Consider the following 57,671-nt stretch of genomic DNA (forward strand, 5'->3'; position numbering starts at 1 on the left):
AATCATTTAAGATGTATATTATTTCCTCAAGCCTTAAAAAGGTGTTAAGCGGAATTATTTCCGCGCCCAGATACTGGGCGGCAAAGTAGGAATAAATAAATTCAGGGCTGTTGTTAAGCAGCAGCGCCACCCTTTCGCCTTTTTTAACGCCAAGTTTTGACAAGCCGGATGCCAGTTCAATAACTTTTTTTCTTACGTCACCGAAACTTACGGGTTTTTTCTTATCTTCTATTAAAAATATTTTTTTTCCATTTTTTTCGGCAGCCTTTTCAAGCATGTCAATAAGGTTCACTTTTTAATACCTCCAAAAAAATCCTGATATGTTTTAAACTTTTTCATACGGGTCATAAAGCTTTTTATATTCTTCCAGTATGGACCTGTCTGTCATACCCGCTATATAGTCGCATATAACCCTTTTTAAAGAGTCTTCCCCCAGCCTTTTTCTTACTTCAGGCGGTAATATCGAATTTATCACATCTTTCTTACGTTTGTCTTTTACCGCGCCCTTTTTTTCATAAATCTCAAAAAGGTCTTTTATAATCTTTTCCGCCTTGTATTCCATGCGGATTATTTTGTAGTGTTTGTAAAAATTCCTGTAAAGGAAATCCTTAAGGTCTTTATGCATGTCTTTCATTACAGGGTCAAACATCACAAGGTTCTCTTTGTGCTTTCTTACCTTATCAACCGAATCAATGGAATTTTTTTCCAGATTCTCCATCGTGTTTTTTAAAAGGGCCGTAATCTGCACGTTTATTAGAGCCCTTGTAATGTTATATTTTTTCATCTCAAGCGGAAGTTCTTCAAACTTTTTCATGTCTATCTTTTTTTCCATCTCTCCCCATATCTTTAAAGTCTTTAAAGATTCAACGCTTAAGATGGCGGAAGTGATGCCGTCATCAAAGTCGTGGGAGTTGTAGGCAATCTCGTCGGCAAAATTAACCGCCTGCGCTTCCAGCGTGGGCGCCAGTTTTGGTTCGTATTCTTTTGTATGGGGATTGTCGTAATCCGAACTGTGCTTTATAATCCCTTCACGCGTTTCCCAGGAAAGGTTAAGCCCCACAAAGTCGGGGTATTTAAGTTCCAGCTTGTCCAACACCCTTAAACTTTGAATGTTGTGTTCAAACCCGCCTTCTTCTTCCATTAACCTGTTTAACACTTCTTCACCGGAATGTCCGAAAGGCGTGTGCCCTATGTCATGCGCCAGCGCTATGGATTCGGTAAGTTCCTCGTTAAGGCGCAGCGCTTTTGCCAGCGACCGTGCTATCTGCACCACTTCCGCGGTATGGGTCATCCTTGTCCGGTAATAATCGCCTTCAAGGTTTACAAAGACCTGAGTTTTATATTCAAGCCTTCTGTACGCGGTGGAATGTATTATACGGTCGCGGTCGCGCTGATAAACGGAACGGAAAGGGTCTTCTGTTTCTTTATAACGCCTGCCTTTTGTATCTTTGCTTTTCATCGCGTAGGGGGCAAGAAATTTTTCTTCCTGCGCCTCAAGTTCCTGCCTTGTTAAAAGCCCGAATTTATACGCGCTCATGTATTTTCACCGCTTTGCATGCTTGTATTTGGAACTATATATTCCATGAAATAATTTCCCATTTTTCTGTTGAACTCGCTTTTTGCAAACACGCGGTCCACCTTTGCAAGAAGCGCGGACATTATTTTGTCTTTTGTTTCAAGGTCTGTGCCTACTTCCGCTTCTAATATGCGCTCGTCAAATATGTCCTGCAGCGCCGCAAAAAATAACAAACTCTTTTTTTCTTCTGATACGGTAAGGGCGTTTACGTTGGACAGCACGCGGGCCACTTCCACGGAACCGTCATGCCTTATCTTGCCTTCCTTATCCACAGCGGCTTTTTTAAGCACTTCAGGGTTTTTCTTCTCTGCTTTTTCTACAGAACGCGCAAAAATAGTTTCCACTTTTTTCGCGGACATGTACGCGGTCATAAGTTCCATTAATATTTTCTGCGTCTCTTCAAACAGCCTTAAAAGCACAAGTTTTTCGCTGTGTGCTATGACCACCGCGCCGTGTTTTTGAACTTCCTGCCTTACTTTTTCTTTTTTAAGCTGGTCGGTTATCGTGGACTTTTGCGAAGTTTCAAGTTTTTTCAGAAGTTCGGCTTTTTTCTTTTCGCGTTCTTCTTCTATTTCTTTCTTCATTTCTTCTTTAAGGGATTTCTTTATTTCGTCTTCCTGAAGCCTTGCGTTTTTGGCCTCTATGCCTTCTATCATTTCAAGTTTTTTAATTATCTCTTCCTGCTTTTTATTCCTTTCAAATTCCACATCGCGGCGTATTCTGGCTTCAAGCTCCGCTTCTATTTTTTTTCTCATCTCTTTTTCACGCAGCGCCACGTCCGCTTCCACTTTTTCCACGTCTTTCATTATGTCTTCGTACTTAACCCTCATTTCCGCTTCAACCTGTTTTCTTATGTCAGGTTCTATTTCCGCCCTTATCTGGTCTGCAAGATCCACCCTTAATTCAAGTTCTATCTTGGCGCGCAGTTCATTTTCTATTTTGGCGCGCATCTCTTCTTCTATAAGTTTGCGCAGCTCCGTTACATCCGCTTCCGTGGCTTTCGCGGAACCGCCGTTTTGGCGTGCAGGTTCTTCTTTTTTCTGTTCCGGCTCCGGGGACTTTTCCCTTCGCTCCTCTTCGAACTCCCTTAAAAGGGCCTCTTCTTCCTCTGTAAGCACTGCGGAATTTTCCGCCTGCATTTCATTATTCTTATCCATTTTTTTCTATTCTCCCGGCTTTAAGGTGGTGCTTGGCACCACATGTTCAAAGAATGCATGTGTAAGTTTTTTTGGATACTCTTTTTTATAAAACAATTTTTCCGACTGAATCAGTATGTTTGACATCACTTCGTCTTTAGTCTCTATTCCTGCCGCCATTTCCACGGCTATCAGCCGCTCTTCAAATACATCCCTTAACGCAGCAAAAAACTTAAACAGCTTTTTTTCTGCCGGTTCCTGCAATATATTATAATTGGAAAAAACCCTTGCCGGTTCAAGCGACCCATCCGCCCTTGCGCTGCCTTTGCTGTTTAGATCGGCTTTTTTTAATATTTCAGGGTTGTTTTTCATAGCTTTTTCCAGGGTCTTTAAAAACATATTCAGAACAGGCGTCTTTTTTATAAGTTTTGAAAGCAGCGCCATAAAAATCTGCTGCGACGCGTCAAAAAGTGATATCATCATAACAATTTCATTATAGGAAAAAACCGCGGTTTTAGCCGCAGCCTGCTGTTGTACCGGTATTATTTTCGCCGCCGCTTGCGCTTTTTTATCATTTTCTTCAAGCCTTCTTAAAAGTTCTTCCCTTTTTTTCAGCCTTTCAGGGTCAAGTTCCGGAAGTTTTTTTACACCCGGCGGCAGAACCTCTTCTTTTTTTACCTCTTCTTCAATGCCAAAGAGATCCAGCGCGGTTATCTTTTCCGCCTTATATTCCTTTAAAAGGTCTTCCTCTGCCGGCACTTCGGATACTTCCGGCAGTTCAATGCCGGATAAAAACAGGTTTTCAGTTTCCTGCTTTAAAATACCCTTTGCTTTTGCGGCGTCAATTTTTTCAACTTTTTCGCCGAAAAGTTCCGAAACCATATCTATAATATCGTCCATAGAAAACTTTAAATCATCATCTTCAACCACACCGCACCCCTTGTCTGCTAATATTACCCAATTTAACACAAGAAAAGGCGGGTGTCAATGAAGGCAAAAGTACGGGGTAAACGGGAGAGGTTTTATAAAGTAGAGACGCATCATGGTGCGTCTTGTTTTTTAAAAAGCGAGACGCAATATATTGCGCCTCTACGGTAGAAAAATCTGTTTTATATTTTAGTTTGAAGCCTTAACTCAATAATATAATCATTCTTGTCCTCACTGATTTCAAACATATTTCTTAACATCATATGAATATCAGATAATTCATAATTTACATCAACTGCCATACTTTCTTTCCAGGGTTCGTTATAATAAAACATCCTGATAAAATCAATTTTCATTTTTTCAAAGCCCAGAAATTCACTCCATTCAAGTTTAGCTGTTTCTGCACCCTTATATAATGCATCGTATTCACGGGCTCTATCATCCTCCATATATGATTCAAAAATAACATATATGTTGTCAAATATTCTTACATTGAATCCTATTTCGCGGCCCTGCTTATGTCTATGTAAATTTGAATTATCTCTTTTATATCCCCCATAAAGTTTAAAAACATCAAATAAAACCACATAACCATCAGCGCCAAATTCAAAATTTTCTTTATATATCCGTCCTAAGTCACCCGTACTGCAGTTTATTATATCCGCTATACCCGCTTGTGCCGCCACACCTAAAAAACCAAAATCTAACAATAACCTTGAAACAATATCATATTTTCCAAGGTCAGAATAATATTCAACAGGCTTGTCTTGCGGCATACGCGGTAAAAATGCTGACTGCCATTTCACTTTATCCCAAATCATATTTACAGCCGCTTCCGCCATAATATACCCTTCTAAAGGAGCGGTCTCATCAAGGGGGTCTTTATGTGGACCTATGAAATTACCCTGCTGATAATACTCAAACTGCCCCCACCTTACAACTTTCTTGCCTAAAGATACATGTGTCCCGTCTTCTTCGCCATACATTATATACAGCTCATCGACCTGCTGTTTAAAAGTATTATCGTTCATCACAGTGCCAAGGGATCCATCAAACTGCCTTTGCCTTAAAATAAGATTTACCTCTTTATCATACACAGCTTTAAATAAAAACAACTCCGCATTATACTTATATTCAACTTTGCCTCTGACAAAAAGAGAATACGACTGAAACATAGAATTGTTTCTGTCTGCAGTTATTGAAATATTAGGCCAAAGGTCAACATCGCAGGATAATCCGGGCATAGCAGCAGAAAGTTTTTGTCCTGTATTTGTGCCTATAACGAAATCTTCGGCATGTACACCTATACACAAAAACATAAAGACAAATATAAAAATATTTTTTCTCATTGTATTCCCCGTCCCTTCAACGCGCTCTCCTAATTATGCAGCTTTCTTTATCATCTCACAAACGCTTTATCAGATCAACTTTAAGCGGCTTTTTAACTACAAATGAATTCTTTAGTACTTTGATACATCATAAATTATTTAGTATTTTAAAAACGAGGCGTAATGTATTACGCCTCTACGCTAGAAAGTAAAACAGATAAATATAAACTATGGACCTTTTAATTTTTTACCCGGGCTGCAGAGCTGCTGTACGCGCAAAGCGCGCCGAGCTGCCTTTATCAGATCTTAGCAAGCCCCGCGTATTTTGCTGAAAGCTCTTTTCTCCCGTTCTTTTTAAACATTACAGTTATCCTGTAATCATCCCCATAGGGCTCTATTTTGGTGATAATTCCTTCACCCATCTTTATGTGACTGACCTTGTCCCCCGGTTCCAGCTGCATTACCGCAGGCTCCGCGTCCGTTGCTTCGTAATTGGGCTGCGCGTCTATTCCCATGTCATGCACAGCGCCGGATAATTTTTCATCCAGCTGCTTAGCAGGCGGCCTGCCTTTGTGATGCAGGTATTCTTCGGGAATCTCGTTTATAAACCTTGATATCGCCCCAAGCGTCCTGGCACCAAACTGCCTGCGCGAAATTGCGGAGAGCAGGTAAAGCCTTTTTCTTGCGCGGGTAATACCCACATATGCAAGCCGGCGTTCTTCTTCTATTCCGCCCTCTTCTTCTATGCAGTTCTTATGCGGAAATATTTTTTCATCCATACCCGCTATGAACACATTGTCAAATTCAAGGCCTTTGGCGCTGTGAATTGTCATAAGCGTCACGGCATCGGCATTTTCGTCAAGTTTATCAACTTCGGATATAAGCGCCACCTGGGATAAAAAGTCTTCCAGTGTCGCGTCTTTTTTCTCTTCTTCAAATTCCGCCACAGCAGAGACAAGTTCCTTAACGTTTTCTATTCTTTCCTTTGCTTTGGGGTTCTGGTCATTTTCCCAAAAAGAAATATACCCTGTGCCGGTCAGAATTTCCGCCATAAGGTCCCTTAACTTCATATTGTTCCTGTTTATCGCAAGCCCTGTTAAAAGCGCATGCAGCTGCGAGCACGACTGTTTTACCATAGGCTTAATATTTTCCGTTTCCTGTGTCCTTCCAAGGGCTTCAAGAAGGGTTATGTCATTCTGAAAAGCAAACTGTTCCACTTTTTCCACCGTGGTGTCGCTGATGCCGCGCGGCGGTACGTTGACTATCCTTTTAAAACTTATTACATCACGCGGATTGGCAATTATCCTCATGTATGACAGCATGTCTTTTATTTCCATCCTGCCGTAAAAACTGAATCCGCCGACAAGCTTATACGGAAGCCCGGCGCGCCTTAACCTGTCTTCAATGGAACGTGACTGCGCGTTGGTGCGGTAAAATATCGCTATGTCCTTTAAATCCGCGCCGTGCAGACGCATCAGTTTGTCTATTTCATTAAGGATGGCTTCGCCTTCCATGACTTCGTCATCCACGTAATAGAAAATTATCTTTTCGCCCTTGTCGTTATCTGTCCACATCTCTTTTTCTTTTCTGTCGGAGTTATTCTGAATCACCTTATGCGCGGCTTTCAGGATAGTCTGTGTGGAACGGTAATTGCGCTCTAACCTTATTACCTTTGCATCAGGGTAATCTTCTTCAAAATTGAGAATATTTGTAATATCCGCGCCGCGAAAGCGGTAAATAGACTGGTCATCGTCGCCCACCACGCATATATTTTTATATTTGGACGCCATCATTGAAATAAGCATGTACTGCGCGTGGTTAATGTCCTGATACTCGTCTATCATTATGTATTGAAACTGCTCCCTGTATTTTTCAAGGACAGCAGGGTTATTGTTAAAAAGGTCCAGCGGTTTCCATATAAGGTCGTCAAAATCCATTGAATTGTTGCGTTTAAGCCTTTTCTCGTAAATTTCATATATCCTTGCAACCATGCCTTTTTCATATTCCGTGCCGTAATCATTCATGTATTCCGCGGGGGTAATAAGGGAATTTTTAGCGTCCTGAATGTAACGCATGCAGTCATATACTTTCATTTCCTTGTCAGACACCTTGGCGTCGTGCATGCACTCTTTTAAAAGGCGCTCCCTGTCTTCCTGGTCATATATGGTGAAGTTTTTGTCATAACCTAAAAGCTCCGCGTGCAGCCTTAAAACACGCACCCCAAAAGAATGAAACGTACTCATCCATACTTTATCAACTTTTTTGCCCGCGACTTTTCTGGCCCTTGATTTCATTTCCTGCGCGGCTTTATTGGTAAACGTAACGCACAGGATATTTTCAGGGGATACATTATGTTCGGATAAAAGCCAGGCAAGCCTGTATGTTATAACACGCGTTTTGCCGCTGCCGGCGCCTGCAAGTATTAAAAGCGGCCCTTCTTTGTGCATAACGGCCTGCACCTGTTCTTCATTTAAGAGTTCACGAAGTTCCAATTATTTCTCCTGTATGATTTCATATGTGATTTTCTAAATATCAACGCAACATTTTACCACGCAAGAAATAAATGGCAAGGTATATGTAATAGAAAAAACAATATTTTTTTACGTACTACTAAATGATTTGTTTAATCCGGTATTTTTTGTTACTCTTAATAACGCTTAAGAAAGCAAACCGATAAATTTATAAGGAGTTTCATGTTCTGCCCAAACTGCAAGCGCAAGCATAAAGCACACCTGTCAGTATGCCCTTACTGCAGCAAATTATCCGCTGACAATACAGGAGATTTTCCCACGGTTTTTTTTGCTGTGGTTAAAAGCCAGCCTGAAGAGGACATACTTATAAACGCGCTTAAAAAAAGTAATATTGAATGCGTTTCAAGATTAAGCTATTCAAACATAAATAGGCCCCATATACAAAACATCAACGCCGCAGGGTCAAGGGTATTTTTGGAAGATAATTTTTTCGCAAAGGAAATACTTATTAATAAGACCAAACTAGAAAAAGCAAAAAAGATATTAAAGAAACTTCACGAGGAAACCGGCTTGGGTTGATTGACGAGCATCTAATTTCGGATTTGGCTTTTTAATTAATAAGTTTATGCCTATATGATTTATTTTCTTTTTTCGCTTCCACTTCAAAAGAACCGTCGCTCATCTTAACCCTGGTAAGAAGCGGAGTATCAATAATTAATTTATTTCTCCTGTTTAAATATATGATTTTATATAAGACCGAGACGCAATATATTGCGTCTCTACATTAAAGACCCAAACCCATCCAATAAAAACCAAAAACTCCCAACCCTAATTTGCCAGTTTAATGGCGGTGGAGATTCCTGCCAGGTCGTGGGTGTTTAAGACGCGCTTGCCGCTGTCGGCTTTTCTTGCCAGCCTGCCTAAAAATGTGCCGCAGCCCAGTTCCACAAATGTATTAATGCAGTTTTTCATCATGTTGTGTATTATCAGGTCATTCCTTGACGGCAGATACAGATAATTAAACAAAGACTGCTTAATTTCAGCGGCGTTATCGTACATATCCCCTTTTACCTGGCTGTACATTTTAAACGCGGGTTTATCCACTTTTATTACTTCGTTTTTAATTGCTTCGCCGAATTCAGCGGTTAACTTATCCGCGGCTTCCTTAAATAAATAAAGGCCGGACAACTCTTCATAAGGCAGGTCAATCACAGAGCCGCCCAGTTTTTTAAATGCCTCTATCACTTTTTCTTTTAATTTTGATTCCACCGCCACCGTGGCGCTGTCAGAAGAGTTATATGAAGTAATGCCGCATTTTACCGCCCTGTTTATTTCCCCGCACACCTGCGCGGTCTTGCCGGTATCAAGGGTATTAATAAGCAGCTGCGAAAACTGCGCGGAGCCAAGCGCCTCTTTGAACAGGATATTTTTTCTGTAAATAAACGCCATGGCGTCTTCAAATTCAAATGTGCCTGCGCACGCATGCGCGATAAGTTCCCCGGAGCGGAATCCCATTATCTGTTCCGGGGTCACCTTTTTTTCCTTTAACACTTCAAACATTCCCGCCTGATACGCGCCGTTAAATATTGTCCCGTTTTCAGGTTTCTGCAGCTCTTCCTGCGGCCCGATAAACGCAAGTTTGTTAATCTTTACGTCGGGCATCTTTTTTTCCACACGGTCAAAGAACTGCCGCATGGCCCACATGCTGTCATATACCTTGCGCCCCGCGCCAACGTACTGATAACCGGCAGCGGTAAACAGGTATCCTATGGCTGCCATTTTATTTACCGGCTCTTTTTTTCTTTTTAATCACCAGCATCCCGTAGTTGCCAAAAGGAAGGTTAATTTTTTCAAGCAGATCGTCAACCCACTGCACATAGTGGGCAAACCTTAAAGGAAGGAACAAGGAGTATTTGACCGAGATTTCAATGTTATCTATTTCATTAAGCAGGTTTTTTTCGCATAGTTTTATAAGTTCGCCGCCTGTAAAAAATTTGGCATCCGTATACAGCCCTTCCCTGTTGAACTGCCTTAAAAGATTGGTGACCCCTGTCCTGTTAAGAAAACCAATCCCCACTTTCCCGCGGGACACCCTAAACGCCTCTAAAAGCGCCTTTGATTTATCGTCCACATATTCAAACGTGGTCATGAATATTACGGAATCAAAACTTGCAGTTTCAAACGGCAGATTTTCGGCAAAACCGGTTATTACCCTTTTACCGTCTATTCCTTCTTTTTGCCTTGCAAGCTTATTTAATTCTTCCACCGGCTCTATGCCTGTCGGTTCAAGCCCCAGTTCCTGCAGATACCTTAAATGCCTGCCCGTACCCGAACCCACCTGAAGGACTTTTTCCCCTGTTTTTAAATGCAGGCACGTAATCATGAGTTCTTTTATTTTTTCGTCAAAGTACAGGCCCTGCGGCGTCATTATCCATTTTTCATACTGGTCGGTTAAATTGCGCGTTACAGCCACTTTTATTTTTCTCCTTTATTCCGCAAAATCTTTTCTGTAAAGTTCCGAATATTCCGGCCCGTCGGGATTTAAATCGCTTTTATACAACACCACACAGCCCGCAGTTGATGTGCCGCTTATTTTAATTTCACCCTGAATTTTGGTAATGTCCGCCATTTTTCTGCTTCTTGCCACTGTGATGTGCGGGATATATTCCTGCTTTTCCCCGGCATATGCCATTGCACGCAGCTCTTTTTCCAGAATTTTAAAAATTGCCGATATAGCCGTCGCGCCTTCCCCGCAGTTTAACCATACAACAGACGCTTTGTCCGGCGAAGGAAAAGCTGATATGACCGCCGGTTTTATCACAAACGGCTTTATGCCTTCACAGCTTTTATCTATAATTTCTTTTATTTGATCCAGTTTTCTTTCCGGGGTATTGCCGATAAATTTTAACGTGACATGAAGGTGGTCCGGCTTTACAACCTTAATACCTTCAATCTGTTTTAACACGCCTTCAAAAGATCCTATTTCTTCCTTTAATTCCTGCTGCAGCGGGATTCCGATAAAAATCCGCACTAAAGCCGGTGCTGCTTTTTTTAATTTCCCTTTGCCCAATTTATCACATCCCTCATTCCTTCTTCAAACGCTATTTCAGGTTTCCACTTAAGAAGTTTCGCCGCCTTGGAAATGTCCGCCTGCATATGCCGCTGATCTCCCGGCCTTGCGTCAAAATATTTCACGGAATACTTTTTCGGGTCATGCCCGAATATTTTTATTATGTACTTTACAAGTTCATTGACAGACACCCTGATGCCGGAACCAAGGTTAAAAACCTCTCCGTAGGATTTGGGGTTGTCAATCGCGCCTATCCACGCCCTGCAGACGTCTTTTATGTGCACGTAATCGCGCGACTGCTTTCCGTCGCCAAAAATCTTTACCTGTTCATTCCTTAGGACATTGCCGATAAAAATAGAAACCACTCCCTGATACGGGTTGGTTAAAGACTGCCTGCGGCCGTACACATTAAACATGCGGAAAGCTGTGGCATTGAATTTAAACGGCAGGTCATTTCTTAACCCGGTGGCAAGCACGTACCTTTCGCCGGAATATTTTGTAATACCGTAATAGGCAATTGGCCTTGTAGCCATGGTCTCTTTTACCGGTATCGCGTCAGGAATACCGTAAGAGGTCATTGAAGACGCGTAAAGAAAGCGCGCGGTTTTGTGTTTTATTGCCGCGTTTATCATATTCACCGTGCCTAAAGTATTTGTCATAAGGTCTGTTGCCGGGTCATCAAAAGATTTAATAGTGGACGCGCACCCGGCTATGTGAATAACGGCATGAATTTTATCCTTAAAACACTTTTCTATGTCAGATGGATTTTTTACGTCACCCTTTATGAATTTCGCCTTTGGACTTATATAACTTTTATCCCCTGTGGAAAGGTTGTCAAATACGGTAACGCTGTACCCTTTATTAATAAGTTCATCCGTCATATTGGAACCGATAAAACCCGCCCCGCCTGTCACTAAAATTCTTTTATTTGCCATATTCCCTCCGTTTTTAAATAATCCCCATCCTAAGTTTCCACACAATAACCGCGGCTTCCATTATTACACCGTGTGACATTTTAGAGCTTCCTGAATGGCGGTCAACAAATATGATAGGCGTTTCCTTTATCTTAAACCCTTTTTTCCACGCCTTGTAATGCATCTCTATCTGAAAAGCGTACCCGTCTGAATGTATTTTATTCAGGTCAATGGATTCCAGCACTTCCCTTTTAAAACATTTAAACCCGCTTGTGCAGTCGGTTAACGGAAGCCCTGTAATTGTACGCGCGTACCATCCCGCGAATTTGGATAACATAAGCCTTCTTATGGGCCAGTTAACCACGCTTACACCATTTATATAGCGCGACCCTATCACAAGGTCGCTGCCTTTTATTTCTTCAAGAAAATTTTTAAGGTACTGCGGATCATGGGAAAAATCCGCGTCCATTTCAAAAATATAATCGTATTTGTGCTTTAACGCGTACTTAAAACCTTCCACATACGCGGTGCCAAGCCCTAATTTGCCTTTGCGTTCAATAAGTTTTACGGCGCTGTCTTTTTTTGCCAGAGAACCCACGGCTTTGCCCGTGCCGTCAGGCGACGCGTCATCCACCACAAGAATGTGAACGCCTTTAACCGCTTTTTTTACCAGCGGAATCAGTTTTAATATATTCTCTTTTTCGTTATACGTGGGAATCACTATTAACGCCTTCATTTTAACCATCCTGCTTTTTATTTTATTCTATATTAATATATTATGCCACTTTGGCTTTTTTTATAAAGGGTTATTTGCAGCCGTTAAATCCGCCGTACTTTAACCTTTAATTTTTTCAAAAAATATTTTTGTTAAAAGTATAATCCATACAGTATATGGAATCAGCGACAGAAATGAAAAAGCCATTCCCACCGCGCCAAAGCTTGAAGGGATAAGCATAAAAAACCCTGAAGCAATGCCGGCGGCAATTATTGTTTTAGAAAAACCTTTGTTTAATATCATGGAATAAGAAATAAGCAGAAGCCCTGCCGCATTCATAAAATAATAAACCACGTAAGCCGACCCGGTAAGGCCCGCCATTGCGCCTTCTCCCGCTGCAAGATAAAGGTTTCTTGCGCTGTCATCCGGCGCTGAAAGGTATTTATCCGCAAGGTTCATCATTGTAAAAGACGGGCTTGAAGAAATAAAAGCCGCAACACCGGCAATTATAAAAATAAGCCCCATTACGGCTGTCTTTTCCCCGTCCTGCCCGCGCATAATATAATAAAACGAAGCATAAACCGCCAGCATAATAACATTGGTTATAACATAAAGGATGTCCGTGTTTACCAGCCCCAGAAAAACATTTGCGTTGAACACTTCAAAGACGCCGGATACGGTTTCAGGCGGAGGAAATTTTATAAACATAAATATCTGCGCCGGTATCATCGCAATAAGAAATATTCCCGCCCAGGCGCCCGCATTAAATATAAAACGGTTGTCTTTTGTCACATCAGCCATGTTGCTTTTCTCCCTTAATATTATTTAACTTCTTTAATTCTATTTTCCATATAACAAATACCCCGGCCATGAATATTATACTTAAAAGTATAATCAGATAATCCCGGAAGTTTCCGTAAACAAACCGTATCTCGCTTGTCCCGGGCTGTACTTTTACCGCCATCATATTATAGTTTACATCTACAATATCCGCCTTTTTGCCGTTTACAAAAGCGCGCCACTTTTTATAATTAGAAACATTTAATACAAACAGCCCCTGCCTGTCTGTTATTACCTTTGCCTTAATCCTGTTTGGTGTTTTTTCTGTAATATCAACAAGCGCCGGAGCGCCGTCTTTATAAACAATACCGGTATCAAATGTTGTCAGCGCCATTCCAGTTACAAAGACGCCTTCTTTCATCATATCAAAAACTTTTTTTTCACTGCCCGCGTTTATCACGTTATCCGTAAAATACCCAAGCGGCAGCGCCAGCGCGTCAGCGAAAACTTTATTGGCGTTATCATCGCCTATTTTTGTTATCCCCTGACCTATTATTTCATCACGGCTGATATAATAGCTGATGTTAAGCCCCCTGTTTACGCTTATCCTGTTGAACATTCCGGAACTCTGCATGGCGTAGAATTTTAACGGAAGCATTCCGTGAAACCCTTTTGCGGATTCAATTCCGTAATACATCCCCCTGTTGGCGCCCCAGAAAAAATTAAAGTCCGCAATCCTTCCTTTATTTCCGTTTTGTTTTATTGCCGAGCTTACCATGTCATTTTTAGGGAAATACCCGTCATAATTAAACGGGGTAATGAAGTTTTTCTGTATCCTGGAAGAATCCGCCGCGCTTATGGCAGCGGCTATTATTGCTATAATAAAGGCGCTTTTTACCCTGTTTTTTAAAACAAGAGACATTAAAACGCAAAACAGAAAAAGGATTAATATTCCGGCGGCAGCGTCTGCCTGTGTCAGCAAAACAGCTTTATTTAAAGCATCAGCCGGCATTTCAGCGGACCTTGTCTGCCTGAAAATACCGCTTATAAAACCCGCCGCATTAAAGGCAATGCCCGTGTATAAAAGCGCAAGGGAACCACAAACCCCAAAAGCTGCGTAAAAAAAATTTTTTGACTGCTGTACTTTTTTTTCTGCAATTACTTTTATCACGTTATTCAGCCCTACAGCGGACAGCGCGCAGAAAGTGACGGTAAAAATATACATAAACCTTGAAGGGTTTCTGAACTGGTTAAAAACAGGAAAGTGCCACAGAAGTTTATACAGCGGCGTATAGCCGCCCATTGAAAGCAGCAGAAACAGCAGCGACGCACCGCCAAGAAAAAAAGACAATTTTCTTGTCTGCCCTTTCATGAAAGCAAAAGGTAATAATAGAAAAGGCAATATTCCGAAATAGTATGTGGTAAGGTTCATTGACCAGAAACCGTAATAATTCTGCCCGTGAAGCCCGAATAAGGACGGCATAAGAAGCTGAAGTATTTCTTTGGGGTGCAGAGACCACGATATAAAATCGTTAAATGTAAATTCCCCGCGCCAGGAATAATTTTTATATTCAAAAGAAGGTATAAACTGCGGTAAAGAAACCAGTATAGAAAATATTAAAGCCGCGCCCGCCGCAATGGCCGCAAATATCCTTGCTTTTTGTGACTTTTCTTCAAATATAAGGTGATACATTACATATAAAACCGCAAGCGCCGCGGTGTAAGCCATAACCTGCATACCGGTTGCGGTTATCTGAAGCCCCATAATAAGCCCCGCAAAAAGATACATTGACACTCTCTTTTGCACAAGCCCCCTTCTTAAAAAATACATGACAAAAGGTATCAGCGCGCCGGCTTTTATATTATTAATGTGTCCGGCAAAAGCGTACGAGACATTATATCCGGCAAACATCACACAGATGCCGCCAAAAAATGAAGCGCCACGGGTAAGGCCGCACGCCTTTAAAAACAGGTATGTCCCCGCAAAGGCGGCTATAAGGTGAATTATGACATCAATCGCGAAAGTATTCTGCAGCGGCACAGACAATAACATAAACAGGATATCCGTGGGGTAATAAAAAATTATGCTGGAAGACGCAATGCCGGGAGCGCCAAAAAACAAATCAGGCAGCCATAAAGGTAATTGGTGGAATAAAAACACGGCTTTTTTCGCGAACATCTTAAAAGGCAGGTAAATGCTTAAAAAATCATGGCCAAAAAGAATATTGCCCTGCTTCATAACGGAAGAAAACAGGTAAATAAGCGCGGCTAACGGCACCGCTGCCGCGCCAAGATATTTTAGTTTTTTAAATTCCATCCCTGAACCACTTTATTGTCCTGGGCAGGCCTTCTTCAAATTTTACCTTTGGCTGCCACCCAAGAATTTTTTTAGCTTTTGTTATGTCGGGTTTTCTTCTGGCCGGATCATCTTTAGGAAGCGGCTTGTGGACAATTTTGGATTTAGTACCGGTTATTTTTTTTACCAGTTGTGCCGCTTCCAGCATTGTAAATTCGCCGGGGTTGCCGATATTTATAACTTCCCCTTTTATGCCGCCTTTAAACATAGCCGCAATAAGCCCTGCCACCTGGTCAGAGACATAACAGAAACTGCGCGTCTGAGAACCGTCGCCGTATATGGTAAGCGGCCTGTTATTTAAAGCCTGGTCAATAAAGTTTGAAATAACACGGCCGTCGTCTTTCTGCAGCCTTGGCCCGTATGTGTTAAAAATTCTTATTATGCGCGCGTCTAAATTGTGCTTTCTTACGTATTCCATGACAAGCGCTTCCGCGAACCTTTTTGCCTCGTCATAACAGCTTCTTATGCCTACGGGATTAACGTTTCCCCAGTAAGTCTCTTTCTGCGGATGCTGCAGCGGGTCTCCGTATGTTTCGGAAGTGGACGTGATAAGAAACCCGGCTTTTTTTGCCTTTGCAAATTCCAGGACATTATAAGTGCCAAGTGAATTGGTCATAAGCGTATCTATTGATTTTGTCTGATAATACGGCGGAGACGCGTATGATGCAAGATGAAAGACATAATGCACGGGTATTTTTAGTTTAATGGGCTTTCTTATATCCTGTTTTATAAATTTGAAATTTTTATTATTAATTATATTTTTTAAATTCTGCATCCTGCCTGTCCCAAGATTATCAATGCAGATGACTTTGTACCCTTTTTCAACCAGCGCATCACAAAGGTGCGAGCCTATAAACCCCGCTCCGCCTGTCACCACTATATTTTTCATATTCTCTCCTGCTTAATTATTTTTTACCGGGCCGCCAAGCATCTAAACCGCTGTTTTCTTTACCGCAATCCCTTTTAAATAGTACGTCTCCGGAATATTCTTTTTATACGGATGGTCGGCTGCCTGTTCAAATATACCCGCGGGTTCTATTTCACACCTGGCATCAGCCGCGGCAGCATATGCGTTTTCCATAAGTTCCTGGCCGCGCACGCTGTGCGAACATGAAAAAGACATCATAATTCCGCCCCTGTTTAAAAGCTTTAAAGCGCTTACGTGCAGTTCTTTATGGCCCGCCATTGCCCCTTCTTTTTCTGATTTTGTCTTTGAAAAAGGCGGCGGGTCCAGTATTATAACGTCATATTTTTCCTTTTTTGCCGTCTGCTTTCTTAAAAATTCAAACACATCCTCTTTTATAAATTCATAATTATCAAAGTTATTAAGTTTCATGTTATTGTCCGCTGTTTTTAAACCCTTATCGGAAATATCCACGCCTGTTACACTGCCAGCCCCAAAATGCTTTGCGTAAACCGAGAAAGCGCCTGTATAACAGAAACAGTCCAGCACGCGCGCCCCTTCCTTTATATAGTCCTTCAGTTTGCCCCTTGCATCCCTCTGGTCAAGGTAAAAGCCGGTCTTAGTACCTGATTTTACGTTAACTTCAAACTTAAGCCCGTTTTCCGTGATGATAACCGGCTTAATCTCCTCGCCTTGGGGCCATAACACGCCTTCTGACTGTTCAAGCCCCTCTTTCTTGCGCGACGGGGAAATGCTTTTTTCATAAATAAGCGCCGGCTTAAGTTCTCTTTTTAACGCTTCCACAAGCATGGGTTTTAATTTTTCCGCGCCAAGGGTATTTACCTGCACGACCAAAAGCCCGTTATATAAATCCGCAATAAAGCCGGGAATGCCGTCTGCTTCAGAGAAAAAAATACGTTTGGCGTTTGTATTGGTAATCTTTTCACGCAGTTTCACAGCCCTGTTAATTTTATTATACAGGAATGACTTTAAATCTTTTATAGGTGCGTACTCTTCTTTTTTTGGCGCGATGTCCAGCATCCGCACTGTAATTTCCGACTTTCTGTTAAGATAGCCAAGCCCCACGCGTTTCCTGGAACCCGCGCGCACCATTACAATATCTCCGTCCAGCGCACCATCCGGAATAGTTTCAATTTCCGACTTAAATACCCAAGGATGCCCTGTTAATATCCTTTGTTCTTCAAATTTCTTAAGTATTACTTCCTGCAGTTTTTTCATATTTTCCTTTTATATATTTTTTCGGTTTTTTTTTAATTATTTTCTAACTTCAACTGCCGCACCCTAAAGGGTGCGCCTACCAATGCATTTGCCAGGCTACCGGGCTACCGGTTTACCGAGCATCCGAGCATCCGAGCATCCAAGCCTCCAAGCCTCCAAGCCTCCAAGCCTCCAAGCCTCCAGCCTACTCCACCGTCACTGACTTTGCCAAATTTCTTGGTTTATCCACATCTATCCCTTTTTTCACTCCTATATAATACGCAAGAAGCTGCATTGGAATAGCGGCAAGAAGCGGATAGTAATCCTCGTCAATATCCGGTATGTATATTACATCTTCCGCGAACTTTTTCATCTCTTTGTTTGATTTATTTGTGACAGCTATTATTGTGCCTGACCGCGCTTTAATTTCCTGAATATTGGAAATAAGTTTTTCATATACTTTACCCTTTGGCGCGATAAAAACATTGGGGACTTTGTCATCCACAAGCGCAATGGGGCCGTGCTTCATTTCACCCGCAGCGTACCCTTCCGCGTGTATATAAGAAATTTCCTTAAGCTTAAGCGCGCCTTCAAGCGCCATAGGGTAATTGATGTTGCGCCCGTAATAAAGAAAATCGCGGTTCTTTTTATATTTAGCGGCTATCTTTGCTATTTTTTCCTTATCTTTTAATATGACCTTAATAAGGCCGGGCACTTTTCTTAAATTCTGTATTCCGCGCCTAACGTCCTTTGCTTTTAAAACCCCTTTTATTTTTCCCATATGCAGGGCAAACATGTAAAGTACGGCAAGCTGGCTTATAAAAGTCTTTGTCGCGGCGACGCCAATTTCCGGCCCCGCATGCGTGTAAATAACGCCGTCCAGCATGCGGCTTAATGTGGAACCCACCACGTTTACTATTGCCAGCGAATATCCCGCTTTTGCTTTAAGGTTTTTAAACGCCTCTATAGTGTCAATTGTTTCGCCTGACTGAGACACGGCAATTAAAAGCGTCTTTTTATCAACTATCGGATTCGCGTACCGTATTTCAGACGCCACTTCCACTTCCACGGAAACGCCGGAATATTTTTCAATCAGGTACTTAGCCGCGTAGGCAGCGTGATAGGACGTACCGCACGCCACTATCTTTATTCTTTCAATTTTTGCAAGTTTTTTATCATCCACGCTTTCAAATTCAATTCTGCCTTTTAATTCATCAAACCTGCCAAGTATTGTGTCTTCAAAAGACTGCGGTTCTTCGTTTATTTCCTTAAGCATAAAATGCGGGTAGCCGGCTTTTTCCGCCTGTTTTGCCGTCCATTTTATGTCCCTTACAGCCCTTTGAACTTTCTTACCGGCATTGGTTATGTTTACTTTTTCTTTTGTCACCACTGCCACATCGCCGTCTTCAAGAAACAGCGCTTTGTCCGTAAACTTTAAAAAAGACGGCACGTCTGACGCTATAAAATTTTCGCCTTTTCCTATTCCCAAAACAAGCGGCGAACCCTGCCTTGCCGCGATTATTTTTCCCGGTTCTTTGGCATAAAGTATTACCATGGCATACATTCCGCGTATTCTTTTTAATGCCGCTGCCACGGCTTTTTCTATACCCAAAGATATCTTTTCTTCTATAAGATGGGCAAAGACTTCCGTGTCGGTTTCCGATGAAAATTTATGCCCTTTCTTAATAAGTTCTTCCCTTATTTCATAGTAATTTTCTATTATTCCGTTGTGAATAAGCGTAATCATACCCGTGCAGTCAGTGTGCGGATGCGCATTTTCATCAGACGGTTTTCCGTGTGTTGCCCAGCGCGTATGTCCTATGCCTGTTGTTCCCGGTATTTTATTGCCTTTTAATTTTTCCACAAGGTTTTCAAGTTTGCCGGCGCTTCTTACGCGTGTTATTTTACCTGCATTTATCACCGCAATACCGGAAGAATCATAACCGCGGTATTCAAGTTTTTTAAGCCCGTAAATTATACGCTCTGCCGCTTCATTATTTCCTGTATACCCTATTATCCCGCACATATATTGCTCCTTGAAAAATTATACATTCAGTTTTTATGTTTTTAAATTCAACTGCCGCGGCTTAAAAGCCGCGCCTACCAAAACTGTTCTTGTCTTTTTATCTTGCCTAGCCGCCTAGCCGCCGAGCTGCCGAGCCGCTAATTTATTCCGCTATATTTTATTATTATATATTACATCCGACAGTTTCGCAAAGTCAATTATGGAAACATCCTCTGCGCGGGCATTTTCCGCTATTCCCGCCTGCCTTAAAGCATTTTTTGCCTGTTCTTCATTAAACCCAAATACCCTTTTTATGTTATTGCTTAACATTTTTCTTCTCTGTTCAAATCCGCCGCGCGTAAGCTTAAAAAATTCAATTTCATCTTTTACTATAAACGGCACTTTTTTTTCAAAGTTCATCCTTATAAACGCGGAATCCACATCAGGCACGGGGAAAAATGCCTTTCTGCCTATTGTGAAAAGGTATTCACAGTCAGCGTGGTACTGGCAGAACACGGATAAAGACCCGTATGTCTTTGATCCTTCCGGCGCGCAGATACGCTCTGCCACTTCTTTCTGCACCGTAAGATAAATATCTTTAACATTGCTTTTGTTATTGATTACCATTTCTATTATAGGGGTTGTTATATAATAAGGAATATTGCCTATGACCCTTAATTTGCCTGTCCGGGGAAAAAACTTCGTTATATCAGTTTCAAGAATATCCGCGTTTATAATTTCCAGCCATTGCGTGCCTTCAGTGGCTGTTTTTAACTTTACTATCGCCTCTTTATCAAGTTCCACCGCGTATAACTTTTTCACAAGCGGCAGAATCTTTTTGGTAAGATTGCCTGAACCGGGCCCTATTTCAAGGAACGTTTCCGACGGGTCAGGCGCAATGGCTGTTATCATGCGGTCAATTTTTACCGTATCATGAAGAAAATTCTGACCCAGCCCTTTTTTATACCTGAATTTTTTATCCGCCATTTACCTGTTTTTCATCCTGTTTTGCGCTATAACAACCGCGGTCTTAAACGCGGTCAGCATGGATTCCACAGAGGCAATATTTGTGCCCGCTATGTCATATGCTGTGCCGTGGTCGGGCGATGTGCGCACAATTGGAAGCCCCAAAGTTACGTTAACACCTGATTCAAACCCTATTAATTTTAAAGGGATAAGCCCCTGGTCGTGGTACATGCACACGGCAATGTCATGGCTTTGTTTGTGTATTAATTTCCCGAATATGGTATCCGGGGGATATGGCCCCTGCGCGTTAATACCTTTTTTCTGCGCGGCTTTTATGGCAGGGGTTATTATTTTTATTTCTTCATCGCCAAAAGCGCCGGCTTCCCCGCTGTGGGGGTTTAAACCCAAAACCGCTATTCTTGGCGCTTTAATACCAAAGTCATCTTTCATCGCTGTATGCGCAAGTTCTATTTTTTCAAGGACTTTTTTTACCGTCAGCAGCCCTGATACGCTTTTTAAGGAGGTGTGCGTGGTCACAAGCATAACTTTTAACTGCGGGCACATAAGCATCATGCCGAAATTTTTAACGCCGGTCTCTTTAGCAAGTATTTCAGTGTGCCCGGGATACATTATGCCGGCCATGTGCAGCGCGTGCTTGTTAATTGGCGCTGTTACTATCGCATCCACTTCACCTTTAAGCGCGGACTCAATTGCTTTTTTTACGTAATGGTACTGCGCTTTGCCGCCTTTTTTTGTTTCAACGCCAAGCGGCACTTCACCGTATTTTATAAGCTTCATGTCAAAAAGGTTTATAACGCCTTTGGTCATTTTTTCATTAAAAGAGGTGACAGGCCTTATGGAAAGTTTATTGCTTACCCGCCTTTGGGTGTCTATCATAGTGGTCAGGTCGCCAATAACGGTCACAGAAGCATTTTTGTAAATTTCAGGCAATAAAAATAACTTTGCGGTTATTTCCGGCCCTATTCCGGCCGGGTCCCCCATGGTAACGGCTATTCTTAATTTTTGCATTAACACTCCGATTAAATAATTTGAAATAATAAATTAATTTTAATAACCTTAATAAACCGGACAGCGCAGGAGCGCTGTCCCTACAAATACTTTTTCCGCGCAAACCATATTTACATAAACAATTTTATAGAACCAATATAAAAAATCCGTATATTAAATATTATTAAAAAAATACTTTACCGCTTCATTTGTTTCAATATTCATCTGTTCGCCGGTCTTCATATCTTTTACCGCAAGCCTGTCCGCCTGCGCTTCCGTGTCGCCTATTACAATTACGTGTTTTACGCCTTTTGAATCCGCTTCCCTGAACTGCGCCTTAAAACTTTTATCTTCAAATGATATAAGGGCTTTTATGCCGCCCTGCCTTAACATGTTTAACACGTTAAAAGCCATATCCCTGTGTTTCGCGTCATATACAATAAACACGCCAAAAGGCAATGATACCAACCCCTGCTGTGTCTTTAAAACCTCTGCCATGCGCTCCATTCCCATCGCAAATCCCGTGGCAGGGGTGCTTTTTCCGCCGAATTCCGCCACAAGATTATCATAACGCCCGCCCGCAAGAATTGTGTTTTGCTGCGGTCCAAGCAGCTGCGTGGTAAATTCAAATACAGTGCCTGTATAATAATCAAGCCCGCGCACCATTTTAGGGTCTTCTTCAAATTTCACGCAGGAAGCGGTTAATAATCTTTTAACTTCCGCGTAATGAGCCGCGGCCTGCGGTGTAAGGTTGTCGGTTATAAGCGGGGCGTTTTTTGTGGTTTCTTTACATTTTTCATTCTTGCAGTCAAGCACCCGTATAGGCGCGCGTTCTATTTTTTTAAGGCAGTCTTCACAAAGCTGACTTTTGCGTTCTTCAAGATACTTTACAAGATTTTCCCTGTAGTCTTTTTCCGCGCCAAGGTTATTTATAAGCAGTTTACAGTCTTTTATCCCTGTTTCTGTCAATATATCCTGCGCAAGTTTTATCACTTCCGCGTCTTTATAGGGTGATGCTTCGCCAAAACTTTCCGCGCCTATCTGAAAAAACTCCCTGAAACGCCCCTTCTGAGGCCGTTCATACCTGAACATTGGGCCGTAATAGTACAGGTCGCTTTTTACCGGCAGGCTGTTTTCTATATAGGCCCTTACCACAGACGCTGTTCCTTCCGGGCGCAGCACAATGTGCCTGTCGCCTTTATCCTTAAAATCATACATTTCTTTTATAACAATATCCGTGCCTTCGCCTATACCGCGGGCAAAAAGGTTAACGTCCTCAATAACGGGAGTGATGATATTGGTGTATCCGTATAAAGAGAACATTTTACGCGCGGCCGCGTTTATTTTTTCCCATACCGCTGTCTCTTCCCCGAATACATCCTTAACACCGCGAAGGCGGCTGAATTTCATTTTATTCTCCCTTTACTTTGCCAAGAATTTTTATGCCGTCTTCTATTTTCATAATATAGTACTCTTTTACAGGGTCATTATTTGAATCAAAGGAAAATTTTCCGGTGACGCCTTCGTAATTTCTTACCGATCTAAGCATATCCTTAAACGCTTCCCTTGATTCAGCGCCGGATTCCAGTATGGCAGTCATTATCTTAATCATGTCGTACGTGTTAGCTTCAATTACACCCGGCATGGCGGCATATTTTTCCTTAAAATCTGTTATGAATTTCTGAATATTTTCAGACGGCTCATCAGGGAAAAATTCAGAGGTAAAATGGATACCCTGCGAACTTTCCATAAAATTCAAAAGATACGCCGGATTGTCAAAAGTGCCGCAGAAGATAGGCAGGTCAAGGTCGTAATACTTTAGCTGGTCCCTTATAAGGGTTATTTTTCTTTCAGTGGAAGGGACAAAAATGGCTTCAAGCCCCAGGGGGTTTAACTTAGGTTCTTTAAGTTTCCTGTATACAAATTTTATTTCATCAATTGCAGTTTCATCTGATGCCGATATAGCCCTTATGGTTACATCAAAATAAAGGTAGTCTTCATCAGAAAAAGAATAGGAATATTTGGTGTTTCCCTCGCTGTCATAATCAGCTTCTTTCGGTATGAAACTGGCGTATATGGTATTTGACTGCCGCTCTTCTATGATACCCCATACCAGAACATCACTTTTCAGCTGCTGCGCGATGTTAAGGGCAATTTCCCTGTCAACATCTTTAGGTTCCACTCCTATTTCGTTCATCAGCCCGTCTGTCTGTGCCTGCTTGGCCACAAGTACTTTTTCACCCCTTGCCATCGCGTATGACATCTGCTTTGTCATGTCAATATCAAGCCCGTATCTTATGGCATTTTCCCCTTCACAGGAAAATCTTAAAAGGGCAATATTCACCTTAGGAAGGTCTTCTTCTTTTAATACATCGGTTGCCGCCCAGTTACGGTATACTTTCATGTACTCAAAAGCTTTTTCAAGAATCTGTTTACCTGCAGATTCCATTTTATCGTTAATTGACCTTGTCTCTGCCGCGCGCTTTTCCTTAAGAAGCATGGTGTTAATTCCGCCAAGCGGCACAAGGTAGTTAAGAAAATCACTTTTGGAAGGTTCAAAACCCACGCTTCCGGAAAGCGAAGCGCCCTGTAATATTTTTTCCGTAAAAAAATCATTAAGGGATTTCCCCAGCGCGTCATTGGGATATAGCGAAGCTACTTTTCTATATGGAGTGCTGCCTGTTATGTATTTAGCCATCGCGTAAGCGTGGCCTTTTACCGTACCGCAGTTCCTGAAAAAATACGGGCTTGTACCCGTTAAATCAGGCCTGGCCGCAGTTGAAGAAAAGGATATCACATTGTAACTTTCCAGCAGCGGCGCTATTTTTTTAACGTTATTGCTGAAAACCGGCCCGGCAAAAGCTATGACATTATCTTCTTCTATTACTCTGACTATTTTTTTTACAAGGGCTTCGGGGTCCATTGACTCATCCACAAACACAAGTGCAAGTTTTTCTTCATCTTCCTTAATTCCCGCGTTGAATTCCGCGGCTCCCATTTCTATGGCATTTTTAATTGATTCTCCTGCTGCCATGCCTTTTCCGGTCAGGGGAAGTATAACGCCTATCTTTCTTTTATTAACCGGCTTATACAGCACCGCTTTTCTGAATTCATCGGAGACTTCCTGATAGAATTCGCTGTCCCTGTATTCCATTACAAAAGACCTTGCGTGCGTGAAGAAATCAGTGGAATTGCTGTCTTTTATGTCCTGCTTTATTATGTAATAAAGGGCGTATTCATCAATAAGGGCATGATAACGCGCCGCATATATTTTTTTAAGGCCGTCCATATTCTGCGCGGAAATTATTTCTTTAAGCCGTCCCAAAACCGCATCCTTGAATTCCGGAAACTGGTGCCTTTTCTCCGCCAGAACCTTGAATTTTTTCAGCGCTGTTTCAGTGTCTTTTTTTTCAACGCTTATTTCAGACAGGCGCAGAACCGATAAATACCCCCAGATAATATCAGAATAATACTTTTCATTATGCCCAAAATACTTTTCAGCCCCCGGAATGTCACCTTTATTCAGGCAGTACTGCCCCGCCCAGAATGCCCCTTTGGCGCGTTCTGCCGTATTAATACCTTCAGAAGCAAGTTTTTTCCATTCCTTATACTCTTCTTCCGTAATTTCTATTTTCATGCCGGAAAGCGCGGCGTTTGGGTCTTTAACCACAACTTTGGGAGAACAGCCCGGTATACAGCACGCGATAAACGCGGCAATAATAAGAACAGCAATAAGACTTTTAGTTTTCATTTTTCACCCTACTTTAAAAGATTTTCATTAACACGGACTTCATATTTCTTTTTTAATCCTGTTATCACGCCGTTAAACAGTTCTTTCTGCCTGTTATTTTGAACCATCTGAATTATTTTTTCTTTTGAATCATCAAATGATATTTTCTTTTTTTCATTTACCTTGATAAGGTGGTAGCCGTAAATTGTCTTTACAGGGTCTGATACTTCGCCGGGTGACAGCATAAAAGCCGCATATTCAAATTCTTCCACCATCACGCCTTTTCCAAAAAGCGGCAATTTTCCGCCCTGGTCTTTAGTGGTGGCGTCTTCGCTGTATTTTTTTGTAAGTTCGTCAAAACTTTCGCCTGACGCGATCCTTTTACGAAGATTTAATGCAAGGTCCCTGTTTTTTATAAGCATATGCTGCGCGGATAATTCCACAAAATCTTCCTTATTTTTTTCGTAATAATCCCTTGCCTCTTTGTCAGTTATTTTTAACTTTTTTTCCACCATGTCGGTATAATACGCGTGGGAAAGAATTTCATCAAAATCCCATTCATATTTGGCCGCCACTTCGGCTTTTTCCGCGTAACCCAGTTTTCTGGCTTCTATCGCCATAAGTTTTTTGTTTATAACGTATTCCAGAAACTCTTTTTCCTGCTCCGCGGAAAGTTTATATTCATACTTATCCTCATTATATTTTTTCATTATCTTATATTTTTCTTCAGATATTACATAACTGCCAATGGCAGCCACGGTTTTGGCGTCAAGCTTTGCCGCAGATTCTTCCAGCGAAGGCGCCTGTCCGGCCGCGCTTTTTTCCTGCGCAGATACTGCTTTGTATGGCTGGTCATCTTTTATAGCGGAATCAGTGGTACCGCACGATACAAATAAGAGTGACACCGCGCCGATTAAAAAAAATAAATGTTTCATCCTTCACCTCTTTTTATTAAATGCTTTTTATCTGCGCCGCAACGGCGCCGGTTTTACTATCTGTTGTAATACTTTCTGTAATACTGCAGCGGGTTGGGTTCAGTCCCGCATTCCTGCCCTATTTTTATATCAGCTATTTTATCCTGCTGCCTTAAATGCATAAGCCTGGTTATTACTTTATCCCTTAAATCATATGGATTCATGGGGTTGATGTATATTTTTGTGCCGCCTTCAAATCCCGCGGGTGTGTTTATCCTCATCTTTATCAGGATATGCCATGGCACCGTGTCCACGCTGTCCTTGGGCGTGTAATACCATTCTTCGTTTGCCGCGGTCTGATTTGTAAGCGCGGCGTGTACGGCATGCACAATGTCAGAAAAACCTTTAAGTTCATTTTCATCAAGGTCTTTTGGAAAAGGTTTTTCGCCTTTATAAAAAATTGCAATTGTGGGATACCTGTGCCCTATATCCGAAAAAGCAATCGCGTGTTCGTTTTCCGCCACCACAAGGTTGTAATATAGCGCCATATTGGCCGCCATTTCATTATATATATTCGGATTTTTCCTTAACAGGTCGCGTTCGCGTTCCAGCGCCACTCCCCATTCATCAAGCGCCACAAGCTGTTTGTGCAGGTGGTCAAAAGAAGCGCCCGCGGGTTTAAGCCAGTTCTGAAAAACCGCCACGTAGCGCGCGTATTTATTGTGTCTGTAAATGTTCATCATTCCGCTTATCGTAAACTTAAGGTACTGATAGTGCTCTTCGGGGGTAAGTTCGCCGGAACTGCAAAGCTGTGTGTCATACTCCGCGCCTTCAATATGATGCCTGGCGCCTACTATAAGTTCGTGGCCGCCGGCAAAAAACGCGTCCGCAATTTCCATTTTTTCATTGTAGTTAACTTCGTCGGGGTTGCGCCCAAGCAGTTTTAATTTCATATCCACAATATGTGTGACATGCTCCAGCCCTTTTTTATCTTCAAGATATTTCTTTTTTGCGTCTTCCACTTCTTTGGGCATCACATAACCAAAATTCTTTTTCCAGTAATCCATAGTCACTATTTCAAAAAGATTGGGGATACGCCTGAACACCGGTGTCGTCTTATCAAGGTCAGAAGGAAAAACACCTGTCATTATTTCATATTTTTTTCCTTTTTTAACAAGCCTGTCATTTTCAGGCGGAGTATTGATGTATTTTGTTTCACAGAAGTTACAGAAATCTTCTTTATCTTTCTTCTCTATTTTTTTAGCGCTTAAAGGTACGTCGTTGGTTATGGGTTTACTGCCGCGGCCGGGCACGTTCCATACTTCCGTGCCGGTAAAAGGGTTAATCTGTTTTATTGTACCGTCTTTTAAGGTCATAAAAAACTCATTGTATTCCGACATAGTGCACCTGCCTTTTTGCAAATTTTGTTGGTTATTTGACGCAGGAAAACATCAAATATATTACATAAAAAATCAGCTGTATAATATCCGCTTTTTGCCTGCCGTGCTCTTATATTTGATCCAGTTCCGCCTGGCATTTTATAAGCGCATCCGCGGGCAAATAAGCGCCATACAGAGCCGCGGAGATGTATTTCTGCATTATTTCCGAAGCTTTAGGATATCTTGGGTCAACCGGCCTTAAAACCGCTTTTGAAAAAAGAGCCGGAAGCACTGCGTATTCGGGGCGCATTGAAATAATTTCCGCGTCCGAGTATACGTCCGCCCTTGAAGGGGTAATACCGCCGCTTAACGCAAGTTTTTTCTGAACTTTTTTGGATGCAAGATATAAAGCCAGCCTGGAAGCGTTGTCTTTAGATACAGACTTTGCTGCCACTGCCATATGAAGGCCGCCTGCAACAGGTGAACTTTTTCCTTTTATAACAGACGGTACATCATACACTGCTGTCTTTCCCTTAAGAAGCGACACTGAAGAATTATGAAATGAGATATCTGAAGCCCAGCCCCTTACGGCAAAAGCGCCTCCCTGCTGAAAAAATGCCCTTATGTATTCGTCTTTTACAAGTTCGTAATTTTTTGTTGATGAAACTTTGGATTTTATCAACTCACTTAATATCTCAAGCGCTTTTTTATTCTGCGGGGTATTGATTACAAATTTTCCGTTTTGCACTGAGATTCCGCCGCCATTTGACACCGCGGCTTCAATAAAATTACATACAGTCTGCTCCGTTATAGAGCCCTGAAACGCGTAATACGCATTATTTAGAAGAGCCCCTCTTCCCGCACTTTTAATTTTTTTGGAAACGTTTCTGCTGTAGTCCGAAATTTCCTTATACGATGACGGAAGATTTGTAAGCCCGTAAGCCTCTGCAGCGTCTTTGCGGTAAAAAACCACACCCGCGTCCATTGTCAAAGGAAGCGCTATTATAACGCCTTCACGTGTATCCACCGATGAAAACACATTTGGAAAAAATACGGACGTATCAAATTTTGAACTTTGAATATATTTATCAAGCGGTTCAAGCAGACTTGCGGAGGCAAAAGACGGTACCCATACAAGGTCAAATATTACAAAGTCCGGGCTTGACTGTGAATTAAGCGCGCCTGAAATGTTTGATATTGTCTGCGGCGCTGTCCCCTGCAATGAATTCACAACAACTTTTATTCCTGTCTCTTTTGTGAAATCTTTTAATACACCGTCTATGGCGGATGACTGTTCTGCTGAAGCGGACACAGAAACAGCAAGAGGCCTTTTGCAGGAAATTCCCGCAATGCATATAACAACTAATACTGCTGATAAAATAATTTTTTTCATTTTAAAATAATCCTCCGGCTATATGATTTAAATATAAATGTTAAGGTCAACAAACCCGTATAAAAAATCTTCATAGTCCACGTTAACGCCGGACATTGCAGGCGATGGATAAAGCCTTTTATACGCTGCACCCACATTTAATTCAAAAAGCGGCATATCAAAACCGCCGCCCGCGTAATAACCGATGCAGTTTAAGAACGGGTTTCCCTGCTGCCCCGAAGAAATATTGCCGTAGGCACTTCCGTCATTTCTTATAAATTCATATGATATACCGCCGCGAAGCGCCGCCTTTGGAATAGGTTTTACTTCAATACCGCCGCGCACTTCAAAATCCGTAGTTTCGGATTTTAAGGATATACCGCCTTTATAATTTTCAGCTGTGCCGTAACCGTATTCAAATTCCACCGGTACGGTAAGCTGATCAACGGGCGTGAAATTAAGCCCGGTTATCATTGTGTGTTTTTTCGCGATAAGCCTTCCTTCGTCATATATAGAAGATGTCTTGTAGGTGTATATTTCATCGTAGTCATAACCGTATCTTACGCCCGTGGTTAAGAACGTAAAATTATTTCTGATGCCCGTTTCAAATTTTACCTTTCTTCCGTTTCCAAGCCTTACTTTTTCCGTCGCGCTTCTGGTGACGTTCTGGGCGCCGCCGAAAATTAAAACATTAATTTCATCCGTGGTGCTTTCTTTGTATTCAAGGTTCATCGGGGCTTCCATAAAAGCAAAGAATTCATGCTGCCCGTTGCCGGTCATATAATGAAGGTTTCCTTTTACATTGTAGCCTGTTGTTTCAATTATAGTGGACACATCATTTCTTATGCTGTCAAATACCCCCAAAGGGGTAATAAGGTCCTGAAGCCATGTGGGAAGCGTTGAGAAATCAACCGGATTTGACATAGTATGCTTTTTATTATAACTGTAAAGAAGCGATTCCGGCAGGTTTCTTAAATTCCCGTTCATTATGTCTTCAAGGGTTAATGAAGGGCTGTAACTGCCGACAGACGCGGTAATATCAAGTTCATCAGTGGGTACAGCAAGATACGGAAGATAAAGGCCTGCGCTGGCGTTCCAGGTAAGCTCCGTGGAGACCACATTTGTCGCAACTCCATCATCGCTCTGCTGATAAGGTACATATCTGTAACCAGCCCTTCCGGCAATACCAAAAAGAGGTATTGGTTTAAAACCAAACAGATACATTCCGCCGTACATATTGCCGGTATTTGTGTACCATGACTTGGGTATTAAAGAACCGTCAGGCGGGGTCATGGAATCTTTTCTGAATGAATTCATGTAATACGGTTTTATGCTGTTCATGAAAAATTTATTGGGCCAGCCCACTTCACCGAAAGATTCATTTACATCAGCGGCAAAAACTTCTGTTTTGTACTCCGCGCCATCAGGCGCTTTAATTGTATGGTTATACTTTCCAATAAACGGCTGCAGCTGAAAGAAGTGGGAATCCTTGCGGAATAAAAGCCCGGCTTCAATACCGCGCGACGCGCCGTCCATGGCTGTGCTTAAATCCGGATAAACATGCTTGATGCCGCCAAGCGAAGTCATCTTGGCTTTTCCGCCTTTGCTCCACCACTCTTTTGTTTCTTCAGCCCTTTTTATTTCTTCCTTTGTAACTGCCGCGGGTTTTACTGATGTTGTTTCCGTGACAGGAAGCGCAGTTTCCGCTTCGCCTGCAGTCTTTGCGCCCTTGCCAAATAATCTGTTATACTTTTCCCTTATCTTATCAATATTACGCCCGCGCTGCTTTGCAATTTCAAAATATCTGTCCAGATTGGGTTCTTTAAAAGTAGGGTCAATTAATTTCGCCTTATCATACATCTCTTTTGCCTGTTTGTCCTTGCCCATAAGCATATAACAGTTGCCTTTTCCGGCAATCGCCTGCACACTGTCTTTTTCCATAACAAGCACGGTATCATAAAGTATAATTGCGTCCGCATACTTGCCTATTTCAAACATATTTCCTGCCTGGTAAAGGTACTGCGACTGGGCTTTTTCCAGCCCCGGAACAGCAAACAGCACGATTGGCAAAAACACAATTAAAACAAACAATAATAGCTTTTTTGTCATTTTTTTCTCCTTATTTATGTGCCGAAAGGCCCCTTATAATATGGAATACCCGCCTTCCGGATTTATTCTTATACATAATATTATATATAAATTAACACAGGGATATTTTAATGTCAATGTGAACAAATGGGCAAAAAAGGGCAAAAAAACAGATATTTGTTTGGCTTCTAAAGTAATTGATATTTCGGAAGTTTACCGGCTGCTTAATGTCAGATTTACTAAATAAATTTTCTAAAATAAAACACTTCATCTCGGCGCGTCATCTTCCACTATTATATAATGGCCGCTTCCCTGCTTCTTAAGCAGGTATTCTTCTTCGCAGTTGCTGCATGATATTTCTTTCGGATTTTCTTCGGTTTCTATTATCCATTCTTTATATCCACAAGCACATAAAAATAAACTTACAAAATTATTTTCTTCGCGCAGCCGTGCAAAAATTCTTGCTTTTGTATCCATTTTACATCTCCCGTTTAATGCAGTATCCTAACGGTGTAATAGGATATGCAGCCCTTTCACTTATAACTTACACTTTCGCATATATTTTGTCAATTTTTTATTTCATCAAATACGCAAATAACACTTACTATATTCAATTCTGCCGTTTATAAAATTTAAAACCGCACCCTTATAGGATGCAGTTTTTTATGATGATTATAACTGCCGAAAAAAAGAATAAGGTTCCCCTGTTTCAAATTTATCATTTACCACAAGATTAAAGTTATTTTTTTAAATGCCGCACTGCTTGATATATTCCAGCAGCTCCCCTTCTATCTTTGCGAATTTTTTGTTTTTTGCGTCAAAACAAACCATTAAAACATCCGCTTTTAAAACCATATCCCCCTGTCTTTTAACGGCGTATTCAAGGGTAAACGAAACTTTTTTTATTTCCTTTGATATCATTTCAATTTCAAGTTTATCGCCGAACATTATGGGTTTAAGATAATCCACATTTACTTTTGACGGAAAAAATGTAATTCCGGTTTCTTCCACGTGCTTCATAAAATTGCCGTACTTTTCCTGAAACCAGTTCACCCTGCACCATTCCATCCATTCAAGTGGGCGCGCGTAATAGACCTGCCCGGTTACATCCGTGTCGCTAAGGTGCACTTCCTGCGCCATTTTATACATAACTTCTCCCTAATACCTATTTAAAATACTTTTTTTCAAGTTCTTCCGCGGCCTTCATGCCTTTTTCAAGCATGGTCACGGTTTTAGATTTCTTGCTTCCTTCTATATACCCTTCTTTGACAAGTTCCGTAAGAAGTTTGAAAGGGTAATTTTTCTGGCTGTGAATGGTTTTAATACCCCTTTCTTTTTCTTCCCACGACGTAAGTTTCAAAAGCAAAATCGTAAGTTCCCTGATTTCTTTATTCAAAATTTTCCCCTTTTATAACAGCGCTTTAAATACGGCTGTTATTTATTTTTGCATAAGGCTTATAGTCCACGCTTTAATTTCTTCCCAATTTCTGAAGTCCCCGTATTTTTCCAGGCCAAGTATCATTTTTCCCATAAATTTTTCAAACCCGTTGTTGGGTTCTGTGACCACGCCGCCGAACACGGCGGTTGAAACAGGGATAAACCCAATCGCCACCTTTTGCGGATAGCGCTTTGCTTTTTCCCTTGTATATTCCTTCGCGGAAGTAATAGTGGCGCACTGAATGAAAACAGCCGCCTTTGCTTTTGTAAGCGCCGTATAATTATCCGCCACATACTTTGTCATGTCAGGATGAGGCGCGCCGCCGTGAATTGCGGAGCCGAGAATTAAAAGGTCGTATTTGGAGATATCCTCAGCAGCTGCCGAGGCAGGAAGCACTTTTACATTATGTTTAAGGGCTTTTAATTCTTTTGCCATAAATTCAGCCGTTTCCTGCGTTGAACCCATAAAAGAAGCGTAAACAATAAGCACGTTTTTCACGTTTGTATCCTTTGCCTGCGCGCCCGCGGATATCATGATAGCAAGCAGCGCTATGATTATTTTCTTCATATTATTTTCTCCCTAATTCTCTTTTACCAGCCACTCTTCCGCGGTTTCTGATTCTGTAAAAACATGAAAAAGGTTATTATGCATGTTAACCTCTGTAACCATTTCCGCGAACTTTCCTTTTTCTGTATCCTCTTTATCAACCACAACCGCAAGTTTCATCCTGTATGTCATAAATTTGTGCAGAACCATTCCCGCCTGCCCGGATGCAAGTTTTGTGAATTCCGCGGGAAGATTTTCCTTATATAACATCGCCCTGTCAGCGTCTTTTTCATACGCCGCTTCCATGACAAGATTTACGTCTGACTCTTTTTCAATAAGCTTTGAACCCTTAATCCCGCTTACATACCTGATGCCGTTTTTTTCAATAGCCTGCATTTTTAACTTTTATTGAAACCAGTAGCGTATGCCAAGGCCGCCGCTTACATTAGGGTGCATACCCGGAAAAAGAAGGATACCCGGCCTTACTTCAAGAAAGATATCAATAGGGTCTTTCGCAAATTCATACGCAAGCCCTACCGGAACCTGGGCTCCCGCCCACATTCCGCCGTTCCAGAATCCCGCAAAACCGCCGATACCAAAATAAAACGGAAGCCTGCCCTGCTTTACTTTAAATATATCATAATTGTGTATAAGGTACTGCGCGTGCGCGCCCAAGCCGGACGAATAAAAATCCCAGTTAACCATCACGTCAAGCGCCGAATTTCTGTCCATAAACGATTTAAAACTGATGCCCGTAGGCTGGCCCAGCACAACACCAAGCCCAAAGCCCTTTTTTGACGCGTGCGCGCCGATGGCCATCATTAAAACAAATACAAGGGAAAGCATTACAACGGTTAATTTTTTCATTTCTATCCTCCAAAAATTATTTTTCTAGTTATAACATAAGCCGCAAAAAAATGCAAAAAATACGGTTGCTGTATTTTATACACCGTTATTCTCAGTCTAAACGCCCTGTCTGGGGTCAGACCCCAGATAGGGCGTTTAGACCCTTGATTATGCTTTCTATCTTATCCTGTAGATACACATTTATCTGAAGTTCTCTCTTAACAGAAGCAACCCGCCTCTTTACGGAAGATACATCAAGATTATTAAACAAACTCCCAATTTCACCATAAGTTTTCGCCGAGTTAGACCATATAATATATATTGCCGCCGATTTTGCATAGTTATGCTTGCCTTTTTTATGCGTTACTTCTTCAATAGATACATTAAACACCCGCGCGCTTTCGGCAATTACTTTATTATAATCTGTCATTACAGCAGGCCTGCGAAATTTTGTAATCTCCTGTATTTTCCCGCAGGACTCGGCAACCCGGACAGCAAACTCATTTCCACCCATCACAAAACTTTCTAAAAGACCGGTTTCTATCGCTTCAGTCCCCACTTTTTCTGATAAAAACATTTTATACTTTTCTAATGCTTCTTCTCTCTGAGGGCCGTATTTTTTTATCATCCATCCTATTTCTGATAATCCAAACCCTTTCTTTCCGCAATACTCATGATAACTGCTCCATTTATATTCCGAGATTTTTTTACACAATTTTGCTTTAACAGGATTAAGATGAATATACCTGGTAAGTTCAGGTAAAAATGGATGTTTTTCAACCAGCTGGCATCCATATCTGCCCTGAAACAGATGGCCAACCCGTTTATGCCTCCAGTTAAAATAAGTTGAATAGGAAGCATTGATGAACTTCATGATATCCGGAAGGTTGGGTGCGGACGTTTCTAAAAGTAAATGATAATGATTTGGCATAAGTACAAAAGCATATAAAATGAATGAATACTTTTTTTTGGCTTTGCCAACTAAATTAACAAACTTATATCGGTCATCATTATCTCTGAAAATTTCTTTCTTTTCGTTACCCCTTGCATAGGTATGATAACACTCACCCGCAAGCATTATACGCCTTTTTCTTCCCATCTCTAAAACCCCTCTATTTTTAAGCCACTATACAATACTAAATATAAAATTTCAAATTATTTTCATAACCCGGCGCCCTTGCAGATTTTAAACGCCCTGTCTGGGGTCAGACCCCAGACAGGGCGTTTAAAGATTTTGGTTTAATGCCGCGGCGAAAAGTTTCATCTTTTCATTTTCTTCATAACCGTATTCCGGGTTAATTGCCATATAATAGGTTTCGTTTTGCATAAGAGGCTCTGCGGTTATCAAAGCCCGCTTATCAGCGCTTATTTTTTCAAATTCTAAAGTTCCCGGTATCGGCGAATAGTTTGCGGGTTTTATAAGAACTTTATTTGCCGCCACAAATTCCATATCGCGTTTTATTGTTTCTGTATTCTGCCCCGGCAGCCCCGCCAGAATATACGCGCCGATGTCCTTTGATTCAAAACCCGCGCCTTTAAGAATCTTCACTGCTTCTGAAAACTGCCTGTTTGAAACCTTGCCGCCGGAGGCTTTCTGCATAGATATATCAGACGTTTCCAGCGACAGCCTTAAATCCATAAACCCGGTTTTTTTCATAAGCTGCGCGCACTCTTCATCTATATACGCCGCGTGCAGGCCATTGGGGGTGTAAAACTTAAAATCAAAACCCGCCATAATGATGCTTTTTAAAATGTCTTTTATGAAGTAATTTTTATACAAAAGCGCGTCATCATAAACCGCAATATTCTTAATTCCGCGTTTCGCGTAAGTTTCAAGTTCATTAATTATTACCTCTTTGCTTCTCTGCTTAAACCCTGTACTTGTCTCTTTAATGGCGCAGTAGGAGCAGGCAAAAGGGCACCCTTCAGATAATCTTACGGACACGCTGTTTGTATTATTATATAGAGAGTAATCCGGGGCAATATCGGCAAATTCAGCGTCTGTAATGGGCTTTAAATCCATTTTAAGTTCTTTCCCCAGCAGATTAAAATATTCAGCATTCGCGCCGCCCATCCACACACGCGACGCGCCGGAGTGCTTTTCCGCGTGCGCCGCACATAAAGTGGCATAAGTACCGCCAAGTATTATGGGGATTGAAGGAAAAATATCTTTAATTATAGAGATTGCTTTAAACACGCCTTCATACATATACGTCATTGAAGATGTAATCAGAATAATATCCGGTTTTTCTGCTTTGCGCAGTTTTTCCTTAAACAGTTCAACCGGCATGCCATAACGCTTGTATTTTCTTGGCACTGCCTTATATATTTCCGGTTTATCCAGCTCTTCGCTGTAAAACATGCCCCTGCCAAGTTTGTCACTCTTTTTAAACCCTTCCGGCATACCGTCCGCCTGCCTGTCCATGCAGTCAATCAGGGAGACATTGACGCCGGATTGTTTTAAGACAGAACTAATTTTTAAAAGCCCGTAAGGCTTCATCCAAAAATCGTGGCATTTGAAATCATAAACCCAGGGATTTATTAAAAGCGCGTTAATCATCTTACCGGACAGCTAAAAGATGCTTGGAAGTTTGGATGCTTAGATGCTTGGCAGGAATAAAACATACATACATGAACAGCAAACTAAAAATATAACTACCGTAAGGACTTATAGAACTGTTTTTCCGGTTTTCCAAGCCTCCAACCATCTGACCATCCAAGCCTCTATTCATTATCTTTCCATTATTATTTCATTGTGAGTGGTCGCAGAGACAAAGCCTATTTTGGTGTAAGCCTTTAACGCGGCTTCATTGCCCGCTTTAACATTAAGCCCTATATATTCATAATCATCCCACAGGTCGCGCACCAAAGACGCAACTATGGATGACGCATACCCTTTTCCGCGGAATTCCGGCATAGTGGCCACATTTCCTATGGCAGCTATTTTATGTTTATTATCTAAAAAATGAACGCCCGCGGTTGTAATTATGTCGGAATTTTTTCTTATCATATAATACTTCCCCGTTTTCATCATCTCCCTGCTGAAAAACAAACCCGGATTAATTTCCTGCACAAAATCATAAAGCGTTTCAAAATCCCTTTCATTCACTTTATAGGTGTACTGCGGGTATTTGATGCAGTTATTTACAAGCATATCGCCGTTTATACCCATAGTGTGCTGGGCTTTTTTTGACGTTACTTTATACTTTTTTTCAAGCGGCGCTTCAATGCCGGGAGTGATATGGGAATAAAGTTTATCCGGAAGAGTATCTATAACCGCTTCAAGTATCTCTGACGCGTTATTTTTATTTTTTTCCTCAAGCAGATAAAACGCGCTTTGCTCTTTTCCTTTATATATAAGGGAGACGGCCTTAATTTCATCGCCGTCATAAGAGGCGTGCCAGATGGTGTTTGGATACAGGTGCGGTTCCATATACATAAACTTGTAAAGGTGCACATATGGCGACTTTAATAAAAACTCCGCTATTTTCTCTTTATCTGTTATCTGCTTTACCATAATTATCTCCTCAATTATTCTGCCGTTAAATTATACAACAAAAAAGCCCTGTGCCTCTCCTGTTTTTTCAGCAAGAGGCACAGGGCCGGGACCTTGTTTTATTCTTCTATTTCATAAAACATATTGTCATGTTTAAACAGCACTTTATTGCCAAGGCTTAGGATTTCGCTTATCTCCGCGGAAACCCCGGAGAGTTTAAAGTACTCTTTACTTAAATACTTTATTCTCTTTACTGTATCCTTTGACTTATTATATTCCGTATCCGTGTACCTGCCGTTATTATCCAGCACAAACGCCCTTCCGCCTGCGTTTACAACAGCCGCGCTTATCTGCCTGTTCATCTCTTCGGCTTCAGATGAATCCATGCCCGCAGCCGATGGCATCATGGACGCCGGGGCTGCAGCTTCTGCTTTTTTTGCCATCGATATACTCTTAGAACGCTGCACCGCAAAACTTCCCGTCTTTGCCTCTGCCAGGTCCTGCATTACGGAATCCGCGCTGCGCCCGCCTAACGCCCTATCTTTTAATGATTCATCTGTGATAAGAAAGGAAGTGTACGGCGTGACTATCCCGTACTTTATGCCAAGCTTAATTATCTCCTTTTCAATTTCTTTGTTTCTGCCCCTTAAATTTATTTCATCCATAAGATAAGTAACTTTTTTGGAAGCCCAAAGCTTCATAACAGACTCATCCCTGCCGTCATCGGAAAAATCCACGGGGAATCTGAATTCTTTTCTGCTGCCGGAAGTCTCTCCGCTTACCTTTACCTGCGTCATTCCATTTCCCTTAAACCTGCCGGTAACGGTAATCTGAGAGCCGGCAAACATATCAGGTATCTTTTTCGGGTACATGTCATATACCCCCGCGCTGCCGTCAAAACTTAAAGTAATTCCCGCAAGCGCCGGGCTTGCAATTCTTGAAGCAAGTGAGGAGACGCTTTCTTCAATTGAATCAGAAGGGTTAATTACGTATTCACAGTCACCGCCGTTATCCGCGCTCATTTTATCCAGAAGCCCTGTGTTTACGTCTTCGCCCACTCCAAAGACAAATATTCTGGCGTCCGCCCTGTTAGCGTGTGAAGTATTCTTTAAAATATTCATTATGTCCGTTTCACCCACTGTGGGAAGCCCGTCCGTTAGAAAAACAATTACCGGCAGCCTGCCCTTTTCTTTTTTCAACATTGACAGCGCTTCTGTCATCGCGGAATTTATATCCGTCCCGCCTTCAGCCGAAATTGCCCTGATAAAGTTTTTTGCTTTTCCGCTTTCCTGATAGGAAAAATTCTTCAGCCTGCCTGACATCGCGTCAACAGAAGATGAAAAAGCGATGATACCGAACCTGTCCCCTCCCTTTAACGTGTTCACGCAGAACTGCAGCGCGTCCTTTGCCTTTTCAATTTTATCGCCCTGCATGCTGCCCGATTTATCAAGGACAAAAACAAAATCCTTTGGCATGTATTTTTCCCTGCTGTCATCAATTGACGGGGAAAGCAGCAGCGTAAAATATCCGTCTTCGTTGTGATTGACGTGCGTAATAATAGAGGCCGCCACTTCGCCTATTACAGGGCTGTAATAAAAAACAAAAGGCTTGTCGGGATTGTAATTGCGCGCGTTAAAAGACGCCCTTACAAAATTATTTTCTCTGATTTCAGTATTGATGCTGTGTCCGGATGAGTAAACATTTTTAATGCCATTTGAATCTTCCACGTTTACTTTAATATTAACTTCACCCACATACCCCGTGTCTGACTTAGCGGAGGATAAAGGATAAACCAGCTTTACCTTTCCGTTGACTGTTTTTAACTGCTGGGTGTATTTAAGTACAAGCGAAACTTCTCCGCGCGCGGGAATAGGGTACACCCTCTGCCGCAGCATCCTTGTGCCGGCAAATTCTAACAGCGCCGGGTCTTTCATTCTTCTTACTATTTCTTCATAAATTGCCCTTGCCTTGTCAGCTTCCAGAATTTCCGCCTTCATCTCCTTGCCGTTTACTATCATCGTGAAAGATGTCACTGCAGCGTCTTCATAAAGCGGAAACCAATAGTCGCCTTCCAGAACCGTACTGTTGGGATTGTAAAACAGGGCATTTACAGTGATATCAGCCACCTGATTTTTGATGCTGATGTTGACGTCGTGCTTTCTGGTCTCTATGGGCAAAACGCGCCCTTCGTGCGGAAACACCGCAATCCTGCATGCAAGTACCTGTACTGCCGATAAAACGATGAAAAGTAAGGCTAAAAACAGATTTTTTTGTTTCTTCATGTCCCTTCCTCCTTTAGGTTTTTGAAAGCTTAACCGCCTTCACCTATCAGGAAACCAAAGGAGTAAAAAAGTTCCATAAAAAATAAAAAAAGCCCGAGACTTTACGGCCCTGGACTTTTGAGTACTTACAAAACTTTATATATTATTGTTGAACAAACTTTTGTATTCTGTAATTACTAGAATCCGCCACATATATATTACCCGCGGAACCTACTGCCACTCCGACAGGACCATTAAACTGTCCATCTCCGCTTCCATAACCCCCCCAATTTGTTACAAACACACCTTCTGATGTGAACTTTTTTATCCTGTTATTACCAACATCCGTAACATAAACATTACCGTAAGAATCTACTGCCACTTCGTTAGGTTCATGAAACTGTATATTTCCGGTTCCATAACTTCCCCATTTTGTTACAAATACTCCTTCTGATGTGAATTTTTGAATTCTGTAATTATCATTATCCACCACATAAACATTACCTGCAGAATCTACTGCAATTCCCATAGGAGCTTTGAACTCCCCATCTCCGGTTCCTAAACTTCCCCATTTTGTTATAAATGTTCCTTCTGATGTGAATTTTTGTATCCTGTGATTACCATACTCCGACACATAAACATTTCCTGCAGAATCTACTGCCACTCTCATAGGATTATTAAACTCCCCATCTCCGGTTCCGCCACTTCCCCATTTTGTTATAAACACACCTGATGATGTAAATTTTTGTATCCTGTTATTCCAACTGTCCACCACATAAACATTATCCACAGAATCTACTGCCAGTCCCATAGAGGCATCAAACTGTCCGTCCGCAGTTCCTTCACTTCCCCATTTTTTTACAAACACTCCTGCTGATGTGAATTTTTGTATATTGTAATTTTCATAATCCGACACATATACATTTCCAGCAGAATCCACTGCCACTCCGGCAGGATAATAAAACTGCCCGTCTCCGGTTCCATAACTCCCCCATTTTGTCACAAACGTCACTGCCAATTTATCCGGCGCTACCGGTGAGCTTGTTTCTTTACAGCTTATTAACGCCACACATAACATAACTGAAATAACTATTATTTTTTTGATATTATTACCTCCCATTAACATTTAAACCTAAACTGTATAATAATTCCCTTCTATTTTAAAACTTATCTTAATTTTATACCTTTTATATATTTAGTCAATAAGCTATAAACAATAGGTTTCACAGTGTGCGACAATTACTCCCTTATAAACTCCACAGGTTTGGAGGAGATGGGGATTACGGCGATGCTGTAAGGGGATGTTATTACCTGCGCGGTAATCGCGCCTTTTGCCGGCGCGGTTTAGGAGTAGAACATTACTATTTTTGTCTCCTGCTATTAAAAATCAATACCTTATTGTTGAGCAAACTTTTGTATCCTGTTATTTCCACCATCCACCACATAAACATTTCCCGCTGAATCTATTGCTACCCCGCAAGGATCATTAAATTGCCCGTTTCCATTTCCATAACTTCCCCATTTTATTACAAACACTCCTTCTGATGTAAATTTTTGTATCCTACAATTATCCTTATCTGCCACATAAACATTTCCCGCAGAATCTACTGCAACTCCGTGAGGTTCATCAAACTGCCCGTCTCCGGTTCCAAAACTTCCCCATTTTGCCACGAACACACCTTCTGATGTGAATTTTTGTATTCTGTTATTATCAAAATCCGACACATAAATATTACCTGTAGAATCTACTGCCACTCCGTAAGGAGAATAAAATTGTCCGTCTGAATTTCCTTCACTTCCCCATTTTTTTATAAACATACCTGCTGATGTAAATTTTTGTATCCTATGATTATTACTATCCGTCACATAAACATTTCCTGCAGAATCTACTGCTATTCCGCGAGGACCATCAAACTTCCCATCTGCCGTTCCTTCGCTTCCCCATGTTGTTATAAACACCCCTGCCGATGTAAATTTTTGTATCCTGTCATTAGCCGCATCCGACACATAAACATTACCTGTGGAATCTACCGCTACGTCATAAGGATTATAAAAATACCCATCCGAAGTCCCATAACTTCCCCATTTTGTCATAAACACACCTGCTGATGTATATTTTTTTATCCTGTTATTGCCACTATCTGTAACATAAACATTACCTGTGGAATCTACCGCCACTCTGGAAGGATAATAAAACTGCCCGTCTTCTGTCCCATAACCGCCCCATTTTGTTACAAACACCACTGACATTGTCGCAGTTTGAGTCGCTTGTGCAGTTGCTGTCTGTTGAGCTATTGCCGTAGCTGTCTGCTGCGCACTAATACCGGCAGTTCCCAGAGCTATTGCTGTTTGTGTTATTTGTGCCTCTGATATTTGTGTATCTGTCGAAAAAATAACCGGGTCTTCCACGGGTACCGGCGAGATATGCCTGTTACACCCAATTAACGCCATGCATAACATAACTGAAAGAACTATTATTTTTTTCATATTGTTACCTCCACTTAATATTCAGCCTTGCGTAGTTTTATAATTATAAAAATTCTATTGTTCAACAAACTTTTGTATTCTGTCATTATACATGTCCGTCACATAAATATTACCCGTGGTATCCACTGCTATTCCGTCAGGACCATCAAACTGCCCGTCAGCGGTTCCTTCACTCCCCCATTTTGTTATAAACACACCTGTTGATGTGAGTTTTTGTATCCTGCTATTAGTACTATCCACCACATAAATATTACTGGCAGAATCTACTTCCACTCCGCAAGGATCATTAAACTGCCCATCTGCCGTTCCTTCACTCCCCCATTTTGCCACAAATACACCTGTTGATGTAAACTTATGTATTCTGTCATTATTTTCATCCGCCACATAAATATTATCTGCGGAATCTATTGCAATTCCATAAGGATAACCAAACTGCCCATCTTCAGTTCCCTGACTCCCCCATTTTGTTATGAACACACCTTCTGATGAAAACTTTTGTATTCTGCGATTACCGCTATCCGACACATAAACATTACCTGTGGAATCTATTGCCACATCGCTGGGATTCCAAAACTTCCCGTCTTCAGTTCCAAAACTTCCCCATTTTGTTATAAACACCCCTGCCGATGTAAATTTTTGTATTCTGGCATTGCCATATTCTGTAACATAAATATTACCTGTGGAATCTACCGCAATTCCACAAGGATAACTTAACTGCCCATCTTCAGTCCCTTGATTTCCCCATTTTGTTACAAACACTCCTTCTGATGTAAACTTTTGTATTCTGTTATTATCTTGATCCACCACATAAACATCACCTGCAGCAGATGCTGCAATTCCGCTGGGATAACTAAACTGACCATCTCCGGTTCCATAGTTCCCCCACTTTGCCGCAAACGTCACTATCGGATTAATCTCAGGATTATCCGCCGCTGCCGGTAAGCTTGCTTTTTTACAGCTGATTAACACCACACATAACATAACTGAAATAACTATTATTTTTTTCATATTATCACCTCTATTTAGCATTCAATCACACTTCGTTTTGTAATTATATAAATCCTATTGTGGAGCAAACTTTTGAATTCTGCTATTGTAGGTGTCCGCTACGTAAATATTACCTGTTAAATCCACTGCTATTCCAAAAGGATTATGAAACTCCCCGTCTCCGCCTCCACAACCACCCCATATTGTTATAAGCACTCCTGCCGATGTAAACTTTTTTATCCTTTCATTATACTGATCCACCACATATACATTATCTGAAGAATCTACTGCCACCCCGTAAGGATTATAAAACTGGCCTTCTCCATATCCAAAACCACCCCATTTTGTTAAAAATACTCCTGCTGATGTGAATTTTTGTATCCTGCTATTATCTTCATCCGCCACATATACATTACCCGCAGAATCTGCTGCTACTCCGGTAGGACCCCAAAACTGTCCATCTCCAGTTCCACGGCTTCCCCATTTTGTTATAAACACTCCTTCTGATGTGAATTTTTGTATTCTATAATTATCTGAATCCGTCACATATATATTACCCGCAGAATCTGCCGCTACTCCCCAGGGATAATTAAACTGCCCGTCTGCGTTTCCGGAACTTCCCCATTTTGTTATAAATACTCCTGCTGATGTGAATTTTTGTATTCTATGATTAAGCCTATCCGCAATATATACATTATCTGCAGAATCTATTGCAACTCCGTCAGGGCTACTAAACTGCCCATCTGCGTTTCCTTCACTTCCCCATTTTGTTAAAAACACTCCTGCTGATGTGAATTTTTGTATCCTACAATTACCTGAATCCGTAACATATATATTACCCGTAGAATCCGCTGCTACTCCGCGAGGATAATTAAACTGTTTATCGCTTCCTCCTATAATATACAAAGGCATAACTATTCTTGGTGTAAGTGTCGGATTTATTATTTGATCTTCCCCTGCTGCCGGTGAATTCATCTTTACACAACCTATTAATGCCAAATATAGCACAAACGATATAAATAATATTTTTTTGATATTATTACCTCCCATTAACATTTAAACCTAAAGTGCATAATAATTCCCTTCTATTTTGAAACTTATACTAATTTTATGCTTTTTATATATTAAGTCAATACGCTATAAACAATAAGTTTCATAGCGTGCGACAATTATTCCCTTATAAACTCCACAGGTTTGGAGGAGATGGGGATTACGGCGATGCTGTAAGGGGATGTTATCATCTGCGCGGTAATTGCGCCTTTTTCCGGCGCGGTTTCAGAGTACAGAATCACAATCTTTGTTTCCTGTATGGATATGCTTTTAATTTTCGCGGAGTATCCTGCCGTGGGTTTTTCGCCGGAATTTACCAGCACCACCATCTGCCTTGAAAAATCCACTTTGCCCAGCCACGGGTTGTCCGCAATTATCCCGGGCGCCAGATTCCATATCATTTTATTTTTAAAAACCACTTTCATTCCCGCTGCCATACCTGAATTTGTGCCTGAAAAAACTTCTTTGCTGAACGGGTTTATCTCCTGTTCCTGCAGCTGTACAGAAGCTGCGGATGCCGGAGCAATTTCATCCGCCGTATCATACGCGGGCGCGGCAGCGCTTTTTGACGCCATTCCTGCGGCAGGCGCGGCCTCTGCTTTAGTCATATTTGCCCTTGACGGCGCGGCGCTTTTCTTTTTAGCGTATGTAATTGCGGCAGGCGCTTCTGATTTTAACGGCGCAAGGTCAGCCATATTTATTCCCTGTTTTACACTTTTTAATTCCTCTGTGTCTTTTGCCCTCTCTGCAACGACAGGCTTTTGAACACTTTCCGCTTCCAGCCACTCTTTATCCGCTTTTATGGTTTTTGTATCGTATATCTGCCTTACTAAAACGCCGACAATAAGCATTGCCGCAACAGTACCTGAAACTTTCATAAAAACAGGCCAGCTGAATTTATTTTTTGCTTTTTTACTGTCAGCTTCATCAAGCCTTTTGCTTAAGGTTGCCAGAAAATTAACAGGAAGGTCTTCAGCGCGGCCGCTTTTGGCATACTGAACCGCGTTCTTCAGCGCATCCAGCTGGTGCCTGCACTCTTTGCATGTTTTTAAATGCGCAAGAAAATCTTTCAGCTGCTCTCCCTTTAACGTTCCGTCAATATAATCTGATATTAAGCCGTAAGCTTTTTTATGCTCCATTTTATCCACCCTGCATCTTTATGAATTTTTGTTTAAACGCTTCCCTTGCCCTTGCTATTCTTGATTTCACGGTCCCTGTATTAAGCCCGGTCATCGCGGCAATTTCATCGTAGCTTTTTTCTTCCATATCCCTTAACACTATCATTTCCCGCGCGTCCGGATTTAAAAGCGCCAACACCGCGTATATTTCATCATTCTTCTGCCTGTCTTCCAGAACTTTATCAGCGGGCGGGTCTGAAGACGCATACTGTTTTTTCATTTCACCATCATCACTTTCATAATTGTCATCAAGCGAATCGTGTTTTGTAAAAAACCTGCGAATTTCGTATCTTACCGTATTTTTCCACGCGTTCACGGCTATTCGCCTTACCCACGCGGAAAACGGGCTGTCTTCACGGAAGCTGCCTATGCTTTTATATGCGTTAACAAACGCGTCCTGCGCTATGTCCTGCGCTTTGTGGCGGTCACCGCATAACCGCAGCGCAAGGTTATATATTTCTTTCGCGCATGAAGCCGCAAGCGCTTCAAAAGCCCTTCTGTCGCCGTCTTTGGCAAGCTTTACAAGCTGTTTTTCTTCCAAGTTTCACCTTTAATGACACCAAATTTTAAAATATGTTCCATATGTAAATATAGCGGATTAAGTTATAGGCAATTAAGCTATAGCGAAACATAAAACATAGCGGATTAAGCTATAGCGAAAACATAGCACCGTAGCGATTTAAGCTATAAGCTATAGCGAAACATAAAACATAGCGGATTAAGCAATTAAGCTATAGCGTAAACATAAACCATATTTCCTTTTTTTAGCTTATGCCTAATTGCTTATTAGCTTTTTGCTTACGTTCTCCGCTATAGCTTAATTGCTTATAAACTTTTTGCTTATCTTTTCGCTATAGCTTATCCCTCTATTATTTAAATACAAACCTTCCCCTTGCCGCTTCTTTACCGCTTTCTTTTTTTATAACCGCGCAGGCAAAGGTGTTTTCATCTTTCTTTTCAAGCACTGCCGTAACCCTGCCGCCATATTCCGCCTCTTCCATAAAATTTATCAGCAGGCTTTTTACCTCGTGCGTTTCAAGGTATTCCTTTGTCAGCGTTTCGTTCATCCAATCAATATACGACACATTATTAACATGCCTGTTTACGTCAAATTCCCCAAACTTAACTTTATATTCCGCTGACGCCACAGGGTTTAAAACCGCTTCCACTTTGCCCGCTTCCCTGCCTATGGCGCTTTTATCTTTCTGCTCCGGCCATTTTTCAGCCACGCTCTTTAAAGGCTGAATCTTTTTTGTCACAGGGTCTATTACCACCCAAGTGGTGGTGGCAGCAGCTATCCTTATGCCATTTTCATCAGTAACATCGTAATCACGAAACGCGGAAACTTTTCCCACGTTTTTTGACCACGTCTCAACAGTTAATTTATTTCCCCAGGCCGCTGTTTTATAAATTTCCACTTCAAGGCGCATCATTGCCCATATATGGCCGCTTTTAAGCATTGCGCCTTTTACTTTTTCAATTTCGCTGTAATGGCGCCACGCCGTATTCTGAAGGTAATTGCACAGCGCAGTAATTTTCAGCCTGCCGTTTATGTCAGCGTCATATACATTAACATCATATTTTTCTGTCCAAATTCCCGGTGCCTGTTCCATCGTTTACCCCGCTTTGCCTGTATTCTATATATGGTAATACTAAGCCAAAATATGTAATTTATAAAGTCTTTTTTATTACGTCCGGGAGTTTTAGAGGCCCCGGATAAGATTACGGAGTTACAGAGGGGGGAGGGATAATAATCTTAATCCGGAGCCATAAGTTGGACGTGATAAGGTATGCCATAGTTCCCGGATTATTTAATTTATAAGCCCCGGAGCAATTGGGGATGAGGGAGGAAGTTAATTGCCCGCGGGGCTTATATATATATGACGTGATAAAACATAAAAAGGGTTGCATATTACGCCCGTAAACTGTTTTGTCTTTGCTGATGACAAAAAAATAATATTGCTGTAAAATTACCGTCATGACAGATAAAAAACTTATTCACCTTACAGAACTTTCACTTAGGCTGCTGATTTTCTCCGCGGCTTTTATTGTGCCGCTTGCGTTTTACCTTAACGCCCATGAAAGCTTTGAAATGCCCAAGTCAGCCGCTTTCTTCTCTTTTACAGCCCTGGCAGCAGCCCTGCTTTTTATAAAGATGGCGCTTAAAAAAGAAAGCGTACTGTTTGTAACGCCGTTTTCTTTTCCCGCAGCCCTTTTAGCCGCCGCCTTTACCGCTTCGTTTATAAGCGGCACAATTTTTAACCCGAATGCCGTATTGCTTCACTGGCAGTTTTTAAAACTGTGCCTTCTTATTATATTGTCCTATTTCCTTATTATTAATACTTTTTTTAAGCGGGACATTCCCCGCCTGCTTTACATTATAATAGCTTCACATTTTATCGTATCAACTTACGGGGTAATGCAGTATTTTCACATGGATTTCATAAAGTGGGTTTCTTTCGGCGAAGGCCGCGTTTATTCCACGCTTGGAAATCCGGACTACATGGCAGCGCAGTTTTCAATACTGATCCCGGTTTTAATCGCGGTTTTGCTTTCACCCATAAACAAACTTGCCAAATTTTTCAGCGGCTTATGTATTTTAATGATGTTCTTTCTGATTATTGTATCGCAGGGACGCGGCGCATGGCTTGGTTTTCTTGGCTCTCTGGCTTATCTGTTTATAATGTTTGGAATATTTTACGGCAAAACGTATTTTGCGCGCCATAAAAAATTCTTTATGTCCATGGGCGCGTTTCTTGTACTGCTTATAATACTGTTTACAGTGCCTAACCCAATTAACCGCAACCCAATAACCGACAGGTTAAAACAGAGCTTTGATTTAACCGGCGATTCCGCGGCTGTAAGGCTTTTTTACTGGGAATCCGCCCTTCAGATGGCGGCAGCTAAACCTGTGTTCGGCGCGGGCATAGGCGGCTTTAGTCTGAACACCGCATATTATCAGCGCAGGGTTTATGACCGCTGGCTTAAAGCGGCGCCAAAGATGGCGGCCAAAGTGGAACCGCATGTGGAGCTTTACACCCATAATGATTTTCTTCAGACCCTTGCGGAAAACGGCTTTACGGGTTTTGGAATTTATTTGCTGCTTTTCTTTTCCGCTTTTTTCATTTCAATTAAACTTGCATTAAAGGAAGAAAATCTTTTTTATAAAAACCTTCTTATAGGAATAACAGCTTCTTTTACCGCGTTTTTAATAAACGGGCTTTTTAATTTCCCGTGGAGGGTTACGCCCACGCTTATTCTTTTATGGGCGCTGTTTGGCGTCTTTTCGCTTTACGAAAAACGCTCCGCCCTGCAGATAAAAAAGATTCCCGCTGTGCCTTTAGCGGTTATCCTTGGAATTTGCGCTTTTATTTTTTCTGTCATTCAGGTCAGGGTATTTTATGCCAACGTGCTTGTTAAACAGGGTCAGGCACAGTTTGCCGCCGGAAACTACACACAGGCGCGCGACACTTTTGAAAAATCACTGGCTTCTAATGCCCGCGGCACGGACAGCATAGAACTTGTTTTATACGCGGGCAACGCGTATAACGCGCTTACGGACACTGACACCGCAATAAAATATTACAACCGCGGCCTTGCCATGTTCCCCCATTTTATAGAGTCACATTACAACGTGGCAAATGTCTATATGGCAAAAGGAATGAACGAACAGGCGCTTGAAGAATATGAAAAGACACTGGCGCTTAACCCAAAATTTACGGCAGCCATGAATAACATGGCAAATTTATATTTTAACAGCGGAGATTTTGAAAAAGCAAAAGACATGTACAAACGTGCTTTGGACGTGACCCCGTCGCTTATAGAAGCACGGTACAACCTGGGTGCGTGTTATTACAGGATGAAAGATTATAAAAACGCGAAGAAGGAACTTGCTGAAGTTTTAAAGTACGACCCCAATTACCAGGCCGCAAAACAATGGGTGGAACAGTTGGGAAAGATGGGATATTAAGAGCAGAGGCTTGGACGGTTGGATGCTTAGAGGCTTGGCAAAGACAAGTATAAAAACCAGACCAACACAGCACGGGCTGAATACCCGCATCTATCCCGCCTGATGGATTCAAGTTTGTCTGCATTAAATACTACTAATTTGCTGTTCGAAATTTTTGATTTTGTTTCGGTAGGCGCGCCTTTTAAGGCGCGGCAGTTGTCTTTATAGTTGTTTCTTCAAGCATCCAAGCCTCTAATCTAAGCTTCCTTAGAGTTTATGCCCCGCTCTCTTTTATGTATCCCCTTAATTTCATCCTTGCAATTATCCTTGCAACGCGCCTTTTCTGGAATTCTTCTTTCTGCTTTGTTAAAAGTTCTTTTCCCCTTGCCTTCGGCCGGGGGATAACAACGGCAAGCATGGCCGCTTCTTTGGGCGTAAGTTCATGCGGAGATTTGTTAAAGTATACTTTTGAAGCCTGTTTAATACCGTAAATTCCCTTTCCAAATTCCGCGATATTTATATAGTAATCAAGTATCTGCCTTTTTGTAAGTTTATTTTCAACGCGAAGGGCGGTTATTGCCTCTATTATCTTTCTTTTAACTGTTTTTTCTTTGGTCAAATACGCGTTTTTAACAAGCTGCTGGGTTATTGTGCTGCCGCCGTACTTCAATTTAAGATGAAGTATGTCATATCTTGCGGCCCTTAAAGTTTCATCTATATTAACCCCTTTATGCCTGAAAAAACTTCCGTCTTCCGCGGCAATTATCGCGCCTGTGACGTATTTGGGAAGTTCAGCGGAGCGGACAAAATCTTTTGAATACGGAGAAACAGAACGTTTGATATAGGTTTTCCCGTTGTATGCCTTTATGGTTACTCTTGTTTTTATTTTGCTTATATCCGGAAGTATCGCGTTCATGACAGTAAAAAAACCGATAATATAAGCAAACGCGCATTGAACTATAATAATTGCTCTTAACCGCAAAAGTGTCACTTGAAATCCTTCGGGCGTTTCAGGAAAGTCTGTTGGGCTTTCTTGGCGCACATTTTAGTCTGTTATCTTCCGTCTCCGTTATGCGGATGAATCGTATTAACAAGGTTTTCTACTATAATCTACTATATTATACTGCATAAAATAACCCCGGTCAAGAGTATGATCATTGCGGATGTATTTTATTATGAAAAAGTGCTTTTTTTAGAGACAAAAATTACGCCCCGAATCATATTGCCGTAACTTTGCTTTAATTAAATATCAACTAATCCCCTGCAATCTTCTACTATAAGATATGCTTTTCCTCATAATTTGATAATGATTAATTAGGTTTTTTTATAGTATCCTCTGCTTTTCTACTGTGTTAAAGCGTGACTTTCAAATCACTGGAATAACTATAATTATTATTTTGTAAAAATATCGATAATCATGGGTTAATGGCGATATTTCGTTGAAGCGTTCACCGTAAAAACACAATATAAAACAGCGAGTAAAAATCGAATATTGGATTAATACTTTATAAAAACTAAGAATTATTTGGAGGCTAAATCAATTAGTTCTTTTGTTGTCTTCCTGCTAATAAGAAAACTGATTCCAATAGCAATAATTACAGGGAATCCTATAATACAAGCATTTATCCAATTTAGGCTCAATAATCTTTCTACATTTGTATTTCCGGTTCCAATTTTCGTTCCAACAATAACATCTAAAATAAATCCAATAATTACAGAAATTAAAATGAGGGAAACAATTATAATATCTTTTTTTGAATTCTTTTTTACCATGTTATCAATATCGTTTTTGAATTCACTCTTTAAGTCATTGACTTTTTTATCAAATCTTCTTTCCTGTTCTTGTTCTCTGTTGTGAAAACTCTGTTCTTGTTCTGAATACTTACGCTCAAACATTTGTTTAACTTCATTCAATTCTTTTTTTTGTTGAGCTTCATTTGTCTCCTGCTTTTTTTTCAAATTTTCAACCATTACAGAAAGGTTTTTGCTGTTAATCTCATCAACATTTTTAGTTATAGAGGCATTTATCAATAAATTTCTTGTTTCTTGATCATAAATAAGTTCGGTCATATGTTCTTCTGTAATTGTTCCCGAATTTTTTTCCTGTACTAATAATTCAACAAAGTATTCCCATACACCCTCGTCAATTAATAATGAGTTTTTAAATATAGATAAAATTGCTTCTAGGTCGATTGTCTTTGGTATTTTTAACCATAAAAGATTTGTAAAAACCTTATCAAACATCACTTCTGCTATCGTTAAATTTACAAAGTGCTTATGAATGTCGTTATCGAATTTAAACAAAGTAAAATCCGATGTCAAAAATATATATTTTGCTTGTTCAAAATTACGTACATTTCCTTTTCTTTTTTTCTTAATTAATTCAATTACTGCTAAATCGTGTTTAACCGAATTCGGTGTTACATCTTTTATTTCATCCTCATCCAGCGATTTATTTAGATTTCTTTTTTCTTTCCTTTTCTTTAATTCCGCATAGTCGTTTTTATTATAATCTTGAAATTTTTCAATGTCCGTTATTCCTGTATTTTCTATTGTTATTCCTAATTTTCTTATCTCATCATCTATATGGATTACAAATTCTCTAACTCTCATTGATGACCAACCCTTGTTTTTTAATGCAGAATAAATAGAATAAATATCAATCCCAGTAATGTAGTTAAATTCTTTGTAGTCATATCCATGAAGGACGTTAACACATTCCGTTATCGTAAAATCAAATACTTTTATTTCAACATCTTTTATGTCCTTTATCATTTTAAATAACTCAAGTGCAGGTTTTGTATAAGAATCATGATGCAAATTTAATATGCTAAACATAATATTGCTGTCTAAATATACGGTTATTTTTTCAAACTTTCTTCCCAGTTCATTCATCTCTGCTGCGTTCAACGAAACGGATAAAATACTGCCTCTAATCAGACTGGACAATACCTCATATTGTTCAGGTTCATTTACATAGATTCGCTCAAGTATGTTTATCAGCACTTCAGTTTCCTTAACATCAATTTTTTCATTTCGTTCTTGTATTGATGTTTGATGCTGCGTTTTATTCATTTTAATAAAATATTTTTTCATCACTTCCACTTGTTTACTTAATATTCTTACAAGTATTTTTTCTATTTCGTTCTTACTTCTTTCAAGGCCAAACTTTTTAAATTCAATCATTAAATAATCAAATAATTGATTTATTTTCCTGATTTCTTCATCTGCTGTAGAAAATTTCTTAGCGTATTCTTTCCCGCTTTCTGTCAAGAAATATTCTTTAAATTTACTGCACCCGATCAAATTTAATTTTTTTAATCTGTTCAGAAGAGTATGTAAAGAATTTATAGGAACATCGAGACAGAATGACTCTTTTAGCTTATCTGTCATTTCATCAAATAGCATTGTATTATCCTTTTTGTTATCTATTACATAAACGACAAATGGGAGAAAGCTATCAATTAGACTTTTTTCCCGCTCATAAAATGTTTTAATTAGAAGATACGATGATAAGTTGTTTAGCATGTTCGCCTCCCGTCCTTACTCCCATTTTTAATATTAACCATTTTTATATATTTCAGTATACTTTAAATATATCGTTTTACAATTATTATTTTATTAAATATTAGAATACGTAGTAGTTTTGGTATTTTTAGATCCCGAGTTTCTCAATTATTTATATAACTTTCTAGAATTGTACTAATTTTTTTTGTAAAAAATCTATATCTTTCTCTCTATTAACAATATTCCGTAACTCCGATATCTGATCAACTAAATTTTCTATTTGTTTACGGCAGCCCTAGGTGATAATCCCCGGCACGAAAAATAAGAGACATCCTATCTCTAATGGATAATCATTGACTGCTTGATATAGCAGAGTATAATCAAATAAGATACGTGTCCCAGTTGAGAAAAGGTTATAAATAATTTTTTTGAGGAAAAATGAAATACGGTATAATTTGCGAGACTAAATGCACAATTCCATTGCACAGAGAAGAAATATTTATCGTTAATGGAATAACTATTTCCTTAATTCCAAAAAATGGTTTTTTAAATGAAGTGTCAACAAGCGTTTCAATCCCAATGACTGATAATAACTATACATATATCAAAAAAGCAACTAATAATATGAACGAATTAATTGTAAATAGAGACGAAGTCTATTATAAGAAGTTTATTGATATAATGATACATTTAGAAAATTTTTTAGGGCTTCATTATGAATTGGAAAAAATAACTTGGGAAAACAGGAAAGAATTCTGGACTCCCGAAAATGAAATCGAGAGAAAAAGTAACATGGTGTTTTCGCATTCGATAAATGGCAAATATCCCATTAGACATGAAAAAATTAATATGCAATTACTCCTGCAAATGCTGAAAGAGAATGCCGCACTTAATAAATTAAAAGTGCCGCTATCTTTCTATAGAGAAGGAGAAAATTATTTCAAGAAATTCAGATATATCGATTCTTTCAAATATTTATTTTTAGCAATGGAAAGCATTTATGCCAACGGTCATTCGAAGTCAAAAAAAATGATAAGTGAATTTAAAAAATCTGGAAATCTTTTACAGGGGTTCAGAGTTTCAATTTCACAAATTGATAATAAACATAAAAGTAGTTGTATGGGGTTAGGGGTTGAGTTTGGAATTGTCGATTGGGAAAACGAAATTATTGAATTTGTCGTAAGAATCAGAGGGTTTCTAAGTCATCACAATATAAAAAGTAATAAATACGGAAATCCGTTCGAACACGAAAAGTATTGTTCAATAACACTTGTTCTAATGACAGCGCTGAACATAGCGCTGACAGGAGAACTTATACTCTTATCGAAGGTTAATATTGTAGAGTATTTACTTAATAAACAGGAATAACAAAAAAAGATACCCTAAACTTAAGGAAGAACTAATGGATGCTAAAGAAGAGCAAATTTTACAAGAAGATATAAAAGAAATTTCTTCTATTATTTCTTTTCAAAAGAGACTGTTTTATCCAATAACTATTCCTTCTGATTCGGAAGAAAACCAAATACGTAATAATATTCTATATTCATTACACGAATTGAATTTGAAATCGTTTGAAACTATCCAATATCTAATATCAACTTACAAAGTATCGGATATTTTTGCATTGAGTAGACAAATATTTGAAACAACTATAAATATGGGGTTGCTTGCGAAACCGATTATACCTGATGATTTAGAAAAATTTTGTGAGTACGATTTTTTTCAAATTAATAAGGGAAACACACACATAAAGGAAATGAAATTAGATAAATATATCAAAATAGAAGAAAGTAGAGTTTCAGAAATCAGCGAAAAAGTTAAGCAAATTAAACAAAAAAGAAATTATAAAAATAATCCACAATCGTGGACGAATACCGACTTATTAAGTAGAACTAAACTTATCGATGAAAATTATTTAAATTATATACCCGAACAAAATAAACATTTTTACGAATTACTATATTGTCAATTATATAGAGCATCCTCGCAAGTTTTACATGCTACCCCTGCTGGTTTTTTAAAAATGTATGAATTCAATCCCGAATTAAAAAAAAATAGTGTAACACATTATAAACTCAAATTAGTTGATGGCATAATGATGAAAGCGGCAGAATATACAATCATTTCATTTTTAAGTTCTATAAGATTTTTTGGAATATATCTCAACAAAACCGAAGCAGAAGAATATTTCAAAGAAAAAATACTAGAACATTATAATCTTTGAAAAGAAGGTAAATCAAATAATTAAAACAGCGAAATTGTTATAGTAATTTGTTTTAAAACAAACAATAATTAACAAAGAAATACAGCGGCGATTAAAACCCATAGGCGCATCAAAAGCCCGCCTCTTTCATCTGCTCGTCTACAAACACTGGCATAAAATCACAATCAATAACTTTTATATTAATTTTTCTTTTACTCTACGCGCGTTTGGTCCCTATAATCCATCTTCCATATAAAAATGCAGCCAGGGGAAATACTATGATGATAAGTTTGTTCATGGCAAAAGCACCGGAAAATTTAAGGTGGATTAAAAGCCAAGCTGCGCGTGTTATGCCGCAGCCCGGGCATTCAAATCCAAAAAGGTTTTTATACAGGCAGAAGCTTTTTCCGTTAAATATAATATCATACGGAAAAAAATATAAACCGCAAAGCAGTGCTGCTGTAATAACTATTTTTAAAGGTACTTTCACAGCTGTTTACTTGCTTGTAATTACATTGCCGCTTTTATCGGTAAACTTCTGCGTAAGTATCAGGATAAGGTCAATGATAACCCATATTCCGCATCCGCCGCCTGTTAACAGCATCAGTATTCCTGTTCCCACTTTGCCCACATAGAACCTGTGAGCGCCAAGAAACCCCAAAAAAATACACAGAAGAAGGGACACAAGCCATTTTTCTGAAATATCAGGTACTGAACCCGAAACTGCAGGCTGCCTTACGCCGCAATGCGGGCATATTTCCGCGGCGGCTTTAATTATTTCCCCGCAGCTGGAACAGTACTTTTCATCAATGCCTTTATTTTGTTTTTTTGTTGTCATTTAAACCCTCCCGTTTTTATTTTGGCAGCGCGCCAAATAAACCCATTATACCTTTATGTATATTGTGCGGAAAACCCGCGTTTGGCATAAACATCATTGGGCAGAACCCTGTAATACACTTTATCCCGTTGGTCTCGCATGCCGCTATTGCCTTTGTGTTTGATATGCCTTTCATAACGTGTTCGTGAATCCAAAGTTCTTTCACGCCGGCTTTTGCGCATTCATTTGCCACTTTGTCCTGTTCCGCGGGCGGCACCACGGCAATCGCCGCGTTTACGCCGCCGGGTATATCTGCCACGCTTTTAAACGCCGGCTCGCCGTTTATTTCAGACGCGTTGGGATTAACCGGAAACACTTCATACCCTTTTTTTATAAGCTCCATATAAAGCATATTGCCGTATTTTTTATTGTTTCTTGAAGCGCCTATCACCGCGATTTTCTTATTTCCAAAAAAACCTTCCACATCCTGTTTTCCTATCATATATGCCTCCGCAAAATTTTCATACATTATATTATTATCCCGCTAAATATCAATTAGAATTTAAACAACAAACCGTTATTCAATAAACATCCTGTTTCCGTGTTCCGTGAATTTCACATTCATCCCCTTTGAATACTCCTTAATCCTTTCCTTTATAACAGCGGCTTCTTCGCCCTTGGCAAAATGCGGCCTGCTTTTTTCAATCTTTGCCGGCGTAATATACGCGTCTTTTACGGCTCCGTCGGATAACCTGCAGCTGAATATCATGGTGTCTGTCTGTATGTCCTTAAACTGGTCAAATACAAAATTACCCAGGCTGTAAAGTATTATCGCATTTTTATATTTTTCTATCCCCTGCAGTACGTGAGGGTGGTGTCCTATGATAAGGTCAGCGCCGGAATCCACAAGCATACGCGCAAGTTTTTTCTGTTTTTTACCGGGATAATTTTTATATTCTTCCCCCCAGTGAAAAGACACAAAAATATAATCAGCCAGCCCTTTTGCCGCAGACACGGCTTTACGCATCTCTTTTTCTGAAGGGTGGCACGGCTGCGGCGTGTTACAGCTGTTCATATCTTTATCAGTCTCATAATAAAAATCCGCAAACGCAAACAGCGCTATTGTCACACCGTTGCCGGTTATTATGCGCGGTTCAAGCGCGTGCTCCCTGTTATATCCCGCGCCCGCGTGCATTACACCAAGATCATCAAGATTTTTTATGGTCTGCGAAACGCCTGTGTAATTGCAGTCCAGCATGTGATTATTTGCAAGTGACACCGTATTAAAACCGGAATTTTTAAACCCTTCCATTTTTTCCGGCTCGCACCTAAACGCGTATGGCTTTTTTCTTTTTTTCTCCGTGGAAATGGGGGTTTCAAGGTTACAGAAAGACACGTCGTGCGCTTTGACAAACGCCCTTATATTTTCAAACGGGTAATCATACCCGTAAGCTTCCATATTTGCCTTTACGCCGCGGTCCAGCATCACATCGCCGGCAGCGCAGAAATAAACCGTTTTTGGCGCCATTAAATACTGCCTGTTTGCCGCGCACGAACTTAATAAAAAGATTACCGGCAGAATTAGAATGTATTTTATTTTCATATGCCGGAAACTGAAGGGGCGGTCTCGCCGTATATCAGGGCTTCTATTATTATCTCTGAATAACTTGGATGGATGTGCATGGTGTTTTTTACGGTTTCCACACTGACGCCGGCATTTATTATAAGCCCTATTTCATTCATCATATCAGCTATTTCGTAACCCACGGCAGACGCGCCTATCACCCTGTCATCCGCCGTCAACAGTTTTAAAAATCCCGCGTCGCTTTCTTCCACTACGGCTTTGCCTATGCCTTTAAAAAAATATTTATATACTTTATACTCTATGCCGTTTTTCCGCGCGTCCGCTTCGGAAAAACCCGCGCTGCCTGTCTGCGGCATTGAAAAAACAAGTTTAGGTATCCTTATGTAATCCAGGTCACCGGATTTTCCCGTGGCCATATTATCCACGGCGGTTTCAGCTTCTTTATATGCGGTGTACGCAAGCAT

At 40.6% G+C, this 57,671-nt stretch carries 53 protein-coding genes (2 of these 53 cut by a window edge); 5 read left to right on the top strand and 48 right to left on the bottom strand.

Annotation, left to right across the window (positions count from 1 at the left end; translation table 11 throughout):
- The 6 genes from CVV21_08390 to CVV21_08415 all read right to left on the bottom strand — a co-directional run.
- On the bottom strand, window positions 1-292 hold the 5' portion of the coding sequence (locus CVV21_08390) for a long-chain fatty acid--CoA ligase (GenBank protein PKL91222.1). 1,235 nt of this gene lie to the left of the window's left edge; 292 of the gene's 1,527 nt are visible here — the first part of the coding sequence; its start codon is at window positions 290-292; its stop codon lies off the left edge, out of view.
- A 33-nt stretch (window positions 293-325) separates the two neighbouring features.
- Complete coding sequence (locus CVV21_08395) at window positions 326-1,537, bottom strand: deoxyguanosinetriphosphate triphosphohydrolase (protein PKL91223.1); 1,212 nt, start codon at window positions 1,535-1,537, stop codon at window positions 326-328.
- Window positions 1,534-2,733, bottom strand: coding sequence for a hypothetical protein (locus CVV21_08400; GenBank protein ID PKL91224.1), 1,200 nt, complete (start codon window positions 2,731-2,733; stop codon window positions 1,534-1,536). Before CVV21_08400 ends, CVV21_08395 begins: the two co-directional genes overlap by 4 nt.
- 6 nt (window positions 2,734-2,739) lie before the next feature.
- A complete protein-coding gene (locus tag CVV21_08405; GenBank protein PKL91225.1) occupies window positions 2,740-3,642 on the bottom strand; it encodes a hypothetical protein in 903 nt (300 codons plus the stop codon).
- A gap of 179 nt (window positions 3,643-3,821) precedes the next feature.
- Window positions 3,822-4,988 (bottom strand): hypothetical protein, encoded by a 1,167-nt coding sequence (locus tag CVV21_08410; protein ID PKL91226.1) that lies wholly within the window; start codon window positions 4,986-4,988, stop codon window positions 3,822-3,824.
- 278 nt (window positions 4,989-5,266) lie between these two features.
- Complete coding sequence (locus CVV21_08415) at window positions 5,267-7,459, bottom strand: ATP-dependent DNA helicase PcrA (protein PKL91227.1); 2,193 nt, start codon at window positions 7,457-7,459, stop codon at window positions 5,267-5,269.
- Window positions 7,460-7,660: 201 nt separating this feature from the next.
- Between CVV21_08415 and CVV21_08420 the strand changes: the two genes are divergently transcribed.
- Window positions 7,661-8,017 carry a hypothetical protein gene (locus CVV21_08420; protein ID PKL91228.1) on the top strand — a complete coding sequence of 119 codons (357 nt, stop codon included), beginning with the start codon at window positions 7,661-7,663 and terminating at the stop codon, window positions 8,015-8,017.
- Window positions 8,018-8,266: 249 nt separating this feature from the next.
- Here CVV21_08420 and CVV21_08425 read toward each other — a convergent pair whose 3' ends face one another.
- The 18 genes from CVV21_08425 to CVV21_08510 all read right to left on the bottom strand — a co-directional run bounded on the left by CVV21_08425 (window position 8,267) and on the right by CVV21_08510 (window position 30,878).
- A complete protein-coding gene (locus CVV21_08425; protein ID PKL91229.1) occupies window positions 8,267-9,217 on the bottom strand; it encodes a hypothetical protein in 951 nt (316 codons plus the stop codon).
- A 1-nt stretch (window position 9,218) separates the two neighbouring features.
- The gene (locus tag CVV21_08430) at window positions 9,219-9,911 is read right to left on the bottom strand and encodes a hypothetical protein (GenBank protein ID PKL91230.1); all 693 of its coding nucleotides are present in this window, start codon (window positions 9,909-9,911) and stop codon (window positions 9,219-9,221) included.
- 15 nt (window positions 9,912-9,926) lie between these two features.
- On the bottom strand, window positions 9,927-10,508 hold the full coding sequence (locus tag CVV21_08435) for an RNA 2',3'-cyclic phosphodiesterase (protein ID PKL91231.1): 582 nt from the start codon (window positions 10,506-10,508) through the stop codon (window positions 9,927-9,929).
- Window positions 10,490-11,443: a UDP-glucose 4-epimerase gene (locus CVV21_08440; protein ID PKL91232.1), complete on the bottom strand. Its 954-nt coding sequence runs from the start codon at window positions 11,441-11,443 to the stop codon at window positions 10,490-10,492. The genes CVV21_08435 and CVV21_08440 overlap by 19 nt, the downstream gene beginning before the upstream one ends.
- A gap of 13 nt (window positions 11,444-11,456) precedes the next feature.
- Complete coding sequence (locus tag CVV21_08445) at window positions 11,457-12,158, bottom strand: dolichyl-phosphate beta-D-mannosyltransferase (protein ID PKL91233.1); 702 nt, start codon at window positions 12,156-12,158, stop codon at window positions 11,457-11,459.
- Between the two features lie 99 nt (window positions 12,159-12,257).
- Complete coding sequence (locus CVV21_08450; protein PKL91234.1) at window positions 12,258-12,938, bottom strand: hypothetical protein; 681 nt, start codon at window positions 12,936-12,938, stop codon at window positions 12,258-12,260.
- Complete coding sequence (locus CVV21_08455; GenBank protein ID PKL91235.1) at window positions 12,931-15,234, bottom strand: hypothetical protein; 2,304 nt, start codon at window positions 15,232-15,234, stop codon at window positions 12,931-12,933. The genes CVV21_08450 and CVV21_08455 overlap by 8 nt, the downstream gene beginning before the upstream one ends.
- Window positions 15,224-16,162: a hypothetical protein gene (locus CVV21_08460; protein PKL91236.1), complete on the bottom strand. Its 939-nt coding sequence runs from the start codon at window positions 16,160-16,162 to the stop codon at window positions 15,224-15,226. Before CVV21_08460 ends, CVV21_08455 begins: the two co-directional genes overlap by 11 nt.
- A gap of 42 nt (window positions 16,163-16,204) precedes the next feature.
- Complete coding sequence (locus CVV21_08465) at window positions 16,205-17,416, bottom strand: hypothetical protein (GenBank protein ID PKL91237.1); 1,212 nt, start codon at window positions 17,414-17,416, stop codon at window positions 16,205-16,207.
- Window positions 17,417-17,600: 184 nt separating this feature from the next.
- Entirely contained in the window at window positions 17,601-19,421 is a 1,821-nt protein-coding gene (gene glmS, locus CVV21_08470) for a glutamine--fructose-6-phosphate transaminase (isomerizing) (GenBank protein PKL91238.1), read from the bottom strand.
- Between the two features lie 150 nt (window positions 19,422-19,571).
- Window positions 19,572-20,387, bottom strand: coding sequence for a ribosomal RNA small subunit methyltransferase A (gene rsmA, locus CVV21_08475; protein ID PKL91239.1), 816 nt, complete (start codon window positions 20,385-20,387; stop codon window positions 19,572-19,574).
- Window positions 20,388-21,395: a 4-hydroxythreonine-4-phosphate dehydrogenase PdxA gene (gene pdxA, locus CVV21_08480; GenBank protein PKL91240.1), complete on the bottom strand. Its 1,008-nt coding sequence runs from the start codon at window positions 21,393-21,395 to the stop codon at window positions 20,388-20,390.
- Window positions 21,396-21,548: 153 nt separating this feature from the next.
- A complete protein-coding gene (locus CVV21_08485; protein PKL91241.1) occupies window positions 21,549-22,784 on the bottom strand; it encodes a histidine--tRNA ligase in 1,236 nt (411 codons plus the stop codon).
- A 1-nt stretch (window position 22,785) separates the two neighbouring features.
- Window positions 22,786-25,125 carry a hypothetical protein gene (locus tag CVV21_08490; protein ID PKL91242.1) on the bottom strand — a complete coding sequence of 780 codons (2,340 nt, stop codon included), beginning with the start codon at window positions 25,123-25,125 and terminating at the stop codon, window positions 22,786-22,788.
- An 8-nt stretch (window positions 25,126-25,133) separates the two neighbouring features.
- A complete protein-coding gene (locus tag CVV21_08495) occupies window positions 25,134-26,039 on the bottom strand; it encodes a hypothetical protein (GenBank protein ID PKL91243.1) in 906 nt (301 codons plus the stop codon).
- 56 nt (window positions 26,040-26,095) lie between these two features.
- Window positions 26,096-27,418, bottom strand: coding sequence for a DUF4921 domain-containing protein (locus tag CVV21_08500; GenBank protein PKL91244.1), 1,323 nt, complete (start codon window positions 27,416-27,418; stop codon window positions 26,096-26,098).
- Between the two features lie 109 nt (window positions 27,419-27,527).
- A complete protein-coding gene (locus CVV21_08505) occupies window positions 27,528-28,790 on the bottom strand; it encodes a hypothetical protein (protein ID PKL91245.1) in 1,263 nt (420 codons plus the stop codon).
- Between the two features lie 27 nt (window positions 28,791-28,817).
- The gene (locus CVV21_08510; GenBank protein PKL91246.1) at window positions 28,818-30,878 is read right to left on the bottom strand and encodes a hypothetical protein; all 2,061 of its coding nucleotides are present in this window, start codon (window positions 30,876-30,878) and stop codon (window positions 28,818-28,820) included.
- 40 nt (window positions 30,879-30,918) lie between these two features.
- Here CVV21_08510 and CVV21_08515 point away from each other — a divergent pair, with 40 nt between their 5' ends.
- The gene (locus CVV21_08515) at window positions 30,919-31,104 is read left to right on the top strand and encodes a hypothetical protein (protein ID PKL91247.1); all 186 of its coding nucleotides are present in this window, start codon (window positions 30,919-30,921) and stop codon (window positions 31,102-31,104) included.
- A gap of 20 nt (window positions 31,105-31,124) precedes the next feature.
- On the opposite strand, the gene CVV21_08520 is transcribed toward CVV21_08515, so the two are convergent.
- The 17 genes from CVV21_08520 to CVV21_08600 all read right to left on the bottom strand — a co-directional run bounded on the left by CVV21_08520 (window position 31,125) and on the right by CVV21_08600 (window position 46,759).
- The gene (locus tag CVV21_08520; protein ID PKL91248.1) at window positions 31,125-31,334 is read right to left on the bottom strand and encodes a hypothetical protein; all 210 of its coding nucleotides are present in this window, start codon (window positions 31,332-31,334) and stop codon (window positions 31,125-31,127) included.
- A 270-nt stretch (window positions 31,335-31,604) separates the two neighbouring features.
- Window positions 31,605-32,006: a hypothetical protein gene (locus tag CVV21_08525; protein PKL91249.1), complete on the bottom strand. Its 402-nt coding sequence runs from the start codon at window positions 32,004-32,006 to the stop codon at window positions 31,605-31,607.
- Between the two features lie 16 nt (window positions 32,007-32,022).
- Window positions 32,023-32,253 carry a transposase gene (locus CVV21_08530; protein ID PKL91250.1) on the bottom strand — a complete coding sequence of 77 codons (231 nt, stop codon included), beginning with the start codon at window positions 32,251-32,253 and terminating at the stop codon, window positions 32,023-32,025.
- A gap of 42 nt (window positions 32,254-32,295) precedes the next feature.
- Complete coding sequence (locus CVV21_08535; protein PKL91251.1) at window positions 32,296-32,862, bottom strand: hypothetical protein; 567 nt, start codon at window positions 32,860-32,862, stop codon at window positions 32,296-32,298.
- Window positions 32,863-32,874: 12 nt separating this feature from the next.
- A complete protein-coding gene (locus tag CVV21_08540; GenBank protein ID PKL91252.1) occupies window positions 32,875-33,237 on the bottom strand; it encodes a hypothetical protein in 363 nt (120 codons plus the stop codon).
- A 9-nt stretch (window positions 33,238-33,246) separates the two neighbouring features.
- On the bottom strand, window positions 33,247-33,708 hold the full coding sequence (locus tag CVV21_08545; GenBank protein ID PKL91253.1) for a hypothetical protein: 462 nt from the start codon (window positions 33,706-33,708) through the stop codon (window positions 33,247-33,249).
- A gap of 115 nt (window positions 33,709-33,823) precedes the next feature.
- Window positions 33,824-34,786 (bottom strand): hypothetical protein, encoded by a 963-nt coding sequence (locus tag CVV21_08550; GenBank protein PKL91254.1) that lies wholly within the window; start codon window positions 34,784-34,786, stop codon window positions 33,824-33,826.
- 126 nt (window positions 34,787-34,912) lie between these two features.
- The gene (locus tag CVV21_08555; GenBank protein PKL91255.1) at window positions 34,913-36,247 is read right to left on the bottom strand and encodes a B12-binding domain-containing radical SAM protein; all 1,335 of its coding nucleotides are present in this window, start codon (window positions 36,245-36,247) and stop codon (window positions 34,913-34,915) included.
- Between the two features lie 171 nt (window positions 36,248-36,418).
- Window positions 36,419-37,204: a hypothetical protein gene (locus tag CVV21_08560; protein PKL91256.1), complete on the bottom strand. Its 786-nt coding sequence runs from the start codon at window positions 37,202-37,204 to the stop codon at window positions 36,419-36,421.
- A 98-nt stretch (window positions 37,205-37,302) separates the two neighbouring features.
- Complete coding sequence (locus tag CVV21_08565) at window positions 37,303-39,465, bottom strand: hypothetical protein (protein PKL91257.1); 2,163 nt, start codon at window positions 39,463-39,465, stop codon at window positions 37,303-37,305.
- Between the two features lie 142 nt (window positions 39,466-39,607).
- Window positions 39,608-40,570: a 6-bladed beta-propeller gene (locus CVV21_08570; protein PKL91258.1), complete on the bottom strand. Its 963-nt coding sequence runs from the start codon at window positions 40,568-40,570 to the stop codon at window positions 39,608-39,610.
- A gap of 269 nt (window positions 40,571-40,839) precedes the next feature.
- Window positions 40,840-41,694, bottom strand: a complete 855-nt coding sequence (locus tag CVV21_08575) for a 6-bladed beta-propeller (GenBank protein PKL91400.1) — start codon at window positions 41,692-41,694, stop codon at window positions 40,840-40,842.
- 291 nt (window positions 41,695-41,985) lie between these two features.
- Window positions 41,986-42,960, bottom strand: a complete 975-nt coding sequence (locus CVV21_08580; GenBank protein ID PKL91259.1) for a 6-bladed beta-propeller — start codon at window positions 42,958-42,960, stop codon at window positions 41,986-41,988.
- A 33-nt stretch (window positions 42,961-42,993) separates the two neighbouring features.
- Window positions 42,994-43,893: a 6-bladed beta-propeller gene (locus CVV21_08585; GenBank protein ID PKL91401.1), complete on the bottom strand. Its 900-nt coding sequence runs from the start codon at window positions 43,891-43,893 to the stop codon at window positions 42,994-42,996.
- A gap of 194 nt (window positions 43,894-44,087) precedes the next feature.
- A complete protein-coding gene (locus CVV21_08590; protein PKL91260.1) occupies window positions 44,088-45,107 on the bottom strand; it encodes a hypothetical protein in 1,020 nt (339 codons plus the stop codon).
- A 1-nt stretch (window position 45,108) separates the two neighbouring features.
- The gene (locus tag CVV21_08595; protein PKL91261.1) at window positions 45,109-45,687 is read right to left on the bottom strand and encodes an RNA polymerase subunit sigma-24; all 579 of its coding nucleotides are present in this window, start codon (window positions 45,685-45,687) and stop codon (window positions 45,109-45,111) included.
- Between the two features lie 328 nt (window positions 45,688-46,015).
- Window positions 46,016-46,759, bottom strand: coding sequence for a hypothetical protein (locus CVV21_08600; protein ID PKL91262.1), 744 nt, complete (start codon window positions 46,757-46,759; stop codon window positions 46,016-46,018).
- A gap of 365 nt (window positions 46,760-47,124) precedes the next feature.
- On the opposite strand from CVV21_08600, the gene CVV21_08605 reads away from it, so the two are divergent.
- The gene (locus CVV21_08605) at window positions 47,125-49,116 is read left to right on the top strand and encodes a hypothetical protein (GenBank protein PKL91263.1); all 1,992 of its coding nucleotides are present in this window, start codon (window positions 47,125-47,127) and stop codon (window positions 49,114-49,116) included.
- 253 nt (window positions 49,117-49,369) lie between these two features.
- Here CVV21_08605 and CVV21_08610 read toward each other — a convergent pair whose 3' ends face one another.
- Window positions 49,370-50,086 carry a hypothetical protein gene (locus CVV21_08610; protein ID PKL91264.1) on the bottom strand — a complete coding sequence of 239 codons (717 nt, stop codon included), beginning with the start codon at window positions 50,084-50,086 and terminating at the stop codon, window positions 49,370-49,372.
- A 530-nt stretch (window positions 50,087-50,616) separates the two neighbouring features.
- Window positions 50,617-52,623 carry a hypothetical protein gene (locus tag CVV21_08615; GenBank protein ID PKL91265.1) on the bottom strand — a complete coding sequence of 669 codons (2,007 nt, stop codon included), beginning with the start codon at window positions 52,621-52,623 and terminating at the stop codon, window positions 50,617-50,619.
- A gap of 417 nt (window positions 52,624-53,040) precedes the next feature.
- On the opposite strand from CVV21_08615, the gene CVV21_08620 reads away from it, so the two are divergent.
- Together CVV21_08620 and CVV21_08625 are read left to right on the top strand one after the other, a co-directional pair.
- A complete protein-coding gene (locus tag CVV21_08620) occupies window positions 53,041-53,970 on the top strand; it encodes a hypothetical protein (GenBank protein ID PKL91266.1) in 930 nt (309 codons plus the stop codon).
- A 34-nt stretch (window positions 53,971-54,004) separates the two neighbouring features.
- Window positions 54,005-54,826, top strand: coding sequence for a hypothetical protein (locus CVV21_08625; protein ID PKL91267.1), 822 nt, complete (start codon window positions 54,005-54,007; stop codon window positions 54,824-54,826).
- 196 nt (window positions 54,827-55,022) lie between these two features.
- Here the strand turns inward: CVV21_08625 and CVV21_08630 are convergent, their stop codons facing one another.
- The 5 genes in view from CVV21_08630 to CVV21_08650 are tightly spaced (at most 48 nt apart) and all read right to left on the bottom strand, a layout consistent with a single transcriptional unit that may run on beyond the window.
- Complete coding sequence (locus CVV21_08630; GenBank protein PKL91268.1) at window positions 55,023-55,295, bottom strand: hypothetical protein; 273 nt, start codon at window positions 55,293-55,295, stop codon at window positions 55,023-55,025.
- A 6-nt stretch (window positions 55,296-55,301) separates the two neighbouring features.
- Window positions 55,302-55,643, bottom strand: a complete 342-nt coding sequence (locus tag CVV21_08635) for a hypothetical protein (GenBank protein ID PKL91269.1) — start codon at window positions 55,641-55,643, stop codon at window positions 55,302-55,304.
- Window positions 55,644-55,659: 16 nt separating this feature from the next.
- Complete coding sequence (locus CVV21_08640; GenBank protein ID PKL91270.1) at window positions 55,660-56,151, bottom strand: hypothetical protein; 492 nt, start codon at window positions 56,149-56,151, stop codon at window positions 55,660-55,662.
- A 48-nt stretch (window positions 56,152-56,199) separates the two neighbouring features.
- Entirely contained in the window at window positions 56,200-57,225 is a 1,026-nt protein-coding gene (locus CVV21_08645; protein PKL91271.1) for a hypothetical protein, read from the bottom strand.
- On the bottom strand, window positions 57,222-57,671 hold the 3' portion of the coding sequence (locus tag CVV21_08650; GenBank protein PKL91272.1) for a hypothetical protein. It continues 858 nt past the right edge of the window; 450 of the gene's 1,308 nt are visible here — the last part of the coding sequence; its start codon lies off the right edge, out of view; its stop codon occupies window positions 57,222-57,224. Before CVV21_08650 ends, CVV21_08645 begins: the two co-directional genes overlap by 4 nt.

The organism is Candidatus Goldiibacteriota bacterium HGW-Goldbacteria-1 (assembly GCA_002839855.1).
GTDB lineage: Bacteria > Oederibacteriota > PGYV01 > PGYV01 > PGYV01 > PGYV01.

Excerpts from the sequence above, each read along its gene's own strand:
- CVV21_08395 (PKL91223.1), bottom strand. The coding sequence starts at position 1,537 with ATGAGCGCGTATAAATTCGGGCTTTTAACAAGGCAGGAACTTGAGGCG.
- CVV21_08400 (PKL91224.1), bottom strand. The coding sequence starts at position 2,733 with ATGGATAAGAATAATGAAATGCAGGCGGAAAATTCCGCAGTGCTTACA.
- CVV21_08410 (PKL91226.1), bottom strand. The coding sequence starts at position 4,988 with ATGAGAAAAAATATTTTTATATTTGTCTTTATGTTTTTGTGTATAGGT.
- CVV21_08420 (PKL91228.1), top strand. The coding sequence starts at position 7,661 with ATGTTCTGCCCAAACTGCAAGCGCAAGCATAAAGCACACCTGTCAGTA.
- CVV21_08425 (PKL91229.1), bottom strand. The coding sequence starts at position 9,217 with ATGGCAGCCATAGGATACCTGTTTACCGCTGCCGGTTATCAGTACGTT.
- CVV21_08440 (PKL91232.1), bottom strand. The coding sequence starts at position 11,443 with ATGGCAAATAAAAGAATTTTAGTGACAGGCGGGGCGGGTTTTATCGGT.
- CVV21_08445 (PKL91233.1), bottom strand. The coding sequence starts at position 12,158 with ATGAAGGCGTTAATAGTGATTCCCACGTATAACGAAAAAGAGAATATA.
- CVV21_08450 (PKL91234.1), bottom strand. The coding sequence starts at position 12,938 with ATGGCTGATGTGACAAAAGACAACCGTTTTATATTTAATGCGGGCGCC.
- CVV21_08455 (PKL91235.1), bottom strand. The coding sequence starts at position 15,234 with ATGGAATTTAAAAAACTAAAATATCTTGGCGCGGCAGCGGTGCCGTTA.
- CVV21_08460 (PKL91236.1), bottom strand. The coding sequence starts at position 16,162 with ATGAAAAATATAGTGGTGACAGGCGGAGCGGGGTTTATAGGCTCGCAC.
- CVV21_08465 (PKL91237.1), bottom strand. The coding sequence starts at position 17,416 with ATGAAAAAACTGCAGGAAGTAATACTTAAGAAATTTGAAGAACAAAGG.
- glmS (PKL91238.1), bottom strand. The coding sequence starts at position 19,421 with ATGTGCGGGATAATAGGGTATACAGGAAATAATGAAGCGGCAGAGCGT.
- rsmA (PKL91239.1), bottom strand. The coding sequence starts at position 20,387 with ATGGCGGATAAAAAATTCAGGTATAAAAAAGGGCTGGGTCAGAATTTT.
- pdxA (PKL91240.1), bottom strand. The coding sequence starts at position 21,395 with ATGCAAAAATTAAGAATAGCCGTTACCATGGGGGACCCGGCCGGAATA.
- CVV21_08485 (PKL91241.1), bottom strand. The coding sequence starts at position 22,784 with ATGAAATTCAGCCGCCTTCGCGGTGTTAAGGATGTATTCGGGGAAGAG.
- CVV21_08490 (PKL91242.1), bottom strand. The coding sequence starts at position 25,125 with ATGAAAACTAAAAGTCTTATTGCTGTTCTTATTATTGCCGCGTTTATC.
- CVV21_08495 (PKL91243.1), bottom strand. The coding sequence starts at position 26,039 with ATGAAACATTTATTTTTTTTAATCGGCGCGGTGTCACTCTTATTTGTA.
- CVV21_08500 (PKL91244.1), bottom strand. The coding sequence starts at position 27,418 with ATGTCGGAATACAATGAGTTTTTTATGACCTTAAAAGACGGTACAATA.
- CVV21_08505 (PKL91245.1), bottom strand. The coding sequence starts at position 28,790 with ATGAAAAAAATTATTTTATCAGCAGTATTAGTTGTTATATGCATTGCG.
- CVV21_08510 (PKL91246.1), bottom strand. The coding sequence starts at position 30,878 with ATGACAAAAAAGCTATTATTGTTTGTTTTAATTGTGTTTTTGCCAATC.
- CVV21_08515 (PKL91247.1), top strand. The coding sequence starts at position 30,919 with ATGGAATACCCGCCTTCCGGATTTATTCTTATACATAATATTATATAT.
- CVV21_08520 (PKL91248.1), bottom strand. The coding sequence starts at position 31,334 with ATGGATACAAAAGCAAGAATTTTTGCACGGCTGCGCGAAGAAAATAAT.
- CVV21_08525 (PKL91249.1), bottom strand. The coding sequence starts at position 32,006 with ATGTATAAAATGGCGCAGGAAGTGCACCTTAGCGACACGGATGTAACC.
- CVV21_08535 (PKL91251.1), bottom strand. The coding sequence starts at position 32,862 with ATGAAGAAAATAATCATAGCGCTGCTTGCTATCATGATATCCGCGGGC.
- CVV21_08540 (PKL91252.1), bottom strand. The coding sequence starts at position 33,237 with ATGCAGGCTATTGAAAAAAACGGCATCAGGTATGTAAGCGGGATTAAG.
- CVV21_08545 (PKL91253.1), bottom strand. The coding sequence starts at position 33,708 with ATGAAAAAATTAACCGTTGTAATGCTTTCCCTTGTATTTGTTTTAATG.
- CVV21_08550 (PKL91254.1), bottom strand. The coding sequence starts at position 34,786 with ATGGGAAGAAAAAGGCGTATAATGCTTGCGGGTGAGTGTTATCATACC.
- CVV21_08555 (PKL91255.1), bottom strand. The coding sequence starts at position 36,247 with ATGATTAACGCGCTTTTAATAAATCCCTGGGTTTATGATTTCAAATGC.
- CVV21_08560 (PKL91256.1), bottom strand. The coding sequence starts at position 37,204 with ATGGTAAAGCAGATAACAGATAAAGAGAAAATAGCGGAGTTTTTATTA.
- CVV21_08565 (PKL91257.1), bottom strand. The coding sequence starts at position 39,465 with ATGAAGAAACAAAAAAATCTGTTTTTAGCCTTACTTTTCATCGTTTTA.
- CVV21_08570 (PKL91258.1), bottom strand. The coding sequence starts at position 40,570 with ATGTTAATGGGAGGTAATAATATCAAAAAAATAATAGTTATTTCAGTT.
- CVV21_08575 (PKL91400.1), bottom strand. The coding sequence starts at position 41,694 with ATGTCAGTGGTGTTTGTAACAAAATGGGGCGGTTATGGGACAGAAGAC.
- CVV21_08580 (PKL91259.1), bottom strand. The coding sequence starts at position 42,960 with ATGCTAAATAGAGGTGATAATATGAAAAAAATAATAGTTATTTCAGTT.
- CVV21_08585 (PKL91401.1), bottom strand. The coding sequence starts at position 43,893 with ATGAATTCACCGGCAGCAGGGGAAGATCAAATAATAAATCCGACACTT.
- CVV21_08590 (PKL91260.1), bottom strand. The coding sequence starts at position 45,107 with ATGGAGCATAAAAAAGCTTACGGCTTAATATCAGATTATATTGACGGA.
- CVV21_08600 (PKL91262.1), bottom strand. The coding sequence starts at position 46,759 with ATGGAACAGGCACCGGGAATTTGGACAGAAAAATATGATGTTAATGTA.
- CVV21_08605 (PKL91263.1), top strand. The coding sequence starts at position 47,125 with ATGACAGATAAAAAACTTATTCACCTTACAGAACTTTCACTTAGGCTG.
- CVV21_08615 (PKL91265.1), bottom strand. The coding sequence starts at position 52,623 with ATGCTAAACAACTTATCATCGTATCTTCTAATTAAAACATTTTATGAG.
- CVV21_08620 (PKL91266.1), top strand. The coding sequence starts at position 53,041 with ATGAAATACGGTATAATTTGCGAGACTAAATGCACAATTCCATTGCAC.
- CVV21_08625 (PKL91267.1), top strand. The coding sequence starts at position 54,005 with ATGGATGCTAAAGAAGAGCAAATTTTACAAGAAGATATAAAAGAAATT.
- CVV21_08635 (PKL91269.1), bottom strand. The coding sequence starts at position 55,643 with ATGACAACAAAAAAACAAAATAAAGGCATTGATGAAAAGTACTGTTCC.
- CVV21_08640 (PKL91270.1), bottom strand. The coding sequence starts at position 56,151 with ATGTATGAAAATTTTGCGGAGGCATATATGATAGGAAAACAGGATGTG.
- CVV21_08645 (PKL91271.1), bottom strand. The coding sequence starts at position 57,225 with ATGAAAATAAAATACATTCTAATTCTGCCGGTAATCTTTTTATTAAGT.